Annotated in this window: 53 protein-coding genes and 1 pseudogene (1 of these 54 cut by a window edge); 21 read left to right on the top strand and 33 right to left on the bottom strand. The window is 56.5% G+C overall.

The features are described 5' to 3' along the window. Positions 1-95 precede the first annotated feature (95 nt). The 6 genes from coaBC to KHU29_RS06795 all read right to left on the bottom strand — a co-directional run bounded on the left by coaBC (position 96) and on the right by KHU29_RS06795 (position 7,699). The gene (gene coaBC, locus KHU29_RS06820; RefSeq protein WP_211452095.1) at positions 96-1,301 is read right to left on the bottom strand and encodes a bifunctional phosphopantothenoylcysteine decarboxylase/phosphopantothenate--cysteine ligase CoaBC; all 1,206 of its coding nucleotides are present in this window, start codon (positions 1,299-1,301) and stop codon (positions 96-98) included. A 103-nt stretch (positions 1,302-1,404) separates the two neighbouring features. Then, positions 1,405-1,914 (bottom strand): signal peptidase II, encoded by a 510-nt coding sequence (gene lspA, locus KHU29_RS06815; protein WP_211452094.1) that lies wholly within the window; start codon positions 1,912-1,914, stop codon positions 1,405-1,407. A gap of 141 nt (positions 1,915-2,055) precedes the next feature. Further along, positions 2,056-4,965, bottom strand: a complete 2,910-nt coding sequence (gene ileS, locus KHU29_RS06810; RefSeq protein ID WP_211452093.1) for an isoleucine--tRNA ligase — start codon at positions 4,963-4,965, stop codon at positions 2,056-2,058. An 86-nt stretch (positions 4,966-5,051) separates the two neighbouring features. Then, positions 5,052-6,029, bottom strand: a complete 978-nt coding sequence (locus tag KHU29_RS06805) for a bifunctional riboflavin kinase/FAD synthetase (RefSeq protein ID WP_211452092.1) — start codon at positions 6,027-6,029, stop codon at positions 5,052-5,054. A 236-nt stretch (positions 6,030-6,265) separates the two neighbouring features. Beyond that, a complete protein-coding gene (locus KHU29_RS06800; RefSeq protein WP_211452091.1) occupies positions 6,266-6,709 on the bottom strand; it encodes a YidB family protein in 444 nt (147 codons plus the stop codon). 264 nt (positions 6,710-6,973) lie between these two features. Beyond that, on the bottom strand, positions 6,974-7,699 hold the full coding sequence (locus KHU29_RS06795; RefSeq protein WP_211452090.1) for a 16S rRNA (uracil(1498)-N(3))-methyltransferase: 726 nt from the start codon (positions 7,697-7,699) through the stop codon (positions 6,974-6,976). 205 nt (positions 7,700-7,904) lie between these two features. Here KHU29_RS06795 and tkt point away from each other — a divergent pair, with 205 nt between their 5' ends. From tkt to KHU29_RS06775, 4 genes are all read left to right on the top strand, one after another. Further along, positions 7,905-9,899, top strand: a complete 1,995-nt coding sequence (gene tkt / locus KHU29_RS06790) for a transketolase (protein ID WP_211452089.1) — start codon at positions 7,905-7,907, stop codon at positions 9,897-9,899. Next, a complete protein-coding gene (locus KHU29_RS06785) occupies positions 9,896-10,471 on the top strand; it encodes a GNAT family N-acetyltransferase (RefSeq protein ID WP_211452088.1) in 576 nt (191 codons plus the stop codon). The genes tkt and KHU29_RS06785 overlap by 4 nt, the downstream gene beginning before the upstream one ends. Positions 10,472-10,526: 55 nt before the next feature. Further along, positions 10,527-11,540, top strand: coding sequence for a type I glyceraldehyde-3-phosphate dehydrogenase (gene gap / locus KHU29_RS06780; RefSeq protein ID WP_092416420.1), 1,014 nt, complete (start codon positions 10,527-10,529; stop codon positions 11,538-11,540). Positions 11,541-11,678: 138 nt separating this feature from the next. Then, a complete protein-coding gene (locus KHU29_RS06775) occupies positions 11,679-12,029 on the top strand; it encodes a putative signal transducing protein (RefSeq protein WP_211452087.1) in 351 nt (116 codons plus the stop codon). A 24-nt stretch (positions 12,030-12,053) separates the two neighbouring features. On the opposite strand, the gene glnE is transcribed toward KHU29_RS06775, so the two are convergent. Further along, positions 12,054-14,816 carry a bifunctional [glutamate--ammonia ligase]-adenylyl-L-tyrosine phosphorylase/[glutamate--ammonia-ligase] adenylyltransferase gene (glnE, locus tag KHU29_RS06770; RefSeq protein ID WP_211452086.1) on the bottom strand — a complete coding sequence of 921 codons (2,763 nt, stop codon included), beginning with the start codon at positions 14,814-14,816 and terminating at the stop codon, positions 12,054-12,056. A gap of 365 nt (positions 14,817-15,181) precedes the next feature. On the opposite strand from glnE, the gene KHU29_RS06765 reads away from it, so the two are divergent. The 4 genes from KHU29_RS06765 to KHU29_RS06750 all read left to right on the top strand — a co-directional run bounded on the left by KHU29_RS06765 (position 15,182) and on the right by KHU29_RS06750 (position 22,348). Then, positions 15,182-19,378 (top strand): YhdP family protein, encoded by a 4,197-nt coding sequence (locus KHU29_RS06765; protein ID WP_246541633.1) that lies wholly within the window; start codon positions 15,182-15,184, stop codon positions 19,376-19,378. A gap of 67 nt (positions 19,379-19,445) precedes the next feature. Further along, positions 19,446-20,273, top strand: a complete 828-nt coding sequence (locus tag KHU29_RS06760) for a carbon-nitrogen hydrolase family protein (protein WP_211452084.1) — start codon at positions 19,446-19,448, stop codon at positions 20,271-20,273. Positions 20,274-20,409: 136 nt separating this feature from the next. Continuing rightward, positions 20,410-21,870 carry a metalloprotease TldD gene (gene tldD, locus KHU29_RS06755; RefSeq protein ID WP_211452083.1) on the top strand — a complete coding sequence of 487 codons (1,461 nt, stop codon included), beginning with the start codon at positions 20,410-20,412 and terminating at the stop codon, positions 21,868-21,870. A 4-nt stretch (positions 21,871-21,874) separates the two neighbouring features. Beyond that, positions 21,875-22,348 (top strand): GNAT family N-acetyltransferase, encoded by a 474-nt coding sequence (locus KHU29_RS06750; RefSeq protein ID WP_246541631.1) that lies wholly within the window; start codon positions 21,875-21,877, stop codon positions 22,346-22,348. A 4-nt stretch (positions 22,349-22,352) separates the two neighbouring features. Here the strand turns inward: KHU29_RS06750 and KHU29_RS06745 are convergent, their stop codons facing one another. Both KHU29_RS06745 and KHU29_RS06740 read right to left on the bottom strand, forming a co-directional pair. Further along, on the bottom strand, positions 22,353-22,787 hold the full coding sequence (locus KHU29_RS06745) for a hypothetical protein (protein WP_211452082.1): 435 nt from the start codon (positions 22,785-22,787) through the stop codon (positions 22,353-22,355). After that, positions 22,768-23,370 carry a nucleotidyltransferase domain-containing protein gene (locus KHU29_RS06740; RefSeq protein WP_211452081.1) on the bottom strand — a complete coding sequence of 201 codons (603 nt, stop codon included), beginning with the start codon at positions 23,368-23,370 and terminating at the stop codon, positions 22,768-22,770. The genes KHU29_RS06745 and KHU29_RS06740 overlap by 20 nt, the downstream gene beginning before the upstream one ends. Before the next feature lie 119 nt (positions 23,371-23,489). On the opposite strand from KHU29_RS06740, the gene KHU29_RS06735 reads away from it, so the two are divergent. Continuing rightward, the gene (locus KHU29_RS06735; protein WP_246541628.1) at positions 23,490-24,152 is read left to right on the top strand and encodes a cupin-like domain-containing protein; all 663 of its coding nucleotides are present in this window, start codon (positions 23,490-23,492) and stop codon (positions 24,150-24,152) included. A gap of 51 nt (positions 24,153-24,203) precedes the next feature. Beyond that, positions 24,204-24,575 carry a cupin domain-containing protein gene (locus KHU29_RS06730; RefSeq protein WP_211452080.1) on the top strand — a complete coding sequence of 124 codons (372 nt, stop codon included), beginning with the start codon at positions 24,204-24,206 and terminating at the stop codon, positions 24,573-24,575. Between the two features lie 11 nt (positions 24,576-24,586). Here KHU29_RS06730 and KHU29_RS06725 read toward each other — a convergent pair whose 3' ends face one another. The 5 genes from KHU29_RS06725 to KHU29_RS06705 form a co-directional block, all read right to left on the bottom strand. Then, positions 24,587-24,865 carry an Ada metal-binding domain-containing protein gene (locus KHU29_RS06725; protein WP_211452200.1) on the bottom strand — a complete coding sequence of 93 codons (279 nt, stop codon included), beginning with the start codon at positions 24,863-24,865 and terminating at the stop codon, positions 24,587-24,589. 2 nt (positions 24,866-24,867) lie between these two features. After that, entirely contained in the window at positions 24,868-25,947 is a 1,080-nt protein-coding gene (gene ada, locus KHU29_RS06720; protein ID WP_211452079.1) for a bifunctional DNA-binding transcriptional regulator/O6-methylguanine-DNA methyltransferase Ada, read from the bottom strand. Positions 25,948-26,035: 88 nt separating this feature from the next. After that, positions 26,036-26,695, bottom strand: a complete 660-nt coding sequence (locus KHU29_RS06715) for a DNA-3-methyladenine glycosylase family protein (protein WP_211452199.1) — start codon at positions 26,693-26,695, stop codon at positions 26,036-26,038. A gap of 20 nt (positions 26,696-26,715) precedes the next feature. Continuing rightward, positions 26,716-27,369 (bottom strand): DNA oxidative demethylase AlkB, encoded by a 654-nt coding sequence (gene alkB / locus KHU29_RS06710; RefSeq protein WP_211452198.1) that lies wholly within the window; start codon positions 27,367-27,369, stop codon positions 26,716-26,718. A 10-nt stretch (positions 27,370-27,379) separates the two neighbouring features. Continuing rightward, on the bottom strand, positions 27,380-28,123 hold the full coding sequence (locus KHU29_RS06705) for a 2OG-Fe(II) oxygenase (RefSeq protein ID WP_211452078.1): 744 nt from the start codon (positions 28,121-28,123) through the stop codon (positions 27,380-27,382). Between the two features lie 327 nt (positions 28,124-28,450). Here KHU29_RS06705 and KHU29_RS22325 point away from each other — a divergent pair, with 327 nt between their 5' ends. From KHU29_RS22325 to aroG, 3 genes and pseudogenes are all read left to right on the top strand, one after another. After that, positions 28,451-28,585 (top strand): MFS transporter, encoded by a 135-nt coding sequence (locus KHU29_RS22325; RefSeq protein WP_211452077.1) that lies wholly within the window; start codon positions 28,451-28,453, stop codon positions 28,583-28,585. Next, positions 28,567-28,872: pseudogene (locus KHU29_RS22140) on the top strand (MFS transporter); the annotation flags it as partial. The gene KHU29_RS22325 and the pseudogene KHU29_RS22140, both read left to right, overlap by 19 nt. A gap of 248 nt (positions 28,873-29,120) precedes the next feature. Further along, on the top strand, positions 29,121-30,188 hold the full coding sequence (gene aroG / locus KHU29_RS06695; protein WP_211452076.1) for a 3-deoxy-7-phosphoheptulonate synthase AroG: 1,068 nt from the start codon (positions 29,121-29,123) through the stop codon (positions 30,186-30,188). A gap of 55 nt (positions 30,189-30,243) precedes the next feature. Here aroG and KHU29_RS06690 read toward each other — a convergent pair whose 3' ends face one another. Both KHU29_RS06690 and KHU29_RS06685 read right to left on the bottom strand, forming a co-directional pair. After that, complete coding sequence (locus KHU29_RS06690; RefSeq protein ID WP_211452075.1) at positions 30,244-30,894, bottom strand: retropepsin-like aspartic protease family protein; 651 nt, start codon at positions 30,892-30,894, stop codon at positions 30,244-30,246. 109 nt (positions 30,895-31,003) lie between these two features. Beyond that, positions 31,004-31,489: a YajQ family cyclic di-GMP-binding protein gene (locus tag KHU29_RS06685; RefSeq protein ID WP_092358925.1), complete on the bottom strand. Its 486-nt coding sequence runs from the start codon at positions 31,487-31,489 to the stop codon at positions 31,004-31,006. 192 nt (positions 31,490-31,681) lie between these two features. Here KHU29_RS06685 and murB point away from each other — a divergent pair, with 192 nt between their 5' ends. Then, positions 31,682-32,713, top strand: a complete 1,032-nt coding sequence (murB, locus tag KHU29_RS06680; RefSeq protein WP_211452074.1) for a UDP-N-acetylmuramate dehydrogenase — start codon at positions 31,682-31,684, stop codon at positions 32,711-32,713. A 152-nt stretch (positions 32,714-32,865) separates the two neighbouring features. Here the strand turns inward: murB and ppnP are convergent, their stop codons facing one another. The 5 genes from ppnP to KHU29_RS06655 all read right to left on the bottom strand — a co-directional run bounded on the left by ppnP (position 32,866) and on the right by KHU29_RS06655 (position 38,043). Then, complete coding sequence (gene ppnP / locus KHU29_RS06675; protein ID WP_211452073.1) at positions 32,866-33,180, bottom strand: pyrimidine/purine nucleoside phosphorylase; 315 nt, start codon at positions 33,178-33,180, stop codon at positions 32,866-32,868. Positions 33,181-33,218: 38 nt separating this feature from the next. Beyond that, entirely contained in the window at positions 33,219-34,553 is a 1,335-nt protein-coding gene (gene argG, locus KHU29_RS06670; protein WP_211452072.1) for an argininosuccinate synthase, read from the bottom strand. A 59-nt stretch (positions 34,554-34,612) separates the two neighbouring features. Continuing rightward, positions 34,613-35,527 (bottom strand): ornithine carbamoyltransferase, encoded by a 915-nt coding sequence (gene argF, locus KHU29_RS06665; RefSeq protein WP_211452071.1) that lies wholly within the window; start codon positions 35,525-35,527, stop codon positions 34,613-34,615. A 211-nt stretch (positions 35,528-35,738) separates the two neighbouring features. After that, the gene (rsgA, locus tag KHU29_RS06660) at positions 35,739-36,719 is read right to left on the bottom strand and encodes a ribosome small subunit-dependent GTPase A (RefSeq protein WP_211452070.1); all 981 of its coding nucleotides are present in this window, start codon (positions 36,717-36,719) and stop codon (positions 35,739-35,741) included. Then, entirely contained in the window at positions 36,712-38,043 is a 1,332-nt protein-coding gene (locus KHU29_RS06655) for a M48 family metallopeptidase (protein ID WP_246541622.1), read from the bottom strand. The genes rsgA and KHU29_RS06655 overlap by 8 nt, the downstream gene beginning before the upstream one ends. 203 nt (positions 38,044-38,246) lie before the next feature. Between KHU29_RS06655 and orn the strand changes: the two genes are divergently transcribed. Next, a complete protein-coding gene (gene orn, locus KHU29_RS06650; protein ID WP_211452069.1) occupies positions 38,247-38,852 on the top strand; it encodes an oligoribonuclease in 606 nt (201 codons plus the stop codon). Positions 38,853-38,909: 57 nt separating this feature from the next. Here the strand turns inward: orn and KHU29_RS06645 are convergent, their stop codons facing one another. Together KHU29_RS06645 and KHU29_RS06640 are read right to left on the bottom strand one after the other, a co-directional pair. Continuing rightward, positions 38,910-39,608: a UPF0149 family protein gene (locus KHU29_RS06645; RefSeq protein WP_211452068.1), complete on the bottom strand. Its 699-nt coding sequence runs from the start codon at positions 39,606-39,608 to the stop codon at positions 38,910-38,912. A 216-nt stretch (positions 39,609-39,824) separates the two neighbouring features. After that, positions 39,825-40,655, bottom strand: coding sequence for a DNA ligase (locus tag KHU29_RS06640; RefSeq protein WP_211452197.1), 831 nt, complete (start codon positions 40,653-40,655; stop codon positions 39,825-39,827). A gap of 181 nt (positions 40,656-40,836) precedes the next feature. Between KHU29_RS06640 and KHU29_RS06635 the strand changes: the two genes are divergently transcribed. Beyond that, on the top strand, positions 40,837-41,829 hold the full coding sequence (locus KHU29_RS06635) for a serine/threonine protein kinase (protein ID WP_211452067.1): 993 nt from the start codon (positions 40,837-40,839) through the stop codon (positions 41,827-41,829). 16 nt (positions 41,830-41,845) lie between these two features. Here the strand turns inward: KHU29_RS06635 and KHU29_RS06630 are convergent, their stop codons facing one another. Both KHU29_RS06630 and KHU29_RS06625 read right to left on the bottom strand, forming a co-directional pair. Beyond that, positions 41,846-42,175, bottom strand: a complete 330-nt coding sequence (locus tag KHU29_RS06630; protein ID WP_211452066.1) for a DMT family transporter — start codon at positions 42,173-42,175, stop codon at positions 41,846-41,848. 66 nt (positions 42,176-42,241) lie between these two features. Continuing rightward, positions 42,242-43,138: a LysR family transcriptional regulator gene (locus tag KHU29_RS06625; protein WP_211452065.1), complete on the bottom strand. Its 897-nt coding sequence runs from the start codon at positions 43,136-43,138 to the stop codon at positions 42,242-42,244. Positions 43,139-43,274: 136 nt separating this feature from the next. Here KHU29_RS06625 and KHU29_RS06620 point away from each other — a divergent pair, with 136 nt between their 5' ends. From KHU29_RS06620 to fahA, 3 genes are read left to right on the top strand one after another with little or no spacing between them, the layout of a single operon-like run. Then, complete coding sequence (locus tag KHU29_RS06620) at positions 43,275-44,639, top strand: MFS transporter (RefSeq protein WP_211452064.1); 1,365 nt, start codon at positions 43,275-43,277, stop codon at positions 44,637-44,639. Positions 44,640-44,672: 33 nt separating this feature from the next. Then, positions 44,673-45,983, top strand: coding sequence for a homogentisate 1,2-dioxygenase (gene hmgA / locus KHU29_RS06615; RefSeq protein ID WP_211452063.1), 1,311 nt, complete (start codon positions 44,673-44,675; stop codon positions 45,981-45,983). 26 nt (positions 45,984-46,009) lie between these two features. Continuing rightward, the gene (gene fahA / locus KHU29_RS06610; RefSeq protein ID WP_246541659.1) at positions 46,010-47,287 is read left to right on the top strand and encodes a fumarylacetoacetase; all 1,278 of its coding nucleotides are present in this window, start codon (positions 46,010-46,012) and stop codon (positions 47,285-47,287) included. A gap of 42 nt (positions 47,288-47,329) precedes the next feature. Here the strand turns inward: fahA and KHU29_RS06605 are convergent, their stop codons facing one another. Together KHU29_RS06605 and KHU29_RS06600 are read right to left on the bottom strand one after the other, a co-directional pair. Then, complete coding sequence (locus tag KHU29_RS06605) at positions 47,330-49,699, bottom strand: TonB-dependent siderophore receptor (protein ID WP_211452061.1); 2,370 nt, start codon at positions 49,697-49,699, stop codon at positions 47,330-47,332. An 80-nt stretch (positions 49,700-49,779) separates the two neighbouring features. Then, positions 49,780-51,102, bottom strand: a complete 1,323-nt coding sequence (locus tag KHU29_RS06600) for a sigma-70 family RNA polymerase sigma factor (RefSeq protein WP_343216034.1) — start codon at positions 51,100-51,102, stop codon at positions 49,780-49,782. A gap of 317 nt (positions 51,103-51,419) precedes the next feature. Here KHU29_RS06600 and KHU29_RS06595 point away from each other — a divergent pair, with 317 nt between their 5' ends. Both KHU29_RS06595 and KHU29_RS06590 read left to right on the top strand, forming a co-directional pair. Continuing rightward, positions 51,420-51,839, top strand: a complete 420-nt coding sequence (locus tag KHU29_RS06595; protein WP_211452059.1) for a type II toxin-antitoxin system HicB family antitoxin — start codon at positions 51,420-51,422, stop codon at positions 51,837-51,839. A gap of 86 nt (positions 51,840-51,925) precedes the next feature. Next, a complete protein-coding gene (locus tag KHU29_RS06590) occupies positions 51,926-52,681 on the top strand; it encodes a carbon-nitrogen hydrolase family protein (RefSeq protein WP_211452057.1) in 756 nt (251 codons plus the stop codon). A 95-nt stretch (positions 52,682-52,776) separates the two neighbouring features. Here KHU29_RS06590 and KHU29_RS06585 read toward each other — a convergent pair whose 3' ends face one another. The 6 genes from KHU29_RS06585 to lpxO form a co-directional block, all read right to left on the bottom strand. Continuing rightward, positions 52,777-53,055, bottom strand: a complete 279-nt coding sequence (locus tag KHU29_RS06585) for a BrnA antitoxin family protein (RefSeq protein ID WP_211452054.1) — start codon at positions 53,053-53,055, stop codon at positions 52,777-52,779. After that, the gene (locus tag KHU29_RS06580; protein WP_211452052.1) at positions 53,039-53,308 is read right to left on the bottom strand and encodes a BrnT family toxin; all 270 of its coding nucleotides are present in this window, start codon (positions 53,306-53,308) and stop codon (positions 53,039-53,041) included. Before KHU29_RS06580 ends, KHU29_RS06585 begins: the two co-directional genes overlap by 17 nt. A gap of 125 nt (positions 53,309-53,433) precedes the next feature. Next, positions 53,434-53,817 carry a type II toxin-antitoxin system HicB family antitoxin gene (locus KHU29_RS06575; RefSeq protein WP_211452050.1) on the bottom strand — a complete coding sequence of 128 codons (384 nt, stop codon included), beginning with the start codon at positions 53,815-53,817 and terminating at the stop codon, positions 53,434-53,436. Positions 53,818-53,825: 8 nt separating this feature from the next. Then, positions 53,826-54,008: a type II toxin-antitoxin system HicA family toxin gene (locus KHU29_RS06570; RefSeq protein ID WP_211452048.1), complete on the bottom strand. Its 183-nt coding sequence runs from the start codon at positions 54,006-54,008 to the stop codon at positions 53,826-53,828. Positions 54,009-54,397: 389 nt separating this feature from the next. Next, complete coding sequence (locus KHU29_RS06565) at positions 54,398-55,462, bottom strand: purine-nucleoside phosphorylase (RefSeq protein ID WP_211452046.1); 1,065 nt, start codon at positions 55,460-55,462, stop codon at positions 54,398-54,400. Positions 55,463-55,608: 146 nt separating this feature from the next. Next, positions 55,609-56,389, bottom strand: the 3' portion of a protein-coding gene (lpxO, locus tag KHU29_RS06560) for a lipid A hydroxylase LpxO (RefSeq protein ID WP_211452044.1). 122 nt of this gene lie beyond the right edge of the window; only the last 781 of its 903 coding nucleotides appear in the window; its start codon lies beyond the right edge, outside the window — the gene reads right to left on this strand; it ends in the stop codon at positions 55,609-55,611.

Genomic DNA, 56,389 nt, shown 5'->3' with positions numbered 1-56,389 from the left:
CAGGATTAATCCTGCCGGGTGCTCATCAAACTACCTCTGATTTTTGATGCAAACCGCTGGCGGTGAAACGGGCAGCGATATGGAAATTCGAGACTCTAGATAAGACGACTGGCAATTGCGGCAATCAACTGACGCGCCAGTTGTTGCTTGCCGGCGCGCGGCAAACTGGTGTGGCCGTCGGCATCAAACAATACTAATTGGTTATCATCCTTGCCAAACGTGTCATGGCCGATATTGCCGACCAATAGCGGTACATTTTTCTTGATGCGTTTGACCTCGCCATATTGGAGCAAGTTCTCTGACTCGGCAGCAAAACCGACACAGTAAGGCGGTTTCGGCAATGCTGCAACTGTTGCCAGAATGTCCGGGTTTTGTTCGAACACTAATTCGGGGGCGCTGCCGTCGGCGTTCTTTTTCAGTTTTTGCGCACTGGCGTTGGCTACGCGCCAGTCAGCCACTGCTGCCACTGCGACGAAGACGTCAGTGCCGCTATCGGCGCCGGCCAACTGCGCCATCACGATATCGTGCATTTGCTGCGCGGTCTGGACGCTGATGCGGCGCACGCCGTAGGGTGTGGTCAGCGCGGTCGGGCCTGACACCAGGGTGACTTCCGCCCCGGCTTCATAAGCTGCGCGAGCTACGGCATAACCCATTTTTCCGGATGAAAGATTTGTGATGCCGCGTACCGGGTCGATCGGTTCGAAAGTCGGGCCGGCGGTCAGCAGCAGGCGTTTACCTTTGAGCAGCTTGGGTTGGAACGAGGCGATCACTTCTTCCAGTAATTGATCTGCTTCCAGCATGCGGCCCATGCCGACTTCGCCGCAAGCCTGTTCGCCCGCATCGGGGCCGAGCAGCTGGATGCCGTCTTCCAGCAGTTGCGTCAGGTTGCGTTGGGTTGCCGGGTTTTGCCACATCTCGACATTCATCGCCGGCGCGACCAGCAAGGGTACTGTGGCTGGACGGGCGACGCATAACGTCGACAGCAAGTCGTCGCAGGCGCCGTGCGCCAGCTTGAAGATGAAATCGGCAGAGCAGGGCGCAATCACGATGGCGTCGGCGTCGCGCGTCAGGTCGATATGCGGCATGTTGTTGCCGATGCGCGCATCCCATTGATCGGTAAATACCGGCTTGCCGGACAAGCCTTGCATGGTGACTGGCGTGATGAAGTGCATCGCCGCCGAGGTCATGACGACCTGCACCGAAGCACCGGCCTTGCTCATGGCGCGCGTGAATTCCGCTGCCTTGTAGCAGGCAATGCCGCCGGTCAGTCCCAGCACGATTTTTTTACCAGCGAGATCCATATTTACTCCTGGAGGGTAAAGCGCTTATCGGTTACTTAATTGGATACTAAGTGGTAACTAAGTGGTAACTAAGTGATTACTAAGTAGTTACGCAATTAATTAACTATTTATTTACGCGACGCAATTCATCAATAACAAACAATACCGCACCGACGCAGATCGCGCTATCGGCGACGTTGAAAGCTGGCCAGTGCCAGTTGCGCACATAGAAGTCGAGAAAGTCGATCACATGGCCGTAGGCGATGCGGTCGATCACATTGCCGATGGCGCCGCCCAGGATCAATGCCAGCGCGGTGCAAAACATGCGTTGTCCGGCATGGCGTTTCAGCAGGAAAGTGATGAACAGCGCGGCCGCGATGCCGAGCGCGGTGAAAAAGTAGCGCTGCCAGCCGGATTCGGTGGAAAGGAAGCTGAATGCAGCGCCCTTGTTATATACCAGCACCAGGTTGAAGAATGAGGTCACCGCTTGCGATTCGCCATAGCTGAACAGCCGCACAATCGTGATCTTGGTCAGTTGATCTATCAATAACACCAGTGCCGCGATGGCAAGCCATGGCGCCAGGCCGTATTTGGAGGAAGATGAAGAAATCGACGTGCGTTTTTTTGTGGCCATATCAGGTTGTATAGATTCTCAGGGGTTTGTAGGGTGGGCACGTTGCCCACGCGTGAACTCACTCTACGTACATGTCTGTTTCGGTGCAGCACGGGCCTGCATTCCGGTTATCGCGGTCACGCGTGGGCATAAGTGCCCACCCTACGCAAAATGCCGATCTTCACCGTTGCCGAACAAATTGGCAACACAGCGTCCGCACAAACCAGGATGCTCAGGATGGCTGCCGACATCGGCCCGGTAATGCCAGCAGCGTTCGCATTTCTGCTGCGCCGACGGTGTGACCAGAATCGCTTCTTCGGCTTCTGTCGCCACTTCCGACACGGTTGCGCTGGACGTGATCAAGACAAATTTCAGATCGTCGCCGAGGCTGTGGAGCAGCGCATATTTCGCTGGAGCAGCCTTGATGTCGACTTCGGCCTGCAGTGAAGAGCCGATGCCGCCTGCGACCCGGACTTCTTCCAGTTGCTTGGTGACGTCGGCGCGTACCGCACGGACGGCGCTGAATTTTTCGATCAGGGCCGCGGCGTCGCTGATTTCCGGCAGCGTGTAGTAGGTTTGGGTGAAAATGGTTTCATCGCTGGCGGCAAAAGCCTCCGGGCTGGCGAAGAAGGACCAGGCTTCCTCCGCCGTGAACGACAGCGTCGGCGCCATCACGCGCAATAACGCCTGGGTGATGTGCCAGATCGCGGTTTGAGCGGAACGGCGGGCCGGCGAGCTGACGCCGCTGGTGTACAGGCGATCTTTCAGGATGTCGAGATAGAAACCGCCGAGGTCTTCCGAGCAGTACATCTGCAATTTCGAGATCACCGGATGGAATTCGTAAGTCTCGTAATGTTGCAGGATATCGGTTTGCAGCTGCGCCATGCTGGCGATCGCGTAACGATCGATTTCCAGCAAGTCGGCGATCGGCACCGCATCCTTCAACGGATCGAAGTCGGAAGTATTCGCCAGCAGGAAGCGCAGGGTGTTGCGGATGCGGCGATACGATTCGGTGACGCGTTTCAGGATCTCGTCCGAGATCGTGATTTCACCCGAGTAATCGCTGGCGGCCACCCACAAGCGCAGGATTTCCGCGCCCAGCGAGTCCGCCACTTTTTGCGGCTCGACGCCGTTTTTCAGCGACTTCGACATCTTGCGGCCCTCGCCGTCGACCACGAAACCGTGCGTCAGCAACGCGTTATACGGCGCGCGGCCATTCAACATGGCCGAGGTCAGCAACGAGGAATGGAACCAGCCGCGATGTTGGTCGGAACCTTCCAGATACAGGTCGGCAGGGAACTGCAGCTGGCTGGCGTGCGAGCCGCGCAATACGGTCTGGTGGGTGGAGCCGGAGTCGAACCAGACATCCAGGGTGTCCTTGTTCTTGATGTAATTGACGGCATCGTCGCCCAGCAATTCCTTCGGATCCAGCGCCTGCCAGGCTTCGATCCCGCTTTGCTCAACGCGCTGCGCGATCTGTTCCAGCAGTTCCGGCGTACGTGGATGCAACTGGCCGGTTTCCTTGTGGACGAAGAACGCCATCGGCACGCCCCATTGGCGTTGGCGCGACAGTGTCCAGTCGGGACGGTTGGCGATCATGCCATGCAGGCGCGCCTTGCCCCAGCCAGGGAAGAACGCGGTATCTTCGATTGCTTGCAGGGCGGTTGCGCGCAGGCTCGGGTGGCCGTCCTTCGGCAGGTTGTCCATGCTGGCGAACCATTGCGAAGTGGCGCGGTAGATGATCGGCGTTTTATGGCGCCAGCAATGCATGTAGCTGTGATCGAACATCACCAGCTTGAACAGTGCGCCGACTTCTTCCAGCTTGCCGCAGATCGGCTTCGATGCTTCCCAGATAGTCATGCCGGCAAAGAACGGCAGCCAGGACGCGAACTTGCCGTCGCCCATAACCGGGCTGATGATGTCGTCGTCCTTCATGCCATGCGCTTTGCATGAGATAAAGTCTTCGATGCCGTAGGCTGGCGCCGAGTGGACAATGCCGGTGCCGCTGTCGGTGGTGACGTAGTCGCCCAGGTAGATCGGCGACAGGCGGTTGTAGCCGGCATCGGCGGCGGCCAGCGGGTGCTTGAAATTGATCAGCGACAGCGCCTCGCCTTTACAGGTAGCGATGGCTTTGCCTTCGAGGCCGAAACGTTGCAGGCAATCTTCGACCAGGTCTTGCGCCAGGATCAGCAGCAAGGGCGCACCGTTGCGCGCGGTCTGGACCAGCGCGTAGTCGATTTCAGGGTGGACGTTGAGCGCCTGGTTGGAAGGGATGGTCCACGGCGTGGTGGTCCAGATCACTACATAACCTTGATCGGTTGGCAGCGCGGGCAAGCCGAATGCGGCGGCGATCTTTTCCGGTTCGGCAAACGGGAAGCCGACATCGATCGACGGATCGCGCTTGTCCTGGTATTCGACTTCGGCCTCGGCCAAAGCGGAGCCGCAATCGAAGCACCAGTTGACGGGTTTCAGGCCGCGATAGACATAACCCTTTTCCAGGATGGCGCCTAGCGCGCGCAGTTCGTCGGCCTCGTTACCGAAGGCCATGGTCAAGTATGGATTGTCCCATTCGCCCAATACACCGAGGCGGATGAAGTCTTTTCTTTGCAGGTCGATCTGTTCGTTAGCGTAGGCACGCGCCTTGGCTTGCACTTCCGCTACCGGCAGGTTCTTGCCGTATTTTTTCTCGATCTGGATTTCGATCGGCATGCCGTGGCAATCCCAGCCCGGCACGTAAGGCGCATCGAAGCCGGCCATGTTGCGGGCCTTGACGATCATGTCCTTGAGGATCTTGTTGACGGCATGGCCCAGGTGGATTTCACCGTTTGCATACGGCGGACCGTCATGCAGGATGAATTTCGGGCGGCCCTTGGAGGCTTTGCGAATCCGTTCGTAGACTTTCTTTTCCTGCCACTGCTTGACCCATTGCGGCTCGCGCTTGGCCAGGTCGCCGCGCATCGGGAATGGCGTCTCGGTCATGTTGACCGGGTATTTGCTTTGCGGCTTAGTTTGCGGTTTACCCTGTGGCTTCGCTGCTTTATTGTTTTCTGGTTTGCTGGTCTGATCGGACATAATTTTCTTCAATGGAATTCAGTGAGGGCTACGCGCAGTTGGTGCGCGTTGAGCCAGGCATTATTAAGACAACTGAGAGAACAGCGTCAAATTCGGTCAGTGGCTGAAATCGCTGCAGTATCTTGCTGGCGGAAATACGCACGTGCATTGCTGACATCGCGCGTGATCGCGGCAGTCAGGGTCGGCAAATCGACGTATTTTTCTTCGTCGCGCAATTTTTGCAAAAATTCGACCTGTATCAGTTTGCCGTAGCAATCACCGGTGAAATCGAGAATATAGCTCTCTAGCAGCACCCGCCCGCTGTCGTCCACGGTAGGGCGGACGCCGATGCTGGCCACCGCCGGCAGCGGCTGTTCGGCCAGGCCATGTACTTTAACGGTAAAAATGCCGGACAAGGCCGGTAGTTTATGGCTGACACGCAGGTTCAAGGTCGGGAAGCCGATGGTGCGGCCGAGTTTCTTGCCATGCACCACGTGTCCAGAGATCGAATAAGGATGGCCCAGCAGCGCTCGCGCATGGCTGAAATCACCGGCCGCCAGCGCCGTGCGCACCGCCGACGAGGATACCCGCGCGCCTTCGTTCATCACGGTCGGCAAGGTTTCGACATGGAAGCCGTATTTCTTGCCGGCTTCGATCAGGGTGGCGATATTGCCGGCGCGGCGGGCGCCGAAGCAGAAATCTTCGCCCACCATCAGCCACTTCACGTGCAAGCCTTCAACCAGCACTTTTTCAACAAAGTCCTGGGGCGACATGGCTGCAAAGCTGGCGTTGAAATGTTCGACAATCACGCGATCTATGCCAGCCTGCGACAGCGATTGCAGCTTGTCGCGCAGGTTGGCGACGCGTGTCGGCATATTGCCCGGCTGGCCGGTACGTTGCGCAAAAAATTCGCGCGGGTGCGGCTCGAACGTCATCACCGCAGCATCCAGCCCCAGTTCGGTGGCGGCTTTGCGGACGTGCGCGAGCAATACCTGATGGCCGCGATGTACGCCATCAAAGTTGCCGATAGTTAGCGCGCAAGGGGCGCGCGATTCGGCATTGGGAAGTCCGCGAAATACCTTCATTGAAGTGACCGGAATATTTATTGCAAAAACCTTGGATTATAAATGCTTTCGACGTTTTCCCCCTGCCAAGAAGTCGAACTGCACCGGATTGAATGATTTTTAATTGATAAAACGGCTATTTTATTGAATTATGGATACTAATAGTGATGCAGCGAAGATTGTGAACGCCAAAAAAAATCGCCCCTGAGGGCGATTTTTGTCGAACGGTTAGCGTTGGTCAATAAGCGTTAGCCAACTCAGGCCTGCTTGTTGCCGCCCAACAGACCGCCCAGCAACCCGCCCAAGTCCAGGCCGCCAGGAGCCGCGGTTGCTTCGCCATGTGGGGTCAGCTTGTCCACCAGGCCAGGCAAGATTTCCGACAGGTGGCCGGCAGCTTCAGTTGGTGAAATACCTGCTGCTTGTGCCAATTCCTGCAACTGGCCGCTGCCCAGCGCCTGTTGCACCTGATCCGGTGAAATCGCCTGGTTCTGGCCATTGCTGATCCACGATTGGGCAACCTGGCCCAGGCCGGCGCCTTCAAATGCGCTGAGCAAGCCGCCCAAGCCGCCCGCTGCGCCACCGGCAGCGCCGCCTTGTTTGGTCAGCATGCCGATTGCAGCCTGGATCAACATGGCTTTCGGATCGTTCGCTTGCTGTTGGCCGCCACCGATTGCGCCAAGTACCGAATCCAGCAGTCCCATAATATTCTCCTGAGTAAAAAACGTCAGCCATCAAGGCAGGTTGTTACTTTGCAAATAAAGACAAAGTATTGAGAAAATTAATATTACAACGCGGCAAGAACTTTGAGTAGTTGTATAACTGAAAACGATTGTGTCTTGAGAACGTTTCTTAAGTCCACTAACCATTTTAGCCAGGGTTTTTATTTTTGCTTAGAACAAATTGTAGAAACGATAGAGGCAGATTACGCTGGTTATATTTCGCCTTTGTTACATGTTACTTTCTCGTCACATTTCACCCCATATCGCGTTGATTGCCGCCAGCGCTGCCAGGCCGGCGGTTTCAGTCCGCAGGATCCGTGGTCCCATCGACAACATCAGCGCGCCCTGGCTGCAAGCCAGGTTCTCTTCCGCTTCCGTGAAACCGCCTTCCGGGCCGATCAGCAACGCCAGCGCTTGCGGCGGTTGATGACGCGCCCAGTCCGACAGCGACTGCTCGCCGCGCGGCGACAGCAGGATGCGTTTATGCAGATCCTGCTGCTGGACCCAGTCGGTAAAGGGGCTGAGCGTAGACAGTGTGGGCATGCGATTGCGCCCGCTTTGTTCGGCGGCGGCGACGATCACGGCCTGCCAATGGCTTTGCTTTTTCTCGGCGCGCTCGCTATTGAGGCGCACCACGCAGCGCTGCGCCGCCAGTGGCTGGATCGCTGCGACGCCAAGCTCCACAGCTTTTTCGATGATCCAGTCCAGCTTCGACGACTCCGGCAAAGCCTGGGCCAGCGTGATGGCGTAGGGCAGTTCAACCTCGCGCGGCGAAAAGGTCTTGATCTCGGCGCTGACGCGTTTTTTTTCTATGCTGCTGATGGTGGCGGTGTATTCGCCGCCGGTGCCGTTGAACAAGGTAATGGGCGCAGCCAGCCCAAGGCGCAGCACCAGCAAGTGATGGGCGACTGCTTCCGGCAAGACCAGCAACTGGCCGATTTCGAGCGGGGTAGAAACGTAGAAACGAGGCATTGAGTTGATAATTCTCTACTTAATTTAATCAGGAGTCAGGCATTAATATTATATGGCGCGACAGCATTTTACTGTCCCTCATATGAGGGATGCGCGGATTTGAACCGGGATCGGCCGCATTTTGGTAAAATATCGGCCTTTGTGGGCTGTTCCGACGCTGCGCGCCCACCAACCAATTTTCAATCGTTGCCTACCTGCTCACACCATGACTTCCACTCTCCCGACTACCAAGATGGCCAATGCAATCCGTGCGCTGGCAATGGACGCTGTACAAAAAGCCAACTCCGGCCATCCCGGCATGCCAATGGGCATGGCGGAAATCGCAGTCGCATTGTGGGCAAAGCACTACCGTCACAACCCGGCTAATCCGCATTGGGCCAATCGTGACCGGTTTGTGTTGTCAAATGGTCATGGATCGATGTTGCAATACGCGTTGCTGCACCTGACTGGCTACGATTTGTCGATGGACGAGATCCGCAATTTCCGTCAAATGCATTCGAAGACTCCGGGCCACCCTGAAGTCGATGTCACGCCAGGGATTGAAACCACCACCGGCCCGCTCGGCCAGGGTTTGACCAATGCAGTCGGCATGGCGCTGGCGGAAAAACTGCTGGCTGCAGAATTCAACCGCGCCAGTTTCCCTGTGGTGGATCATCACACTTACACTTTCGTCGGCGACGGCTGCCTGATGGAAGGCATTTCGCACGAAGCATGCTCGCTGGCCGGCACACTGCGTTTGTCGAAGCTGGTCGTGCTCTACGATGATAACGGTATCTCGATCGACGGCCATGTCGAAGGCTGGTTCAAGGACGATACCCCGAAGCGTTTCGAAGCCTACGGCTGGAACGTGATCCGCGCCGTCGACGGCCACAGTGTGGAAGCCGTCAACGCCGCCATCCATCAAGCCAAATTGTCCGACAAGCCAACCCTGATCTGCTGCAAGACAGTCATCGGCAAAGGTTCGCCAAACCTGGCCGGCACCGACAAGGTGCACGGCGCGGCATTGGGCGACAAGGAAATTGCTGCTGTGCGCGAAGCCTTGGGCTGGAATTACCCGCCGTTTGAAATCCCTGCCGACGTTTATGATGCATGGGATGCCAAACTGCAGGGCAAGCGATTCGAAGGCGACTGGAATGCGTTGTTCGCCGCTTACGCTGCCGAGTATCCGCAACTGGCCAACGAATTCACACGCCGCATGAAAGGCGAACTGCCAGGCAATTTCGAAAAGACCGTGAGCGACTACATCGCCACTTGCGTCGAAAAGAAAGAAACCATCGCCACCCGTAAAGCCAGCCAGAACGCGATCCAGGCACTGGCGCAAGTGCTGCCGGAATTCCTCGGTGGTTCGGCCGACCTGACCGGTTCTAACCTGACCAACTGGAAAGAATCCGTAGCGGTACGTGCCGATCAGCCGGGCAATCACATCAATTACGGCGTGCGCGAATTCGGCATGAGCGCGATGCTGAACGGTATCGCCCTGCATGGCGGCTACATCCCGTTTGGCGCGACTTTCCTGACGTTCTCCGATTACAGCCGCAATGCCTTGCGCATGGCAGCGCTGATGAAGATTCGTTCGATCTTCGTCTTCACCCATGACTCCATCGGCCTGGGCGAAGACGGCCCGACTCACCAGTCGGTGGAACATGTCTCGAGCCTGCGTTTGATTCCGCAACTGGATAACTGGCGTCCATGCGACACGGTTGAATCGGCAGTGGCATGGCAACAGGCCGTGCAGCGCAAGAACGGCCCGAGCACATTGATTTTTTCGCGCCAGAATTTGCAATACCAAGAGCGTGACGCAGCGCAAATCGCCGCCATCCAGCGTGGCGCCTATATCTTGAAAGATGCGGCCGACGCCAAGGCAATCCTGATCGCTACCGGTTCTGAAGTGGAACTGGCGATGCAGGCTGCGGCAGCGCTGGCGCAAGAAGGCATTGCAGTGCGCGTGATATCGATGCCTTGCGCCGATGTGTTCGACCGCCAGGAAGCTTCCTACAAAGCCAGCGTGCTGCAACGCGGTTTGCCGCGCGTGGCGATCGAAGCCGGTGTGACGGCGTTCTGGCACAAGTATGTCGGCCTGGAAGGTGCTGTGGTTGGTATCGATACTTTCGGCGAATCGGCTCCGGCTCCTGTGCTGTTCAAACATTTCGGCTTCACTGTTGAAAACGTCGTGGCCAAGACCAAACTGGTACTGGCATGAATCTGAGAGCTGCCAGAGCTATCGGCAAGATGGACATCACCAACATCGTCGGTGATGTCGTCATCCGCCGCGCCACCATCGCCGATGCAGGGGTGATCGCGGCGGTGCGTATCGATAGCTGGCGCACCACTTACCGCGGCATCATTCCGGACGACTATCTGGATGGCATGAAGATAGAAGACAGCGCTGCCATCTGGAGCCGCATCCTGTCGGCGACCTCGAATGCCGCCAATGTCTTCGTGGCCGAGGTCGATGGCGAGGTGCTGGGTTTTGCGGCCGGCATGACGCTCAAGGAAGCCAAGCTCGGCTTCGATTCCGAACTGACGGCGATCTATCTGGAGCCGTCGGTGCAGCGCGCGGGCATCGGCCGTAAGCTGGTGGCGCACGTGGCCGCCGCCTTGGCCAGCGCCGGCGCCAACAACATGCTGGTATGGGTGCTGGCGGACAATCGCCCGGCGCGGCAGTTTTACGAGATGCTGGGCGCCGAGCTGCTGGCCGAGCAACCTTTCAGCTGGGATGGACTCGAATTGCAGGAGGCTGGCTACGGCTGGCGTACTATCAGGGTCAATTGAACCGTTAGTGATGAAGTTGCAACATATTTATTTGTTAATACCTTAGGAGAAAACCATGACTATCCGCGTCGCCATCAATGGCTATGGCCGTATCGGCCGCAACATCCTTCGCGCCCATTATGAAGGCGGCAAAAAGCATGACATCGAGATCGTTGCCATCAACGACCTCGGCGATCCAAAAACCAATGCGCACCTGACTCAGTACGATACTGCCCACGGCAAGTTTCCTGGCACTGTGACAGTCGACGGCGATTTCATCGTAGTCAATGGCGATCGCATCAAGGTATTGGCGCAACGCAATCCGGCCGAACTGCCATGGGGCGAACTGGGCGTTGACGTCGTGCTGGAATGCACCGGCTTCTTCACCACCAAGGAAAAAGCCAGCGCCCACATCAAAGGCGGCGCCAAGAAAGTCATCATCTCCGCACCAGGCGGCAAGGATGTCGACGCGACTGTCGTTTTCGGCGTCAACCACGGCGTGCTGAAAGCCAGCGACACTGTGATTTCCAATGCTTCTTGCACCACCAACTGCCTGGCGCCGCTGGTCAAGCCGTTGAACGACAAGATCGGCGTGTTGAACGGCCTGATGACTACCATCCACTCCTACACCAACGACCAGGTGCTGACCGACGTTTATCACGAAGATCTGCGCCGCGCCCGTTCCGCCACCATGAGCATGATCCCGGCCAAGACCGGCGCTGCTGCCGCGGTTGGCCTGGTGTTGCCTGAGTTGAACGGCAAGCTGGACGGTTTCGCGATTCGCGTTCCTACCATCAACGTCTCGCTGGTCGACCTGTCGTTCGTTGCTGCACGCGACACCACTGTCGACGAAGTCAACGCGATCATGAAAGATGCTTCGGAAAACGGCGCATTGAAGGGCTTGCTGACGTATAACGTAGAGCCGCTGGTTTCGGTCGATTTCAACCACAATCCTGCTTCCTCGAACTTTGACGCCACCCTGACCAAGGTTTCCGGTCGTCTGGTGAAAGTATCGAGCTGGTACGACAATGAGTGGGGTTTCTCGAACCGCATGCTGGACACCACGATTGCACTGATGAGCGCCAAGTAATAGCTTGACCTTGCTTGCATGACAAAACGCCCCGTTGATCGGGGCGTTTTGCATTGCGAGGCGCAATGCGTCTACCCGGCGTGACCTAAGGTATAGTGACCTATGTTGCGAATAACTTAACTTGGTCCAGGAGTCGGCATGACAATCACCACCGATAGCCAAGGCGATTTCGAAACGATCGCGCGTTCAATGACACCTTCCGATCTGGAAGTCATGAGAGCCTTGCTGGAGTCAGAGAGAATACCTGCGTTCGTCCTCGATGGCGGTATCACTCAGATGTACTCCCTGATTGCGGTGGCCACCGGCGGGGCGCGCTTGCAAGTTGCGTCCGAGCACGTAGCGGCCGCCAGGCAGATCCTGACGGCTTTCGAGACCGGTCAACTGACGCTGGACGATGAAGTCATCGGCGAAGTGCGCGAAGCGGCGCCGGATAAGCGCAGAGGCCGTGCTCTTGCTACCATGGTCATGAAATTTCTGGGTATCGTTTGAATCCCTCTCTGTCGTGTGCCTACCTTACGCGGCTGTAAAAATATCGGCCCACAATTGTTTCACCACCGAGATTTCGGCAGCAATACGAGGCGCCACCACGCGCGCCCGTTCTTCTCCCTGCAAGCGGCCTTGATGCTGCAATTTACGGAAAGTCCGATACGCGTCGGCCACTGCATTGGCCAATCCTGCATCAATCAAGCCGAGTTCGCCGCATAGCTTCAACAAGGCGATATTGCCGATGTCCGCGGTCAGTTGCGGATAAGCGGCGGCATGGCGCAAGATCAGGAATTGCACCAGGAATTCGATGTCGATCATGCCGCCGGCGTCGTGCTTGAGATCGAAACGATCGCTGCGGTTCGGATGAGCGTCGCGCATTTTCTGGCGCATATCCAGCACTTCGCTTTGCAGCAGTTTGGCATCGCGTGTCTGGCGTAACACTTCCACGCGCAGGCTTTCGAAGCGCTCACCGATCGCTGCATCGCCGGCGCAGAAACGAGCCCGGGTCAGGGCCTGGTGTTCCCACAGCCAGGCCGACTGGCGCTGGTATTTTTCAAATTTGCGAAACGAAGACACCAGCAATCCGCTAGCGCCGTCGGGGCGCAACGCAATATCGATATCGAACAGGATGCCGGCCGGCGTATGGCTGGTCATCCAGGTAATGAAACGCTGCGCCAGCTTCGCATAGAGCGCGGGGCCGTCCTGGTCTTCATCGTCGTAGAGGAACACTACGTCCAGGTCAGAGACATAGCCAAGTTCCTTGCCGCCCAGTTTGCCGTAGGCGATGACGGTGAATAGCGGCTTCTCGCGATGGCGGCCCGGCATCATGTTCCAGATGGCTTGCACGGTGGCGGCCACCAGGATGTCGGCCAGGATCGATAGGTGATCTGCCAGCGCCTCGACGCTGAGCATGCCTTCCAGATCCTGTGCCAGCAGGCGGAACTGCTGGGCATGGTGCATTTCGCGCAGGATATCCATTTGCCGCTCGGTGTCGCCAGGAGCAGTCTCGAGCTGACGCCGGCATTCCTGGGCAAATACCGGCCAGTCCGGCGCCGCGTTCAGGCTGCGAGGATCGAGCAGTTCATCCAGCAGGATAGGGTGTTGGGTCAGGTATTTTGCGGCCCAGTCGCTGGCGCTGATCATGCGGATCACGCGGTGCAGGGTGGCGGGATATTCAGTCAGCAGCGCCAGATAGGCGGCGCGGCGCGCAATCGCTTCCAGGAAATCCAGCAGGCGGCTAAGGGTAGGCAGATGGCGCTCGGGTTCGGGGATCGCTGCCACTACCGGCAACGCTGCGTTGACCAGGGCCAGCAGGCGCGTGCGGCTGGCTACCGGCAGGTTCTGCACACGCGTCGATTGCCAGGTCGTGACCAGCCGCTGCGCCGCCGCCGATGCGTCGGAGAATCCACAATGGGTCAATACCAGGGCAATCGTTTCGCGGCTATCGGTTTCGCTCAAGGTATGCAGCACATTTTCGCTGTCGTCCCAGTCCTTCTGGCTGGCGCGGCCCTGCTGTTTGTCCTTGAGCTTGTCCTTGAATATATCGCCGAACTGGGTGTCGACCAGGGTTCGGTGCTGCTCGAGCACCGGCATCAACGACGCCACATCGGCAAAACCCATGGCCTGGGCGATGATCTGGCAATCCGCCGCATTGGTGGGGAAGGTGTGGGTTTGCGCATCGTCCAGGTATTGCAGCCGGTGTTCCAGGTTGCGCAAGAAATCGTAGGCGGCCAGCAATTTATCGACGACCTCGGCATCCAGCAGGTTTTTGGCGGCCAGGGTGCGCAGCGTGGCGCGGGTGGAGCGGTCGCGCAAATCGCCATCGCGGCCACCGCGGATGAGCTGGAACACCTGTGCCAGGAACTCGATTTCGCGAATCCCGCCGCGCCCCAGCTTGACGTTGTTGCTGCGTTCCGGATGCAATGCTTCCAGGCGCTGTACTTCCGTGCGGATTTGCGCGTGCATGGAGCGCATGGCGTCGATCGAACCGTAATCCAGGTAGCGCCGGAACACGAACGGGCGGCTGATGTTCTCCAGGGTGGCGATATCTTCCGGCCGGCCGGTCAGCGCGCGGGCCTTGCACCAGGCATAGCGCTCCCATTCCCGGCCCTGGGTCACCAGATAAGCCTCAACCATATTGAAGCTGGCGACCAGCGGTCCCGAGGCGCCATTCGGCCGCAACGCCATGTCGACCCGGAAAGTGAAACCGTCTTCAGTAATTTCAGACAGCGCGCCGATCAGTTTTTTGCCTAGCCGGGTAAAAAACTCGTGATTCGATAGCGAGCGTTGTTCAGGGTTGATGGTCTGGGTGTCGCCATCTTCCGCATAGGTGAAAATCAGGTCGATATCGGACGAAACATTGAGTTCGCAGCCGCCCAGCTTGCCCATGCCCAACACGATCAATTCCTGTGGCTGGCCCGATTCTTCGCCGACCGGGGCGCCATGCAACGCCACCATGTCAGCAGTCAACGCCGCCAGGTGGGTTTGCACCGCAAATTCGGCAAATGTGGTGACTGCACTTACTACTTCCTCCAGATCGGCCACGCCGCGCAAATCACGTTCGATCAAAGTGCATACCAGCAGGTTGCGCAGGCGGCGCATGGCGCGCGGCAACGGCATGCCGGCATCTGTTTCTCTTTGTAACAGTTGATTAAGCAGCATCGGGCTGACGGTTAATCTTGTTACCGGCTTGGCCAATTCAGCGATCTGTCCGGCGCGTCCGGCTTCGGCATTGACCCAGCGTGAAAAAAAACGAGAGGCGGCGTTGCTGCTTAATAGGGATGGAGTCACGGGGATGGAATCGCAGATTAAAAGGGTAGGCGGCGTGGGTAGACGGTGCAAAATTCAAAAAAATAGGGCGGAGCTCAATTTGCTGATTTATTGGCTGCTCAATTGATTAATTTACTGGTTATTTTCGACCTTTTTGTTTTTTTAACTGTGTCTACGCTGATCCATGCGAACATATAGGCTGGCAGCTTGTCGAACATCAATAACTTGCCAATCTGGAATCGATCAGATGCAGCCGATTTATTTTACTTCCTATCCCTGGTCAGTTGGGGGACAGTGTGCAGAGTAACTCGCCGCAAGTTTCCTGGCGGCTCTGTTAACTCAGCCTTACCCTGTCTTACCATGATTAATTTTACCCATTCTGATTGATGTTGGAAGAACAAGCAAAAATTCCGCCGCCGGCTAGCAAGCTTGCCATCTGCTGGCGCGCCGGAATTGCCACCTATAAACACATTAACCTGGTTACCCACCATCTGCTGGGTGCCTTGTTGACGTTGTTGGTCGTGGCGTATTTCGTGTTTTGCGGACTGTTCCTGGGTTTGCGTTATGTAGTGTTGCCGAATGTCGGCTACTACAAGGCGGAAGTCGAGCATATCGTCAGTAAAACGGTGGGCAATCCGATTACGATAGGCGCGATCCAGGCATCCTGGCATGGTTTGCAGCCGCGCCTGGTGTTGGACAACGTCGTGGTTCACGATAAAGAGGGCCAGTCTGCGCTGACCTTGCCGCAGGTAGCGGCCACCATTTCCTGGCGTTCCGCGCTGGTGGGCGGGGTCCGGCTAGCGTCACTGGAAATCAATAAACCCGATCTACAGGTCGAGCGCGATGCCCAGGGCAACCTGTTCGTCGCCGGCATTCTGGTCAACTCAAAACAGGAAAACGATGGTGCCGGCGCCGAATGGCTGCTGGCCCAGCGCAAGATCGTGATTCGCGACGGCCAGGTGCGCTGGCGCGACGATCTGCGCAAGGCGCCGGAACTGATCCTGACCAATATCGACCTGGTGCTGCAAAACCGCTGGCGCCGCCATCAGTTGTCGGCGCGGGCGACACCGCCGGCTTCTTTTGCAGCGCCGCTGGATCTGCGGGCGAATTTCGTCCATCCGGTATTTGCCGAAAAGACTGCCGACTTCAAGCGCTGGACCGGCACCTTCTACGCCAATCTGCACGATGCCGATCTGACCGCATGGAAGCCTTACTTCAACTATCCCTTTGAGATCAGTCAAGGCAAGGGCGCGGTACAAGCCTGGCTTGACCTGGATCACGCCAAGGTAAGTAACTTTACCGCCGATCTTGAACTGAACGACCTGGCCATGCAGCTGCGGCCAGACCTGCAGCCGTTGGCTTTGGCTAATGTAAGCGGACGCGTTTCCGCGCATGAGGATTTGGGGTCGGCGCCGCAAGACGGCACGCCGACTTTCGGCGCCAACGGCCATGCGGTAACGCTTACCGATTTCTCATTAAAAACCGCGGATGGCCTGAGTTTGCCGCGCACCACCATCAGCGAATCTTATCTGCCCGCACAGGGCAAACAGGCAGAGAAGTACAGCTTGCAGGCCAAGCAGCTGGATTTGCAAACCATAGCGAGTTTTGCCCAGCGCCTGCCCCTGAGTGCCGCGCAGATCAAGATGATCGACGATTTCGCGCCGCGCGGCCAGCTGCGCGATTTTTCCGCCCAATGGCAGGGCGCTTATCCGGCGATTGCGGCATACAGCGCAAAAGGCAGTTTTGAGGGATTGACCATCAATCCCCAGGCGCCGCGTGCAGCCCAGCCGAAGACGGCCAGCCAGCCGGCGCAAGCCGCGGTACCGGGAATTCCCGGGGTCGACAATCTGACCGGCAGCATCAATGCCAACCAGGACGGCGGCAGCCTGAACCTGAAGTCGGAAAATGCGCGGCTGGATTTGCCAGGCTTTTTCGCGGTGCCGTTGCAGCCTTTCGAAAAACTCGATATGCGGGCGCACTGGGATTTCCAGCAAAAGAATGTGCTGTTGCAAATCGATAGCATGAATTTTGTCCAGGACGGTTTGACTGGATCACTGTCTGGCAGCCACCTGTTACCTATGCAAGACCGGCATGGCGTGGCGCTGGGCGTGATCGACATGACCGGTAGCATCAGTGAATTCGACGTGAAGAAAATCGGCAACTATCTGCCGTTGCATACCCCTGAACATTTGCGCAACTGGCTGGTCGGCGGGCTCAAGGACGGCAAGGCGAAAGATGTCGCGATCCGGCTCAAGGGCGATCTCGCCGATTTCCCGTTCCGTACCGATCCAACCAATCCCAAAGCCAACCCCAAAAACCAAGGTGAGTTCAGCATCGCCGGAAAAATAGAAAACGGCACGCTGGAGTACGATCCCGGTCATTTCGGCCAGGATGGCAAACAGCCCTTGTGGCCGTTACTGGAAAAAATAGACGGCACCATCACGTTGGACCGCACGCATTTGCAGATCAAGGCCGCCACCGCGCAAACCTCGGGGGTGACGGTGAGCGACGTGACGGCGACGATCCCTGATCTGTCGTCGCATGACGAGATGCTGCTGATCGATGGCAGCGCTGCCGGCGCTTTGCAGGATTTTGTGCAATTCACCCAGAATAGTCCGGTGTTGCATTGGATCGGCGGGTTCACCAGCGAATCGCAAGCCAAGGGCAATGCCAGGTTGCAATTGAACCTGCAATTGCCGCTGGCTCATGTCGTCGACAGCAAGGTCACCGGAGTATTGCAGTTCCAGAACAATGACGTGATCCTGCAAAAAATCATCCCGCCTATCGCCAATGCCAGCGGCCAGCTTGAGTTCAATGAAAAAGGCTTCAACCTGAACGGCATCAAAGGCAATATGCTGGGCGGACCGGCGCAGGTCAGCGGCGGCACCCAAGCCGATCACCAGACCCTGGTCAAAGTGGAAGGCAGCGCCGCTATTGACGGCTTGCGCGCCATGTATCCCACCGCGGCGATGCAAAAACTGCTGTCGCATGCCAGTGGCAGCAGCCGTTACACCGCCAACATCGCGATCCGCGATCATCATACCGAACTGGTGGTTGAGTCCAGCCTGCAAGGCATGGGACTGGATTTTCCAGAACCGTTGCGCAAGAGCGCCAGCGAAGCCATGCCGCTCAAATTCGAATGGCTGGGTGCGGCTTCCGACGATGCGGCAATGTTGCGTGATGAACTCAGGCTGACGTTGGGATCGGCCATCGTCGCCCGGTATCAACGGCAGAAACCTCTCAACAGCCCCAATAAGACGGTCGACTGGAAAATACTGCGCGGCGGCATCGGTATCAATGCCCCTGCGCCTGAGCCGGATAACGGAGTGGCGGTCAATCTGAATGCCAAGTCCTTGAATATCGATGCCTGGAACAGCCTGACAGGCGCCATGAACGACGAAGCCGCTGCCAAAGCCGGAGAGGAAACAGCTCTGTCCGGCCTGGCGCAGTACGCAGAACCGAATCTGGTTTCGGTCAGGGCCAACCAGTTGATCTTGCTCGGCAAGACGCTGGACAACGTGGTGCTGGGCGCTTCGCATCTGAAGAACGCCTGGCAAGTCAACGTCGATTCCAAGCAAGCTTCGGGCTACGTCACCTGGAACGCATCGCCGTCCGGACGCGGCCTAGGCAAGGTCACTGCGCGTCTGTCGTCGCTGATCATTCCGCAGGGCGGCGAGTCGGACGTTGGCGAGGTGCTGGAGGGAAAAGGAAGCTCGACCCAGATCCCGGGGCTGGATATTATCGCCGAGGATTTCCAGTTGCTCGGCAAGAAGCTGGGACGCCTCGAGTTGAACGCCAACAATGTGCGCGCCAATGTCGGGAATGAATGGCGTATTCATAAATTATCGATCAAGAATCCCGATGCAGAGTTGACGGCAGACGGCAAATGGACCACCGTCAACGGCGACAACACCACCAGCCTGACCTATGCCATGGACATCATCGACGCCGGCAAGCTGCTGGACCGCTTCGGTTTTGCGCATGTGCTGCGTGCGACCAAAGGACGCATGGACGGCGAGGTCAGCTGGAAGGGTTTGCCGTTCACCATGGATATTCCATCCTTATCCGGCCAGGTCAATCTGGATATGGCGTCAGGCCAGTTTCTGAAGGTTGATCCGGGCGCCGCCAAGCTGCTCGGGGTGTTGAGTTTGCAATCCTTGCCGCGCCGCCTGACCCTGGATTTTCGCGATATTTTTTCTGAAGGCTTCGCCTTCGATAGCGTGGTCGGCACTGCCACGATCTTGCAGGGCAAGGCGCACACCGATAATTTCAAGATGCGCGGCGTGAGCGCTACGGTATTGATGGACGGGGTTGCCGATATTGCGCATGAAACCCAGAACTTGCATGTGGCGGTGCTGCCGGAAATTAATGCAGGCACAGCCTCGGTGGCGCTGCTGGCGATCAATCCGGTGATCGGCATCGGCACTTTCCTGGCGCAACTGTTCCTGCGCGATCCGCTGATGCGCGCCTTCACCTTTGAATATAATATTAGCGGCGGCTGGACTGATCCGGTGGTCACCAAGCTGGATCACAAGACTGAAGCACCGGCAGCGAATACACCTGATCTGTCTTCCGGCCGCTGATTCAACTTTCAGTCAACTCACTGTCAACTTATTGCATCTCATCTGTCCAGCGCAGGAGTTCAGCACCATGAGTCAAGCATCGCAAGATCATTCAGCCAGTTTCAAAGTCGCCGCGATCCAGATGGTGTCGACGCCGGTGCTGGAAGAAAACTTCAATACGGCGCGGCGCCTGGTGGCCGATGCCGCCGGGCAGGGCGCGCAACTGGTGTTGTTGCCCGAATACTGGCCGATCATGGGCATGCATGAAGCCGACAAGCTGACCTGCGCCGAAGCCCTTGATCGAGGCCCGATCCAGGCCCTCATGGCGCAACTGGCAAGAGAGCACGCGATCTGGCTGATCGGTGGCACCTTGCCGATGATCGCCGACGAGGCTGGCAAGGTGCTCAACACCACGCTGGTCTACGGCCCCGACGGCCAGCGCGTCAGCCGTTACGACAAGATCCACCTGTTCAGCTTTAGTCAAGGCGAGGAATCCTACGACGAGGCACGCACCATCGTTTACGGCAAGGAAGTGGGCAGTTTCGAGGCGCCGTTCGGCAAAGTGGGCTTGTCGGTCTGTTACGACCTGCGTTTTCCCGAGTTGTACCGGGCGCTGGGCGATTGCAGCCTGATTGTGGTGCCGGCCGCTTTTACCTACACCACCGGTAAAGCTCACTGGGAAACCCTGCTGCGCGCGCGCGCCATCGAAAACCAGTGCTATGTGTTGGCGGCGGCGCAGGGCGGCAAGCATCCCAATGGCCGCCGTACATGGGGCCACAGCATGCTGATCGATCCTTGGGGTGAAATTAAATCAGTGCTGACGGAAGGCGAGGGCCTTGTCAGCGGCACTATCGACCCCCATTTCCTTAAAGGAGTGCGGGCCAGTTTGCCTGCATTGCTGCACCGTAAGTTATAAGAATTATTGGCAAATTATTGGTGAATTATTGGCAATACGAATTTACTTTTAGATATTACTATTTTCGCCGCTGCGGCCAGCTCAGCCCGGGATGCTCTACAATCCCACCTAACATCACAGTAAAACCGGAATACCAATGAAACCATTTGAACCAAACCTGAGCACTTTAGCCGTTGCGCGCGATATTCTGTTGACTCCGTTCGGCCTCGACGAATCGAGCCTGCTGAAAGCGCTGGGGACCATGTTCACGCACAAGGTCGATTATGCCGACCTGTACTTCCAGTTCACCAAGAGCGAAGGTTGGAGCCTGGAAGAAGGTATCGTCAAGACCGGCAGTTTCTCCATCGACCAGGGCGTAGGCGTGCGCGCCATTTCCGGCGACAAGACTGCCTTTTCGTATTCCGATGAAATCTCCGAGCGCGCCTTGCACGATGCCGCGGTAGCAACCCGCACCATCGCCCGCCAAGGCGCCGGCAAGATCAAGATCGCCAGCGGCATGCAACAAAACGGTGGCCGCTCCCTGTATTTGCCGCACGATCCGCTGGTGTCGCTGGACGCCACCGACAAGGTCAAGCTGCTGGAACGGGTAGAGCGCATGGCGCGCGCCAAGGATCCGCGCGTGGTGCAAGTGATGGCCGGTCTGGCCGCAGAATACGATGTGGTGCTGGTGGCGCGTAGCGACGGCGTGATTGCCGCCGATATCCGGCCATTGGTACGGCTCTCGGTAACGGTCATCGTCGAACAGAACGGCCGCCGCGAAACCGGCAGCAGCGGTGGCGGTGGACGCTATAGCTACGCCTATTTCAATGACGCCATACTGGAACAGTACGCGGCCGACGCGGTTGCTTCGGCGCTGGTGAACCTGGATGCACGGCCTGCCCCGGCCGGTCCGATGACTGTGGTGCTTGGACCTGGCTGGCCAGGCATCCTGCTGCACGAAGCAATCGGCCATGGCCTGGAAGGCGATTTCAATCGCAAGGGTTCAAGCACATTTTCCGGCCGTATCGGCGAGCGGGTGGCAGCCAAAGGCGTCACCGTGGTGGATGACGGCACCATCGCCGACCGCCGCGGCTCGTTGAATATCGACGATGAAGGCAATCCAAGCCAATGCACAACGCTGATTGAAGACGGTATCCTGAAAGGTTATATCCAGGACACCATGAACGCGCGCCTGATGAAAATGCCGGTGACCGGCAATGCACGGCGCGAATCGTTCGCCCACCTGCCGATGCCGCGCATGACCAACACCTACATGCTGGCCGGCGACAAGGATCCGGCGGAGATCCTGGCTTCGGTGAAAAACGGTTTGTACGCAGTCAATTTCGGCGGCGGCCAGGTCGATATCACCAACGGCAAGTTCGTGTTCTCGGCAAGCGAAGCCTACATGATCGAAAACGGCAAGGTCACTTATCCGGTCAAGGGCGCAACCCTGATCGGCAATGGTCCGGACGTCTTGCACCGGGTCTCCATGATCGGTAACGATATGCAACTTGACCCAGGTGTCGGTGTCTGCGGCAAAGAAGGACAAAGCGTGCCGGTCGGCGTCGGCCAGCCAACCTTGCGCATCGACGGCGTGACGGTTGGCGGCACGGCCTGACGGCATGGCAGAACCGACGATGATGGAATGGCACTGGCTGCCATTCCAGGAGCTAAGTACTGTGCAATTGTATGCGGCGATGCAATTGCGGCAGCGTGTGTTCGTGCTGGAGCAAACCTGCGTATTCCAGGATGCCGACGGCGTCGATCTGTATTCCTGGCACGGCTTGGGTTATCTGCCGGATGGCGAACTGGGCGCCTACGCGCGCATCGTGCCGCCGGGTAAAGCGTTTCACCTGCCATCGATAGGGCGGGTGGTGACCGCGCCTGAATTGCGCGGCAAGGGCGCCGGCAATGAACTGGTGCAGCAAGCGATGGCGCAAACCGCCAAGCTATTTCCGGGGCATGACATCAAGATTGGTGCGCAGGCACATCTGCAGCGTTTTTATGGCAGCTTTGGCTTTCAGCCGGTTGGTGAGCTGTATGACGAAGATGGTATTTCCCACATCCATATGATTGCGCCGTCGTCCGCGCTGTAGTTCCTCATGGGGCTACAGGCTTGATTGACGGCATCGCTGCAACTTTCCTTTGCAATAAATCTGTGGCCGCGATCAACTCGGCGAGCAACTGATCGCCAATTTCAAGATGACCCTCGTATTCGGCGGCATTGCGCCGCTGATGGCATAGCGCCAGCACGCGCCAGATTTCTGGTTTTATGTTAAGCGTGTGTTCCAGGCATTGAAAAACGACATAGCGATTATCGGAGCGATAGCCATGCCAGCGTAGAGCCGCCAAAGCCAGCGCATGCGATGAGCTATATGCCAAGTCGAAACGGCTTTCAATGGCGAGATCCGGATTGACGGAATCGGTCAGCCGAGCCTTTGCGGAGCGCAATAGTCCATTGAATTCGCTCTGGTCGGCTGGTTCAGATTTCAGGCTACCGGTCGTGACCAGGTTTTCAAGATTTTGGGAGAGCATCGGGAGAGCCTAGCAGAAAAATCTTGGGCTGCTCAAATACGCGCAACACGAAAGCATTTTTCTCCATTAGCTTACGTTCCAGCTCATTCATAGAATAAATCGAGGGATTCACAGGTCGGGCAAGCTCCGCTTCGCTGGTACTTAGCAAGCTGTACAAGTCAGCATAGGCCACGTTATCGCTAATGATGAATACATCAATATCACTTTTTGCTGTGTCGTTGCCTTTGGCGATAGAGCCATAAACGAAGGCTGCGTGAATTTTATCGGATAGCGGCAATAACGCGGTGCGTAAAATATCAGCCAGGCCGACTGTTTTCAGCATAATGCCGCGCAACTCCTCAAAAATCGGCGTGTCACGACTGGCTTGATAATGTTTCTGGTTACCGATCTTCTTGGTTGTCACCAATCCAGATGCGGTCAGCTTTTCCAATTCGCGTTGTACAACGCCGATACCCGAATCAACAAAACGTACAATTTCGTTTGTATAAAAGCTGCGGTCTGCATTGACGAACAGCAGCCCCAGTACCCGTTGCTGCACTTTGGAGAAAAGTGCGTCCGCTAATCTGAATGAGTTAGTTCCCATAAAGGGAATGTTAATACCCTATTCGGGTATTGTAAAGTTGTTTTACATTCTGGATCATCAGTGCAAACCGAGTTATCCTGCTCAGGCAAATTGATAGCCGTCTTTTACCAGGATGCCGAATGCGCCAGAGCTTGCCAGCGATTGCCGAACGATACGATGTCGACGACCGCATTTTCAAAGAACAGATTGCCACTCAATACCAGCCGGTAGTCCTGCGCGGCTACGTCAAACACTGGCCGGCGGTGCAGTTGGCCAAGACCTCGACCGAAGCCATTTGTACTTACCTGAGAAAACTGGATAACGGCAGCGACGTCGATGCGATCATGACGCCGCCGGAGGCCAAGGGCCGCATCTTTTACGATGACGCCATGAACGGCTTCAATTATTTGCACAACCGGCTTCCTGTCTCAGCCATCCTCGATCAATTGCTGCGCTATCGGCAGTTTGCCAATCCGCCCGCGGTTGCGGCACAGAGCGCGCTGATCGCGAATTGCCTGCCAGGTTTTTTGGACGAGAATAAATTATCGATCCTTGGTCCCGAGATTATTCCTCGGATATGGATAGGTAACGCCGTCACGACGCCTGCGCATTTCGACGATGCTCACAATATTGCTTGCGTGGTCAGCGGCAAGCGGCGGTTTACCTTGTTTCCGCCGGAGCAGATCGGCAATCTCTACATCGGTCCCTTGGATTTCGCACCGACCGGCGCGCGCCGGCTTATCGCCAAGCCTGGGCCACCGTTTTCCAGCATTATGTATTCGATCAATAAACTCAAAAGCTAGAGATGAGCGCGTGGCGTTCAGCACTTATCAATACCGGCACAGAGGAAAATCATGTCAAACGTCAGCTCACCGAAACAAATAGCCGCATCACTGACAGAACACTGGTCACCGCGCGTGGTGGCCGAAGTCGACGATTCTTATGTCAAGGTTGCCAAGGTCAAAGGTTCTCTGGCCTGGCATAGTCACGAACATGAGGATGAATTGTTCCTGGTTCTCAAAGGCCATCTGCGCATCGAGATGGAACAAGGCAATGTCGAGCTGGGGGAGGGCGAAATGTATGTCGTCCCCAAAGGTGTGCGACATAATCCGGTGGCGGAGGAAGAGTGCCATCTCATGCTGATCGAGCGCAAAACGACACTACATACCGGCGACGTTGTTAGCGAAAAAACCCGTTCGGTGGCGGAGCAATTGCGCCCGCTGTGATGCCACGCCGGCTAGTTTGAAATAGGCTGGTTTTGCTGCGCCTTCCAGCGCAGATAACCTTGTGGCAGACAAACCGCACATGGGCGATAGCCGGCGGCTTCGGCATCAGCCTGGTTGAGAAAAAACACCCTGTTCTTCACATATCCGCCCTTGGCGATTGCTTGCAGCGCCGCACGGCAATCCAGGCGGCCGTAGATGTGGCTACGGCGATGACCGCCAAGGCTGCCGGCTTGATTACTGTCATGGCTGGTGCCGTCGGCGCCGATGAGTCGCCATGTTTTGCCGACGATATTCACTTTCTGCTTTCTCGTTTCAGCAACGCCTGCTTGCGTTCCACGCCCCAGCGATAACCTGAAGCGCTGCCGTCGCTGCGTATCACGCGATGGCAGGGAATCGCCACCGCCAGGCTGTTGGCAGCGCAAGCCTGGGCCACGGCGCGCACGGCTTTGGGCGAGCCGATACGGTTGGCGATTTCAGCGTAGCTGGTGGTGCTGCCTGCCGGAATGTCGCGCAGTGCTTGCCAAACGCGCTGCTGGAATGCGGTGCCGCGCACATCCAGCGGTAAATCCAGGCCGAGGGCAGGGGCTTCGATGAAACCAACCACTTGTGCCACCAGCTGTTCAAAATCACGGTCGGCGCCGATCAGATGAGCGCGCGGGAATTTATCCTGCAAGTCGTGCGCCAGGGCGTTCGGATCATCACCTAGAAAGATGGCGCACACGCCGCGATCGCTTTGCGCCACCAGGATCGCTCCTAACGAACATTCGCCAATCGCAAAACGGATATCGGTGTTGGCGCCGCCGGCGCGGTAGTCGGTCGGCGTCATGCCTAGCACATTGCCTGAGGCTTCGTAAAAACGGCTGTTCGAATTGAAGCCGGCATCGTAGATCGCCTCGGTGACGGAGTGACTGTGGCTGAGATGGTCGCGCACCTTCTTGGCGCGGTGTGCGTTGGCATATGCCTTGGGTGTGAGTCCGGTGACAGCCTTGAACACACGGTGAAAATGAAACAGGCTGAGGCCGGTATCGGCGGCCAGCATCTCCAGGCTGGGTAGCTCCAGCGCGCTCTCGATGCTGCGGCAAGCGGCGGCTACCAGCTCGGCGTGATGGGCCGCCACCGAGGTTTGATCGGCGCCGCGCTTGCTGGGCCGATAACCGGCCGCCTCGGCGGCTGCAGGGGTATCGAAGAACTCGACGTTTTCCGGGCGCGGCAGGCGTGTAGGGCTGCTCGGGCGGCAATACACGCCCGTGGTTTTGACGGCATAGACAAACTGCGTGTCTGCGGCCGGATCTCTTGCCAGCACTGCAGCCCAACGCGGATCGCGTTCGGCGCTTTGCCGTGCAGTGCATTGCTGTTGTGTCAGCGTTCGCATATCGGTTCCCAATGGCTTATCGTAGCTGTACTTTAGCAACGCGTCGGAGGTCTGGCACTCCGGGTCTTGCTGTCAAATTCAGACAATATCAGACAGTTTCACTAGCCGCCGGATTCTTCGGCAAACGCCACAGATACCAGGCGGCCACGGTTCGATAGGGACTCCAGGCCAGGCCGATATCGCTGATCTGTTTTTTGGTTGGTGTCTGCTCCATGTTTTTCAGACGTCGATAACCTTCGCGCACACCGAAATCGTCGGCAGGCAAAATGTCCGACCGTTCCAATGTATAAATCAACAACATCTCGACGGTCCAGCGGCCGACGCCGCGCAAACTTGTCAGGCGCTCGATGAGGGCATCGTCGCTGGTCGTCAGCGCTTCCGCACGTAGTGGAACGATGCCATCCAAGGCAGCTTGTGCAATGCCATGGATCGTCGCGATTTTGCTGGCGGAAAACCCGCAGCTGCGTAATATATCGACGGGCGTATCCAGCAGTTGCTGTGCAGTCGGAAAGGCGCTATCGCCAAACAAGGCGAGCATGCGCGCCAGGATGGCGTCGCCGGCGCGGGCATGCAACTGTTGGTAAGCAATCGCTCGCACCAGTGCTTCATACGGCTCACGCGCTGGTTTGGACGCGTGGCGGCAAGGGCCGATATGAGCTATATGACGCGCCCAGTCGGAGTCCAGCGCTGACAGGAATTTCTCTGCTTTACGGTAGGCGTGCTCTGATATATCCGCTGCGATCATGATTGATTCTGTCGAACTCGACATTAGGCTGCCTTGCGAAAAGTCAGATTGATTCTTTGCCTGCCGAGCAAGGGATGTTCGGCGTCCTTCAGCGGCAGCACGCCGTGATAACGCAGGCGGTCGGCGCCGCCCCAGACCACGACATCGCCATGGAACAGTGGCACGCGAACGCTCTTGTCGGCGCGCTCCTGGCCGCCGAACAGGAATATCGCAGGAATGCCCAGCGATACGGAAACGATGGGGGCAGCGTAGTCCTGCTCATCCTTGTCTTGGTGCAGCGACAGCTTGGTTCCCGGCTGGTAGCGGTTGATCAGGCAAGCATCGGGCTGGAAGCCATCGAAGCCGGCTTGTGCCGCTGCGGCTTGCGCCAACTGTAAAAAAATCTCTGGCATTGGCGGCCAGTTGCGGCCGTGCTCCGGATCGACAGCGCTGTAGCGATAACCGCGGCGGTCGCTGGTCCAGCCGAGAGGACCGCAACAAGTCATGGCCACCGACATGCGAAAGCCACCGGGCGTCACCAGATGGCGGAATGGCGATGCCTGTTGAATTGCCTCCAGTAACGGCAACAATTGCGCTACGTAAGGCGTAGCGAAGCCGCGCAATACGCATGCGTCTTGCCCTAATTGTTGTTGCCGCTTATCGGTCAGTTCTTCTGCATCGAATAAATCGAAAGTCATGTAATGCTCTTCATGAAGCGTCATGGAAAATCACGCCTAGCGTGTGCCGCGATCCGGAGCGGATACGGCTGACGCCATGTCGTAAATTTACTCTATAAGCGCCGCGCTGGCCTTGTACCGGGCGATTATGGACGGCAAACACGACCGCATCGCCTTGGCCCAAAGGAATTACCTCTGGGCGCGATTGCATGCGTGGCCGTTGCTCCGTCATTACGAATTCGCCACCGCTGAAATCGCGCCTCGGTGCGGATAACAGGATTGCTGCCTGGAGCGGAAAAACGTGTTCTCCGTACAGGTCCTGATGCAGGCAGTTATAGTCGCCCTCACCGTACTGCAGCATGAGCGGCGTCGGCCGCAACTGGCCCGCGGTGTGACATCGGGCGATGAAATCAGCGTGTCGTTGCGGGAAGCGGGCGGCTATATTCATGGTTTCGTTCCAGCGGTTGGCAAGCGGTGCCAGCAAAGGGTAGAGGGCGTTGCGCAAGTCGCCGATCAGCTCAGGCAGGGGATAGCTGAAATATTTGTATTCGCCACGGCCAAAGCCATGGCGTTCCATCACGACCCGGCTGCGAAAGATATCGTCGCGCGGATAAAGTGCAATCAGTGCAGTGCATTCCTCGGGTGTTATCAAGCGCGGCAGTAGTGCGCTGCCGTAGCTGTCCAGATCTTGATAGACGTTTTCCCAGTTGATGCGCGTAAGCCGGTCCGCGATGGCGTCGACGGCCTGTGTGGCATTACCGATGACGGCGTTCATCAATTGTCTCCCGAGTGATTGAAAGTACTAAGTCTAGCCACGCTGTCCGAGAGCCGCACCCCGGCTCTTGCGGTCGAATTCAGCAACAAAGCAATTAATTAGGGTCAGAGTCAAATTACGCAGGTTTTATCGCGTAATTTGACTCTGACCCTAATTAATGGGCTACGGAGTACAAGTCTCCGCACACTGTAGGCTCTATGCAAAATTCGCATCAAACCACGTACATATTTGATTATTAGTCAAATATGTATTGTGGTCACAGCTGTTTTTCTTTGTCACGCCAGCCATCAAACTACATGGCGTCAAACTTCAAATAGGAAAAACATCATGCCGCTCGCACTTTGGGCGCTTACGCTCAGCGCTTTTGCCATCGGTACGACGGAATTCATTATCGTTGGCTTGATTCCAACTATTGCCGCCAGCCTTGGCGTTTCCGTTCCGCCCGCTGGCTGGCAGTCCTGACGGTGTTGGCGTGGGGCGCTTTCGCCTTCGGTAATGTGCCAGGTTTGCAAGTGTACGTGGTGCAACAGGCTGAGCGCCATGCACCGCGTGCAGTGGATGTTGCTTCCGGTTTGAATATAGCGGCGTTTAATGTCGGTATCGCTTTAGGCGCGTGGGGCGGCGGCTGGACCGGCGCGATGGCATTGCGCCCATCGTCGGCTCGGGGCATGCGGTTGCCATGCATTGATGGCCGGGCTCCTGGCCTTGGCGGACCGGTATCGGGACCGCTATTATATTGTTGTATATAAATAATGTGCTAATACGGGTCTTGCCAAACCGCCGGAAATCCTGCACTATTGGTCTTGATTTTAATAATCCTTTACTGAAAAACATGTCTTTCGCACGCGCTTATTTCTTTTTTTACTTTAGCTATTCCAGCCCCACGGCGGTGAAAAGCGGTAAGCGTTCGTAAGTAAAGAGCAAACCGAAATTTCTAAAAAACCGCCAGCGATGGCGGTTTTTTTATACCCAGTCACTTTTGAGCCAGGAGAAAAACATGCAACGCACCGATGATCTGCGCATACGAGAAATGAAAGAATTAGTTCCACCATCCCATTTGATTCGCGAATTCGGCTGCTCCGAGAAAGTGGCGGAAACAGCCGCCAATTCGCGGATTGCGTTGCATCGCATTTTGCATGGGCAGGATGACCGCCTGATGGTGGTGATCGGACCGTGCTCGATCCACGATACCAAGGCGGCGATGGAATATGCGGGCCGTTTGGTGGGTGAGCGCGAACGTTTCAAGGGCGAGCTGGAAATCGTGATGAGGGTCTACTTCGAAAAACCGCGCACCACGGTCGGCTGGAAAGGTTTGATCAACGATCCGTACATGGACAACAGCTTCCGTATCAACGACGGCCTGCGCATGGCGCGCGAGCTGTTGTTGAACATTAACGAGCTGGGCCTGCCGGCAGGTACCGAATTCCTGGATGTGATCAGCCCGCAATACATTGCCGACCTGATCAGCTGGGGCGCAATCGGCGCCCGTACTACCGAATCGCAGGTGCATCGCGAGCTGGCTTCCGGCTTGTCATGCCCGGTCGGTTTCAAGAACGGCACCGATGGCAATATCAAGATTGCAGTGGATGCCATCAAGGCCGCTTCGCAGCCGCATCATTTCTTGTCGGTGACCAAGGGCGGGCACTCGGCGATTGTGTCGACTAACGGCAATGAAGATTGCCATATCATTCTGCGCGGCGGCAAGGCGCCGAACTATGACGCAGCCAGTGTCGAAGCGGCTTGCAAGGATATCGCCAACAGTGGCCTGGCATCGCGCCTGATGATCGATGCGTCGCACGCCAACAGCTCGAAGAAGCCGGAAAATCAAATCCCGGTATGCGCCGATATCGGCAACCAGATCGCCGCTGGCGACGATCGTATCGTGGGTGTGATGGTTGAATCGCACCTGATTGCCGGCCGCCAGGATCTGGTGCCGGGCAAGGAGCTGGTCTACGGCCAATCGGTAACCGATGGCTGCATCAACTGGGAAGAAAGCGTGGCAGTGCTGGAAGGTTTGGCAGCGGCGGTAAAACAACGCCGTTTGCTGAATAGCAGCCCGGCCTGAACGGGTAGGTAACACAGGGCGGATAGGTTATCCGCCGCTGGTAGATCAAGCGCTGTCAGAAGCGCTTGGTCAATACCATCATCTCGCCTTCGCGCCGCATCTCGGTGCGGTTCAGGAACGACATGCCGAGCAGTGCAAACGGCAGCCCGGCCTCTTGTACCAGAGCGTCGACCTGATTCATTTCAATGTCGCCGATCTTGACGGTGTTCAGCTTGACCATGTACGCCGGTGCCGCGCCGTTAGCAGTATTGACCGCGACCATCCTGCCCTTTTTGTAGTCCACGCCGAGCCGTACTGCCTCCGATGCGGGCAGGGCGATCATGGTGGCGCCGGTGTCGACCAGCATGGTCATCATGGCGCCGTTGATCTGGGCCTGTGCCACAAAATGTCCCTGCGGATTGACTTTCAAGGTAACGCTGGAAGCAGCGCCGGGTGCGCTACGGCTGACGTATTCGCCGATGCCGATCACTTGCCGCTTGCCTTTAACTTCCAGTGTGGCGGTGGAGCCGTTGGCTTCCAGCAGCTTCACATCGTCGGTGACTTTGCTGCCAACCGAGAAAGTTTTCGGCCCGGAGCCGTCGATTACCAGCACCGCTTTGCCCGGAAACAGGCCGACTACGCCAATATCGGAAGCTTGTGCAGTGCAGGTAACACAGGAAATGGAAGCAAGTAAAAACAGGCGGTTGACTAGAGCAAGCGGGCGCATTGTTGTCCGACTTTCCTGGCAAGGGGTTAAGGTAGCGCCGTAGTGCCGATATCTTGAACAGCCGGCAACAGCAGGTGGATGATAACCCTAGAAGTTGCCAAGCTACAATTTAGTCACGGAAATTATTGAATTCCAGTGGCAAATCGGCCACTTCCTTACGCAACATGGCCATGGCTGCCTGCAAATCGTCGCGTTTGGCGCCGGTGATGCGGACCGCGTCGCCCTGGATGCTGGCCTGGACCTTCATCTTGCTGTCCTTGACGATGCGGACGATCTTCTTGGCGGCTTCCGATTCGATGCCGTTCTTGATCTTGATCACTTGCTTGACCTTGTCGCCACCGATTTTTTCGATTTTGCCGATGTCGAGAAAGCGCACGTCGACATTACGCTTGACCAGTTTCGAGGTCAAAACGTCACGTACTTGCGCCAGTTGGAATTCAGAGTCGGCATACGCAGTCAGGTCGCGTTCTTTCAACTCGATGCGGGCGTCGCTGCCCTTGAAGTCGAAGCGGGTCGAGATTTCCTTGTTGGCTTGATCGTTGGCATTTTTTACTTCGACCAGATTGGCTTCCGATACGGTATCGAATGATGGCATGGTGATATTCCTTCAGTATGTTCAAACAAAGCCGGCAGGCTCAAGCTGGAGCCGCCGTCGAGCTATGCGCATTTTAACGGACAAGAAACCCGAGATGTCAGTCTGGCGGGCCTATTTCTTATATGTCTGCCTATCGTCAGGCGTCAGGTTTGGCCGCTGGCCTTAGCCGCTTACGTTTATAATCCCGATGCTATGACCATCTCCAAGCTTCCGTACCAATTCGATTTTTCGCTGCGCCAGCATAATACCTTTGGTATCGATGCCAGCGCACACGCCTACCTGCCGGTCACTTCACTGGAAACCCTGCAGATACTCAGGTCCGACCCTGACGCCGCCCGTTTACCGCGGCTGGTGCTGGGCGGCGGCAGCAATCTGGTCCTGACCCAGGATTTTCCGGGGCTGGTGTTGCATATGTGTAATCGCGGACGGGAAATTGTCGGCGCCGACGATGATGCCGTTTATGTACGGGCGGCAGCCGGCGAAAACTGGCATGAGCTGGTGTTATGGACGTTGGAGCAAGGGCTGGCAGGGCTGGAGAACCTGTCCCTGATTCCGGGCAGCGTCGGCGCCGCGCCGATCCAGAACATTGGCGCCTACGGCATCGAGCTGCAAGAGCGCTTCCATGCGCTGACCGCAATCGATATGGAGAGCGGCGAAATCCTGACCCTCGATCGCAGCGCCTGCGCCTTTGACTATCGCGACAGCGTGTTCAAGCACCGCTTGCGCGACAGGGCAGTGGTGCTCGATGTCACCTTTGCCTTGCCGAAGCACTGGCAGCCTGCTTTGCGTTATGCCGATGTGGCGCAAGAGCTGGATACGCGTAAATTGCTGCAGCCAAGCGCGCGCGATATCAGCGATGCGGTGATTGCCATCCGCACCCGCAAACTGCCGGACCCCGCAGTGATCGGCAATGCCGGCAGTTTTTTCAAGAATCCGATAGTGACGGCAGCACAACGAAATGCTCTGCTGGAACAATATCCGCAATTGGTGAATTACCTGCAGCCGAACGGCAGTTACAAATTGGCTGCCGGCTGGCTGATCGATCAGTGCGGCTGGAAGGGGAGAAACCTGGGTGCAGCGGGTGTGTATGAAAAACAGGCGCTGGTGCTGGTCAACCGCGGCGGCGCCAGTGGCCAGGATGTGGTGCGCCTGGCGCAAGCGGTGCAGGCCGATGTGAGAGGGAAATTTGGCGTAACGCTGGAGCCGGAACCGATTTTTATTTGAGGCGCAAGCGGTTCGCATCTCAATGTGTCATTATTAGGTCACATAACGGACTTAAACTCCGTTATGTCTCATATCCAACACTCCCTAAAGTAATGGATTTAGCCCGTCATGCAACTGCATCACGGGCTTTTTTTTGCATTTTTCTTTACGTTTTAGGCGTAATGGCAAACGTAGTTCACGGTTTCCAGCGTCTCGATATCGAAACTCGAATTGGCCGGGATTTCAAAGCGCTCGCCGCCGCTGTACTGGACCCAGGCTTGCTGGTCTTTCTGGCGCACACGGCAGATGCCGCTGGTAATTTCCATTATTTCTGCAACGCCGGTACCGAAGTTCAGCGATGAAGGCAGGATGACGCCCAGCGTCTTCTTGCTGCCATCCGCGAAAACGACGGTGTGGGAAACGCATTTGCCGTCGAAATAGACATTGCCTTGCTTGAGGACGGTGACATTGTCGAATTGTGTAGTCATGTTGAGTTCGTTTTGAGTTTTTTCAGTTAGCGTGAATTTTATTCCGCGTCTTTATCGAGCAGCGGCAGCGACACGGCGTTGCTGGATGCGAGCAGGCCGGTGCTTTGATAGATCGCCAGCTTTTGGCGCGTATCGCTGATGTCGAGGTTGCGCATGGTCAGTTGGCCGATACGGTCTTGCGGCGAGAAGGCGCCTTCGCCCTTTTCCATGGTCAGGCGTTCCGGATGATAGGTCAGGTTGGCCGACTCGGTGTTGAGGATCGAATAATCGTTGCCGCGGCGCAGCTCGATCGTGACTTCGCCGGTGATGGCGCGCGCCACCCAGCGTTGCGCGGATTCGCGCAGCATGATCGCTTGCGAATCGAACCAGCGGCCTTGATACAGCAGGCGGCCCAGGCGGCGGCCGCTTTCGCGATATTGCTCGATGGTGTCTTCGTTATGGATGCCGGTGACCAGGCGCTCGTAAGCGATGAACAGCAGGGCCAGGCCCGGCGCTTCATAGATGCCGCGGCTCTTGGCTTCGATGATGCGGTTTTCGATCTGGTCGCTCATGCCCAGGCCGTGGCGGCCGCCGATACGATTGGCTTCCATCATCAGGTCGACCTGGTTGGCAAACACGATGCCGTTCAGTGCGACCGGACGGCCTTCCTCAAAGCGCACGGTGACTTCTTCGCGCTTGACTTCCACGTCGTCGCGCCAGAAGGCGACGCCCATGATCGGTTCGACAATCTTCATGCCGGAGTTCAGGAATTCGAGGTCTTTCGCTTCATGGGTGGCGCCGAGCATGTTGGAATCTGTCGAATAGGCTTTTTCCACCGACATCTTGTAGTCGAAACCCGACGCGATCATGAATTCCGACATTTCCTTGCGGCCGCCCAGCTCCTGGATGAACTTGTCGTCGAGCCAAGGCTTGTAGATGCGCAAGTTGGGATTGACCAGCAGGCCGTAACGGTAGAAACGCTCGATATCGTTACCCTTGAAGGTGCTGCCGTCGCCCCAGATATCAACCTTGTCTTCGCGCATGGCGGCCACCAGCATGGTGCCGGTGACGGCGCGTCCGAGCGGAGTGGTGTTGAAGTAAGTAACACCCGCGGTGGAGATGTGGAAAGCGCCGCTCTGCAGGGCGGCGATGCCTTCAGCCACCAGCTGTTCGCGGCAATCGACCAGGAGCGCCAGTTCAGCGCCGTAAGCCTTGGCTTTCTGAGGGATAGCGTCGTAGTCCGGTTCGTCAGGCTGGCCCAGGTTGGCTGTATAGGCGTAAGGGATCGCGCCTTTCTGGCGCATCCAGTGCAGTGCAGCGCTGGTATCGAGGCCGCCTGAGAAGGCGATGCCGACTTTTTCGTTAACTGGAACGGATTGCAGGATATTGGACATGATATTTCGTGTGGGTTGTTGTGACTGGGGTTGTACTGTGGCTGTATCGAGGTTGAGCGCTACTCGACTTTTCCGAGTACAAGATATTCGAGTAAAGCTTTTTGCACATGCAAACGGTTTTCCGCTTCATCCCAGACTACCGATTGCGGGCCGTCGATCACTTCGGCTGAAACCTCTTCGCCGCGATGCGCGGGCAGGCAGTGCATGAACAAGGCATCCGGCCGGGCGCGCTGCATCTTGGCCTGGTCGACGATCCAGCCGTCGAAAGCCTTCAGGCGCGCCGCGTTTTCATCTTCATAACCCATGCTGGTCCAGACATCGGTGGTGACCAGGTCGACCCCTTCGCAGGCGTCGGACGGATTGGCGAAGAACGTGTAGCGCTGGTTGTCGGCGGCGACTTGCGCCGGGTCGATATCGTAACCCTTCGGGGTCGAGACGTTGACGTGAAAACCGAATACCTGTGCCGCTTGCAACCATGAATACAGCATGTTGTTGGCGTCGCCGATCCAGGCTACCTTCTTGCCGGCGATGGAACCGCGGTGCTCGATATAGGTGAAGATGTCAGCCAGCACCTGGCAAGGATGCTGCTCATTGGTCAGGCCGTTGATCACCGGCACACGCGAATGGGTGGCGAAGCGTTCGATGATGTCCTGGCCGAAGGTGCGGATCATGATGACGTCGCACATGCGCGACATTACCTGCGCCGCATCTTCCACCGGCTCGCCGCGCCCCAGCTGGCTGTCGCGCGTGTTGAGGTAGATGGCGGCGCCGCCGAGCTGATGCATGCCGGCTTCGAACGACAGGCGGGTGCGGGTCGAGTTTTTCTCGAAAACCATCACCAGCGTGCGGTCGAGCAGCGTGTAATGCGGTTCGTAATTCTTGAATTTGCGTTTGATGAGACGGCTACGTTCAATCACGTACTCGTATTCGTCCAGCGAAAAATCAGAAAACTGCAGGTAGTGTTTGATTGCCATAAATGAAAACGGCGGCCGCTGTGGCGACTGCCGCCGATAGTTGGAATTCCATTTTTAAAACAACTGCTCAATTGCGGCATCAATTGCACCACCAACTGCTGCACTGCCGACTTCCCGACTACCTGAGATTGGCTTAGAAATGAAATAAGTGCTTCAATTATAAGGGATTTCAGTAGAAAAGATACCTGTCGAAAAATGGCTGTTTTGGCAATTAATACAGCTTTTGCGACGATTCATGCAGCAACTGCACGTACAACTGATGCCGCATCGGCGATATTTTGTTTTCCTTGACCGCTTCCAGTACGGCGCAGCTCGGTTCGGTCAGATGATGGCAGTTGTAAAACTTGCACTTGCCAAGGTAGGGCGAGAACTCGGTGAAGGCACGCTCCAACATGCCTTCGCTCAACTGATACAAGCCGAATTCCTGGAATCCCGGCGAATCGATGATGTTGGCGGGATTGCCTCCGAGGCTGGTGTCCGCCACATCCATTTCATACAGGCGGGTGAAGGTAGTGGTGTGCTTGCCGGTATCGAGAGCGGCGGAAATTTCGCGCACGGCAATGTCGGCGCCCGGCATGATCAGGTTGATCAGCGACGATTTGCCCATGCCGGACTGGCCGATCAGGATGGTCGATTGTCCTGCCAGCAAGGGTGCCAGCGTGGCGCAGGTTTGTTCCGGGAATGCGCGTGCCGACACTTCATGCACCGGGTAGCCGAGGCTGGCATACAGCTGCAACCGTTGCCGGGTCTTGGCCAGCGATTCGACGATATCGGTTTTGTTCAGCACGATATGCGCCGTGACGCCGGCGGCTTCTGCAGCCACCAGCGCGCGTGAAATCAGATCGTCGGCAAAACCCGGTTCGGTTGCCACCACGATGAACAGCTGGGTGACGTTGGCGGCCAGCAACTTGGATTTGTACTGGTCGGAGCGATACAGCAGGCTGTGGCGCTCATCGATGGCTTCGATCACGCCTTGGTTGGGCGAAGTCAGCTTCAACTGAACCCGGTCGCCGACGGCGACATCGCTTTTCTTGCCGCGCGTGACGCATTGCAATTTGAGCGATTCTGTAAGCGACCCTTCCCCAATTTTTCCTTGCACCAGATAGTGCCGGCCGTGTGCGGCAATCACCAGGCCGCTGCCGGCCTGGTTGCTGTGTTGCTTGTGGTGGCTTAGCTTGCTGTGATCAACCATGTGCTGCCATCGGCTTATCGTCCAACTTATCGTCCAACTTATCGTCTACCTTATCTGATAACTTATTCGTCAATTTTTTGATGCGTACCGAGGCAGGCGGGTGCGAATCGTAGAACGCAGAGTGCAGCGGATCTGGTGTCAGGGTCGAGGCATTGTCTTCATACAGCTTGACCAGCGCCGCCACCAGATCGTTGGCGTCGGTGTGCCGGGCGGCAAATGCGTCGGCTTCGAATTCGTGTTTGCGCGAACTGATCGACGATAGTGGCGACAGCAGGAAGGTAAAGATCGGCAGCGCCAGCATGAACAGGATCAGCGCCATCGCATCGTTGTTGCTGAGATCGGCCAGCAGCAGCGGATTGACGCCGAGGCCGGTGTAGAACCAGAGTTGCTGCTTCAGGTAACCGAGCAAAGCCAGGAAAGCCAGCGAAATCGCGAACATCACGACAATGCGTTTGGTGATGTGCTTGAGCTTGAAGTGGCCCAGTTCATGCGCCAGCACTGCTTCGATTTCATGCGGCGCCAGACGCGCCAGCAGGGTGTCGAAAAAAACAATCCGTTTGCCGGCGCCGAAGCCGGAGAAATAGGCGTTGCCGTGGGCGCTACGCTTGGAGCCGTCCATCACGAACAAGCCCTTGGAGGCGAAGCCGACCCGTTTCATCAAGCCTTCGATGCGGTCGCGCAGGCTGTCGTCGTTGAGCGGCGTGAATTTATTGAACAGCGGCGCAATCACGGTAGGGTAGAGCACCAGCATCAACAGCTGGAAAGCGCTGAATACCAGCCAGGCGTAAAACCACCAGAGACCGCCTGATTTTGCCATCAGCTGCAACACTACCCAGATCAGCGGCAAGCCGATAGCGGCGCCGATCAAGGTGTTTTTCAACATGTCGGTAAAGAACAGCCGGACCGTCATCTTGTTAAAGCCGAAACGGGCTTCCAGTACAAATTGCTTGTAATAATCCAGCGGCAGGTCGATCAGGCCGGAAATGGCGCCGAACGCCACCAGCAAGCCCAGTTGATAGACCATGCCGGGGCCGGCCCAGTTGAATATGATGTTGGAAAGCAACTGCAAACCACCCAACAGCGTGAAGCCGATCAGGACGGCAGCGCTCACCAGCATCGAAAACAGGCCGAATTTGGTCTTGGCGACGGTGTAGTCGGCAGCGCGCTGGTGCGCGGACAATGGGATCTTTTCGGCGAATTCGGCCGGTACTGCGCTGCGGTGGGCAAGTACATGGCGAATCTGGCGCGAGCTCAGCCAGAAGCGCACCACCAGGGTGATCGCCAGGAAAACAACAAACAAAACTGAAAATGCAAATGAAGACATGCCGTCCCTATGTGAGAAAATACCTTCCAATTGCACCTCCAGTAACCTACTGCGCGACTCAATCTCTGGTCTGCGATGCTCGCTGTACTAAAGTACAGCTCCGCTTCTCGACCAGACCTTGAGCCGCTCGCGACGGTTCCTGAAGGCGCTTTACGGCAAATTTCACGTGAAATGCCGCAATACCGCTAACTAAGAGAACAATTATGTCACAAGCCGACGATATATCCGCTACACCCGAAGCTCCGCCAGTTCCCGCGGCGCCGGTGCGGCCTAACGAATTCAACCTGATCTGGGTCGATATGGAAATGACCGGGCTCAATCCGGATACCGACCGCATCATTGAAGTGGCGGTGGTGGTGACCGATCCGCAATTGAATATCCTTGCGGAAGGGCCGGTGTTTGCGATTCATCAACCTGACGAAATCATGGATGGCATGGATGCCTGGAACAAGGGTACCCATGGCCGCTCCGGCCTGATCGAAAAGGTGAAAGCCTCGACCGTGACCGAAAGTGATGCCGAATTGGCGCTGATCGCGTTCCTGAAAAAATACGTGCCGAACGGCAAGTCACCTATGTGCGGCAACACGATTTGCCAGGATCGCCGCTTCATGGCGCGCGGGATGCCCAAGCTGGAAGCGTTTTTCCACTACCGCAACCTGGACGTATCCACCCTGAAAGAACTATGCCGCCGCTGGAAGCCGGAACTGGCTAGTGGCTTCAAGAAGCATCAAAAGCATACTGCGCTGGCGGATATCATTGAATCGATTGAAGAACTGCGCTACTACCGCGAGCATTTCATTAAAGAATAATGCTGCGTCAATGTGGCAGGGTGGATACCGCTTAGCGCTATCCACCGTTTTCCATGTTCAATCTTCGCTGGAGTCGATGCCACAGCATTTCTTGAATTTCTTACCGCTGCCGCAGATGCACTCATCATTGCGGCCGACTTTCGGCTTGTCGCGCTGGATGGTGGTGACCGCCGATTTACGGTGCGGCAGCCAATAACGGTAGATTTCCGGAATCGCCGCCTCCACCTCTATTGCCAGCTTGTGACGTTGCACGGGATCTTCGCGCAACGCCATTTCTTCCTCTTCCAGTTCTTCCGCACCTAGCAAGTAGATAGGGCGTACTACCGTCGCCAGGTTGGAGTGCCAGATCGGTTCCCAGGCTTTGGCGCGCAGGTTGATGCCTTCCCAGAAACCCCAGGTCCAGGCTTCGCCGTCGAGCAGGTTCTTACCTTCGTGTTCGTGTTCGCAAAACAGCGGTTCGTATTCTTTCGGCGCCACTTCCAGCGTGACAGCGATTTCATTCATGTAGCGCGCAATCAGGCCGACGATCTTTTCATATTCCTTGTCGGACTTGAATTTCGGCGCGTCTTTCAGCGACGGTCCCCACACATGTGGCAGCCATTCACCCAGCAAAACCTGTTCGGGGCCGATCACTAGCGCCGTCAGATAGCCGTGCAGGGTATCCATGGTCATGCTGTCTTCAGCGCAACGATCGGACAATAAAAAATCGTCCAGTTCGTCAAATTCTTTGTCTGAGAGGGGTTCGTCGAGATTCATGGAGATGGCCGTTTAAATTTACGAGGGAAATGAGGATACGGATTTTACGATTGAAATGCGCTTAAGCTGCAAAATATTCGAGATGCTTGTCCGTGAGCAATCATTTGTCCTGAGAAATTCTACATGAAGCTACCGCAGAATACCGGTATAGCCTTCGACAGGCTCTTTGGTAAGCCGATAAACCAGATTGAATGATCTTATATCAAAATCGGAGCACTACTGCTCATACACCCGCATGAAACTGGCGAACCGTGGCGTGCCGCCAGGAGTCAAGCCGCGATAGCGGTAAGTCACCTGGCTTCCCAGCGCCGGCGGCTGGCGCCGCTGCGCGTCGGTGAAACCGCTGCCTAGTTTGAAGCGCAAGCCGTCTGGGGTTTCCACCTGTAAAGCGCCCAGTATGCCTTGGTATTTTCCTTTGCCTGGAATATGGGCGATGACCTTGGCTTCCGCATCCTCGTGGATTTTAACTTTGAGCAGGTCATTGCTGCGATATCCACGGTAAAGCGAATCGCCTCTGTGCAACATCAATCCTTCGCCGCCTTGTTTGACGATGCGTTCAAGCATACTTTGCAAGGCCGCATGGTCGTCGACCTTGATTTGTTCGACTGCGACTACCCAGGGCACGGCAAGCTTGGCAGTCACGCTTTGCAATGCAATGAGACGCTGATCGAAAGTGCCGCCATGCGCCGGCAGATCGAACACCATGAAACGCATTTTGCGCCAGGCCGCATCGTCCGGCGTCTGGCGGCGTATGGTGGAGACCGCGTGATGGAACTGCTCGCGGCCGGCCCACAGTTCGCCGTCCAGCGCCACTTTCGGCCAATTCGCAGTGAACCAGGCAGGTGCAAATATTTGTTGGCCGCGGCGCGTCAGCAATTTTTCGCCATCCCAATAGCCGCGCGTACCATCCATTTTTTCGCTCACCCAATATCCCGCAAGATTGATACCGGGACGGTAGCTGTTGGCGAGCATTAACGCTGGCGGGATGTCGTTTGCCGCCGCCAGAGGCGCTAATGTCACCAGCGTCGTCAATATGCCTGGCACCATCAGGCGCAATGCACTGATGACGTTGCAAAATGCTTTTTTGATCAAGCTTGGCGAGAGCATTGTCATGAGGTTTGCCTGGTAAGTTGTTGTTTTTAAAATTTACCACCTGGCATTGGCAAGCAACAATGTCATTACTGCCTAATCCTCCAAAAAAATAAGCCGCCGGCGTTTACAATGCGGGATGACTACATCGCCTCCCGCATCATTTTCGACCCTCACCCCGGACACCGTACTGGACGCGCTCGACAGCATCGGCCTGCATGGCGATGGCCGCCTGCTGGCGCTGAACAGCTATGAAAACCGCGTGTACCAGATCGGCATGGAACAAGGGCCGCCGCTGGTGGCGAAGTTCTATCGGCCACAACGCTGGAGCGACGCTGCGATCCTGGAGGAACACGGCTTCGTGCAAGAGCTGGTCGAGCGTGAAATTCCGGTGGTGGCTGCATGGGCGGCGGAAGACGGGCGTACCCTGCACCAGTTCGAGGGCTTCCGCTTCGCAGTGTTTCCACGCCACGGTGGCCGCGCGCCGGAGCTGGAGGATAGCGCTACGCTGGAATGGCTGGGCCGTTTCCTGGGCCGCATTCACGCAGTCGGCGCACTCAGCAATTATCAGCACCGGCCGACATTGGATATCGTCAGTTTCGGCGAAGAACCTAGCGCATTTTTACTCGCCAACAATTTCGTGCCGGAAGATTTGCTGGAAGCTTATCGCAGCACCGTGACCCAGGCTTTGCTGGGCGTGCGCCGCTGTTTTGAGCGTGCCGGGAGTGTCGGCGCCTTGCGCCTGCATGGCGATTGCCACGGCAGCAATGTGTTGTGGACCGATGCCGGGCCGCACTTTGTCGATTTCGACGATAGCCGCATGGGGCCTGCGGTGCAGGATTTGTGGATGCTGTTGTCCGGCGAGCGCAGGGACATGGTGCAGCAAATGGGCAGCTTGCTGGCCGGCTATGAAGACTTCTGCGATTTCGATACGCGCGAGCTGTATCTGATCGAAGCCCTGCGCACGCTGCGCCTGATCCACTACGCAGCCTGGATAGCGCGGCGCTGGGACGACCCGGCTTTCGCCGTGGCCTTCCCCTGGTTTAATACCCAGCGCTATTGGCAAGACCGGGTGCTGGAATTGCGCGAACAGATCGCGCTGATGGATGAGCCGCCGTTATGGCAGGCATGAAGTTAGCAGCAGAGATTTAGTGTGCTACCGATTTGGAGAACACGTTCAGCACCAACACGCCGGAAACAATCAAGCCGATGCCGATCAGCGCCGCCGCATCCAGGCTTTGCTTCAGGAACAGCCAGCCGACCAGGGCGATCAGCGCAATGCCGATGCCCGACCACATCGCATAGACGATCGCCACCGGCATCGTGCGCAATGTGAGCGACAGGAAATAGAAGGCCGTCAGATAGCCCGCCACCACCGCAATCGACGGCACCAGCCGGGTGAACTCGGCACTGGCTTTCAAGGCACTGGTGGCAATCACTTCGGCAACGATGGCGATCAATAGATAGACCCAATGCATGACTTCTCCTGGCTAAAAATAAAACGTAGATGAACCGAAACTCTAAAATCGGTTAACTCTGAAACCCTAATCGATAGTCGCAAACAGCTCCGTAACGAAATCGACAAATACCCTTACCTTGGCCGACAACTGATGGCTCTGGTGATACACCACCGATACCGGCGGCCCTGGCGTCGCCCAGTCTGCCAGAACCGGCGTCAAGAGACCATCGCGAATCTGCGGATTGAGCGAGAGCGTCAGCAGCTGGACGATGCCGGCGCCGCTGCTGGCGGCATGGATCAGTGTTTCAGCGTGGTTGATGGCGATATTGCCGGGCGGCGCCCAGCTATGTTCTTGCTTGCCCTTGCTAAAGGTCCAGGGGACGTTCTGGCCACTGTTAGGGTGAACGAAAGCCAGGCAACGGAAACTGCTTAGTTCCTGCGGCGTCTGCGGAGTTCCGTAGCGCGCCAGGAATTCCGGCGAAGCGCAGCACAGGTTGCGGGTTTGGTAGATACGGCGCGCCACCATGCTGGAATCCTTCAGCTCGCCGATGCGGATCCAGACGTCGCCGCGCCCCTCCACCATATCGACCATGCGGTCGCCGACATTCAACCTGATCGACAGGTCGGGGTACAGAGCGGTAAAGCGCTCCAGCGCCGGCGCCAGGTAAATACGGGCAATCACGGTGGGCACATCGACGCGCAAGATACCCTGCGGCGTCACGCGCCGGCCTTGCAATGCATCTTCCAGTTCGGTCATGTCGCCCAGCAAGCGTTGCGCGCGCTGATAGCAGCTATGGCCATCGTCGGTAAGGGAAATCTTGCGGGTGGTGCGGTTCAGCAGGCGCACGCCGAAATGCCGCTCCAGGGCGGCAATGTGATTGGTGATGGTGGCGTTCGACATCTCCAGCTGTTCAGCGGCGCGGCTGAAGCTGTTCAGTTCTACCACCTGGCAAAATACTCGTAGCGAATCCAGCCTGTCCATGATGACGATTTTATATTATTTAAGTTAATTAAAAAATGATTTTAATTGTTGCCTATTTTTCTGATTATTAAAAAGGATGATAATGCCCAAAACCAGATCGTATTGATACGACGCCAACAATTACCTGGAGACACGTATGGCCATTGCGACGAAGAATACAAACGGCAGCCCGATAGACATCCCCGCCCTGATCGACCGCAGCCGCATCGGCGGCTTCCAGATCGTCATGCTGACCCTGTGCGCCATCTGCCTGATCATCGACGGTTTCGACGTCCAGGCCATGGGTTATGTGGCGCCTGCCATCATCCAGGAGTGGGGCATCGCCAAGGCCAATCTGGGGCCGGTGTTCGGCGCCGGCTTGTTCGGCATGCTGGTGGGCTCGCTCTGTTTCAGCATTCTGGCCGACCGTATCGGCCGCCGCCCGGTGTTGATTGCCGCCACTTTGTTCTTCGCCGCCTGCATGTTGTTGACGCCCATGGCCGGCACGGTCGGGCAACTCATCGTACTGCGCTTCGTGACTGGCCTCGGGCTGGGCGCGATCATGCCGAATGCGATGGCGCTGGCCGGCGAATACAGCCCTGTGCGTAAGCGGGTCACTTTGATGATGCTGGTTTCGTGCGGCTTCACCTTGGGCGCGGTGCTGGGCGGTTTGCTGTCGGCGGCATTGATCCCGCGCTTCGGCTGGCAATCGGTATTCCATGTCGGCGGCGTCGTGCCGCTGGTGATCGGCGTGCTGATGATTTTCCTGCTGCCGGAGTCGATGCAATTCCTGGTGTTGCGCGGCAAACGGCTGGAGCAGGTCGGCAGGTGGCTGCGCCGCATCGATCCCGCGGTCGTGATCAATCAGGATACGCGCTACGTCGTCAACGAAAAAGCCGGAAAGGGTGCGCCGATGCTGCAACTGTTCCAGGAGGGCAGGGCCAAGGTTACGATCCTGTTGTGGATCATCAATTTCATGAACCTGGTGAATCTGTATTTCCTCTCGAACTGGTTGCCGACGATTGCCAAGGATGCCGGCCTGTCGACTGCCACCGCAGTGATGGCCGGCACCACCTTGCAGATCGGCGGCACGCTGGGTACGCTGGTCATGGGGCAGTTGATTGACCGCTCCAGCTTCCGCCGTGTGTTGATTCCGGTATTCCTGATTGCCGGTGTAGCAGTGGCGTTGATCGGCCGTCCGGAAATCTCGTTGCTGTTCCTGTTTGCCAGCATCTTCGTCGCCGGCTTCTGCATCGTCGGCGGCCAGCCTGCGGTGAACGCGTTGGCAGGCACTTACTACCCGACCACGTTGCGCTCCACCGGCATCGGTTGGAGCCTGGGCATAGGCCGCATCGGTTCCATCGTCGGACCGGTGCTGGGTGGCGAGCTGATCCGCCTGAACTGGCCGAACAGCAGCATCTTCATCTTGTTGGCCGTGCCGGCGCTGGTGTCGGCCGTGATGCTGATGTTGATGCAGGAGACTTCACAACGTAAGGCAGCGAATGCGGTCATTGCGCATTAGGATAGATAAGAACTTGAACCAAGGATAAAGCCCATGGAAAACCTCGACGCGCTCCGTTACCAGTCCGGATTCTGCAATGACTTCGTCAGCGAAGCCTTGCCCGGAGCCTTGCCTGCAACTCAAAATTCGCCGCAGAAAGCACCTTACGGCCTGTATGCGGAACAACTGTCCGGCACCGCATTTACCGCGCCGCGCGCGCACAACCGTCGCTCCTGGCTGTATCGTATCCGGCCGGGCGCAATGCACCACGCATTTGAAAAATCTCCGCAGCCTTTGTTGGCTAGTGGTCCGTTTACTCAGATCGATACGCCGCCCAACCAGTTGCGTTGGAATCCATTGCCATTGCCGGCCGATGATCAGCCCACCGATTTTATCGATGGCATCGTCACCTTTGCCGGCAACGGCGACGCCGCGGCGCAGGTCGGAATTGCCATTCATCTGTACGTGGCAAATCGCTCCATGCAGGACCGCTTCTTTTACGATGCCGACGGCGAATTGCTGATCGTGCCGCAAGAAGGACGTCTGCTGGCCAGGACCGAACTCGGCGTGCTGGAAGTCAAGCCTGGTGAAATCGTAGTGATCCCGCGCGGCATGCGTTTTCGCATCGAACTGCCTGACGGCAGCGCGCGCGGCTATATCTGCGAAAACTACGGCGCCGCTTTCCAATTGCCGGAACTGGGCCCGATCGGCGCCAACGGCCTGGCCAACGCGCGCGATTTCCAGACGCCGGTGGCGGCCTATGAAGATCGCGAAGGCGAGTTCCAGTTGCTGGCGAAATTCGGTGGCCAGTTGTGGACGGCGCGTATCGGTCATTCACCTCTGGACGTGGTGGCCTGGCATGGCAATTACGTGCCATACAAATACGACCTGAGCTTGTTCAACACCATCAACACAGTCAGCTACGATCATCCAGATCCATCCATCTTCACGGTGCTGACTTCGCCTTCGGATACGGCCGGCACCGCCAATGTCGATTTCGTGATTTTCCCGCCGCGCTGGATGGTGGCCGAGCACACCTTCCGGCCGCCATGGTTCCACCGCAACGTCATGAGCGAATACATGGGCCTGATTCACGGCGCCTACGATGCCAAGGCCGACGGCTTTACACCCGGCGGCGGCAGCCTGCACAACTGCATGAGCGGCCATGGCCCCGATGCCGCAACGTTCGACAAAGCTTCCAATGCGACATTGGCGCCACACCGTATCGACAATACAATGGCCTTCATGTTTGAAAGCCGCTACGTGATTCATCCCACGCCTTACGCACTGGCGACGCCGCATCTGCAGAAGGACTATCTGCAATGCTGGCATGGTTTGAAAAAGCATTTCAACGGTCAACCCTGATGCAACAAGACAAGAGAGAAAAAGACATGATGCAAGCTAACGATCCCGTACTGAAATCATTTATCCCGACTCCGGCGGAGTCGCATTTTCCTATCCAGAATTTGCCGTTCGGCGTATTTAGCACCACCGCCAATCCGGCGCCGCGCGTCGGCGTCGCCATCGGCGATCAGATACTGGATATGGCGGCGGTGGCCGAAGCCGGCTTGCTGAATCCGAGTATCAGCCCTGAAGTGTTTCGCCAGGCCAGTTTGAATCCCTTCATCGCACTGGGCCGTGCGACCTGGCGCAGCACTCGCGCCGCCATCAGCGCAATGCTGCGCGATGACAACCTGCAACTGCGCGATAACCAGGCTTTGCGCGCCAAGGTATTCGTCGCCCAGGAACAGGCCAGCCTGCATCTGCCGCTGGAGATTCCCGGCTATACCGATTTCTACTCGTCGAAGGAACACGCCACCAATGTCGGCTCCATGTTCCGCGATCCGGCCAATGCGTTGCTGCCGAACTGGCTGCACATCCCGATCGGCTACAACGGCCGCGCCAGCTCGGTAGTGGTCAGCGGCACGCCGGTGCAGCGCCCCAACGGACAGCTGAAATTGCCGGACGCCGAAGCGCCGATTTTTGGCGCCTGCCGCAAGTTGGATTTCGAACTGGAAACCGGCTTCATCATCGGCCAGCCGAACGCGCTGGGCGAACCGATCGACATCGCCAATGCGGAACAGCATATTTTCGGCATGGTGCTGCTCAACGACTGGAGCGCACGCGATCTGCAGCAGTGGGAATATGTACCGCTCGGACCGTTCAACAGCAAATCTTTCGCCACCTCGATTTCACCGTGGGTCGTCACCATGGACGCGCTGGAACCGTTCCGCGTCGCCAGCCCGGCACAGCAACCGGAGCCGCTGCCATACCTGCAGCAGAGCGGCAAGAATGGCTATGACATCACGCTGGAGGTGTCGCTTACACCTGGCGAGAACGCCGCAGCGCAAACCATCTGCCGCACCAATTTCAAAGCCATGTACTGGACCATGGTGCAGCAACTGACGCATCACACAGTTTCCGGCTGCAACACCCGCATCGGCGACCTGATGGGCTCAGGCACCATCAGCGGTAGCACGCCGGATGCCTTCGGCAGCTTGCTGGAGCTGACATGGAACGGCAAGAATCCGCTGACGCTGGCGGATGGCAGCCAGCGTAGTTTTATCCAGGATGGCGATGAGGTGGGGATGACGGGCTGGTGTCAGGGCGTTGGTTATCGCGTGGGGTTTGGCGTGGTCAGCGGCAAGATATTGCCGGCGCGAGCTTGATTTTTCGCACCGCAAATATCAAGTAATTCAAAGCCGCTGTCATCACATATCAAACTGAGCCGATAAATAGGCGGTGCGGGGCTTTCCAGGCCATGCGCCGTTGATGCTTGGATCGCCTGCTGCCCAGTAGCGTTTGTCCGTCAGATTTTGTACGGTCAGTCCAAAGGTGGTGCGATAGCCGGCCACTTTGGTGACATAACGCAGGCCGCTGTCAAAACGCGTATAGCCGCTCATCCAGCTACTGTTCTGCGCGTTAAGCGGGCGACGTCCGACGTAATAGGCTCCGCCATTGACGCTCAGGCCAGCGACTTGTGGAATCCGGTAATCCAGGAATGCATTCGCCTGGAATTTCGGCACATCCGCAATCTGTTTGCCGGAGACTTGTGCGTCGCCAGGATTATCTGCCTCGGTATGCAAAAATGCCAGTCCGGCCACAACTGACAAATCTTTTGTCAGACGGCCATTGGCAGTCAACTCAAGCCCGGAGTGGCGCTCGGTTCCGCCCTGCACGGTAAAGTGATTGGCATCGACGTACTGCAAGGTTTTTTCCAGCCGGAACAGAGCCGCGGTCAGCAACAGATCTGGAATTACATTGGCTTTGATGCCGGCTTCATACTGTGTGGTTTGCAGAGGCGGCAGGTTCTCGCCAGCATTGTTGGTGTCGTAACCCGCCGGCCCAGGCTGCTCGAAACCTTTCGCATAACTGATATACGTCGAAATGCCCTGGTAAGGTTTAAAGGTCACCGCAAACGATGGCGCATTGATGCTGGCACGCTGATGCGTGTGAGCGCCGGAGGCCGGCATGCTGTCGTTCTTATATTGCACATGACGCAATCCAAACATCAGATCCCATTGCGGGGACAAACTCAGGACATCACTGAAGAAGACGCTGGGCTGATAATTCTTCGACAGATTCTTGTTTGGAAAGGCCAGGCCTTGCGGCTGCGGCGAATAGACCGGGTTATAAATATTCCCTACGGTCTGATCTAGCACGCTGAATCCCGACTCAAAAGCCTTAAAGTTCCTGGTCGAGAATCCGCCAACCAATTGATGCTTGATCGGGCCCGTATCAAAATTCCCGGAAATATAACTGTCAGTCGACAATACCCGGAAACTCTGGCCGGGATTCAGATAGATATCTCCAGACAGAATATCGCCGTTGGCAGCGACGTTATAGATGTCGGGAAAGGCCGCTACCCGTGCATTATATGATTGCGCCACGCGTGTGATCAGCTTCCATTGTTCGTTGATACGGTAGTTGAAATCAGCGCCGATGTTGTACGTTTTGGTTTGATACTGCAACCAAGGCTGTCCCAGCAAAGTCCTCGGACTGATCGACGAAATGGCAGGCAACTGGCCGTTCAGTTCAGGGCCGATCGCCGGTTGCGCTGCGATTTTCCGGTCTTGATAGTCGAAATTCAGCTGTAGCAAGGCGTCTGGAGAGAGAGCCCAGTCGAATGCGCCGCTGACGAATTTCCGGGAAACATCGCCGTTGCTCCTGAAGTCGCCATTTTTTTCGCCGGCGACATTGATCCGGTAGCCGAATTTTCCATCTTCCAGCGCACCGCCGGTATCAACGCTCGTGTAGTAGCCGCCATGATCCCGCACAGAGGTTTTGATGGTGGTGAAACGTTCGCGCGTAGGACGCTTGATGACATAGTTGACCGTGCCGCCGGGTGAATTGATCCCATACAGAAATCCGGAGGGCCCTTTCAATACGTCGACCTGTTCGATGTTTTCGAGCGGGATTTCATAGTACGGAGCTACCGACATGCCATCGCGCCGGATCGTGTTGGTCCAGTCGACAAAGAAGCCGCGTATGCGGATCGTCTCATAGGCGCCGGCCTGCGTGGCGTCCTGGATGGAGGGATCGTTTTTCAATACATCCATCAAGGTGCGGCCATCCTGCGCATTGATCAATTCGCTCGTATAGGATTGAATCGAGAAAGGCAGATCCTCCATTTTTTTCGACCCCAGCGCACCGACGCTCGCGCCATCTCTGGCATACAGCGAAGGCCGTGCTGCCGTCACTGTGATGTCACCTAAGCGGTTGTCGCCGGTGCTGACCTCCTTGGCTGGCGCCGGCATCACTGTGTAAGCTCCGTCCTTGGTTGCATGGATAGTCAGGCCGGTGCCGGACAAAAGCCGGTCGAGAGCATCGTGGACTGTCAGAGAGCCATGCAATGCCGCCGCTGTTTTCTTTTCTGCGAGATCGGTGGAGAAGACGATTTGCGCGCCCGACTGGCGTGCAAGTGCGCGCAACGATTGATCCAGCGATTGCGCCGGGATATCGAAGTTGACCGGATTCGATTGCGCCCAAACCGATGTTGCCACCGCAATGCCGGCCGCCAGCACACTCAGTCGATGTTTAAATCTGATACCGGGCAGCGCCCGTTTTACAACCTTAGCCACTTGATGCTCCTATAAGAAAAATGGGTCTCTTATAGAAGTTATCGAAATGGCGTTGTGTTTAGGGAACCTGAGAATGAAAATCATTTCATGGAAATCGTGACATCGTCGGCGGCGCCACGGTGTATCTTGACAGGCAAGGCGGCCGGCAGGGCATCGATCAGGTTTTCCAGCCCGTTGATGCTGTATTCGCCTGACAAGCGCAGCTTGGCTACGCGTTCGCCGCGCAAGGAAATGCTGGCGCGGCGATAACGCTGCATTTCATCGACGGCCTGACGCAATGACGTGCCGTCAAAGACAAGTTTGCCGCGCTGCCACGCCGCGGCCTGGTTCGTGTCTACTGACTTTATCGCAGCCGGCGTGGCGTCGTCGTAATCGATCTGCTGGTTCGCCGTAATGATCTTTGCCACCGCCGCCTGCTGGTTTGACGTGACCTGCACCGCTCCCTTGAGTACCGTCACACGCACGCCGGCGGGCAGATTGCGAACATTGAACTCGGTGCCGATGTCGGTGATGGTGACATGGTTGGCTTGCACCACGAAACTGCGATAGGTATGGGCCACCTTGAATGCCACCTCTCCCTTGTCCAGAATCAGGCGGCGCGAACGCAGGTGCGATTTAATGGTCAGCGCGCTGTCGGTATTGAGCTGGATTTCGCTACCGTCGTCCATGGTCCAGCTTGAGCGCTCTCCGGTCGAGGTGGCAATATGTTCCGTGCGATAAGCCGGATCGACGATCCAAATGGCTCCGATGGCAATGCAGAAGGTGGCCATTGTCGCCATGCGCTGTATCCGTCTGCGTTTCGCCACCGCATTCAGGATATCGTTTTGAGCGGGGTACAAGGCCAATAAGGGAAGACGCATGGTTGCAAGCGTGGATTCGCAGGCCACACCGGTGCACTGCGCCATCAACGGCATGATGGCGGTCATTGCCCGCATCAGGTGTTTGCCTACCATTTTGCGCGAGATACCCAATTTTTCCGCGACCTCTTGTTGCGGCATTTCCTGGATTTTGTGCAGCAGGAATACTTCGCGACAACGTGACGGCAATCGCTCCACGGCGCGCTGCAAGGCTTCAAGTGTCTGCATGCCGCACAAAATGCTTTCGCCGTCATGCATGTGGATCTGCGTGTCGGGCATTATCGCTACCGACTCCAGCCACGCGTTTCGGGCGGCATCGGCCCGATAACGGTCGATTGCCCTGCAGGTAGAGATGTGGCGCAACAGTGCGAGCGGTGTGCCTTTGTTTTCTGGCGGCGGGTTTTCAAGCAGTTGCACGCAGACATCGTTGACCACTTCCCGGGCAAAACTCTTGTCGCCGAAGCGACGCCGTACATGCTCAACCAGCTCGTCGTAATGGCGAGTCAGTGCGACAAGCAAAGGGGAGCGATGTAAGTCGTGGTTCACGTGACAAGGTTTCAGGAGGCAGGGAATATTATTATAAATGAGAATCGTTAGCATTTATGTTAATAGTGATGCCTATGCTTGATCTGTTAACATTCGTGTCCCAGCGGATTGCTCATAGCGATTCATCTTCGGGATTGCTGACATCTCGTCGATTCCGGCGAACTGCCCAGCCGTTCCTGGGACAAATCGCCCTCTAATCTCGCATTTTTAAGTCTTTTCGGTGGCGACATTCCTTACTCCAAAAGCTAAAATAGTCTTGCTATTTTATTCATTTCCGCTAAAAAATACTGAGCTAGAATGCAAAGAATGGAGTCTTTATGAAATATCCTGCCACATTCACTCCAGACGCTGAAGCCGGCGGTTTTGTCGTTACCTTCCGCGATATTCCGGAAGCAATTACTCAAGGAGATACAGAAGCCGAAGCGCTCGAAATGGCCACAGACGTTCTTTTGAGCGCAATGGATTTTTATTTCGAGGATAAGCGCCAGGTTCCGTTGCCTTCAAAGGCTAAAAAGGGCGAGCGATTTATTCAACTGCCGCTCAGCGTGGCTGCCAAGGTGTTGTTGCTCAATGAAATGCTCGCCCAACATATGCGGCCGACTGACCTGGCTCTTCGCATGGATACAACGAAGCAGGAAGTGAACCGCCTGATTGATCTGCATCACACAACCAAGATCGACAGAATTGCCGAGGCAATGAGTGTGCTTGGAAAGCATATTGAATTGAGCGTGGCTTAAAGTGTCGTAAATCAGAGTTGAGATGACATACAGCGTAAGATTTCGTCGAACCTGACGCACTTTCCTCGCCAATCTAAAAAACATACATGACAACCTTGACCATTGCTGCGGCACAATCAATCTCAATTGCTGGTGACGTGAAAGCCAACGTTTCTCGACACCTTCGATTTATGGAACAGGCAGCCGATCATGGTGTGCAGCTTCTTGTATTTCCCGAGTTGTCGCTAACGGGGTATGAGAGAGGCTTGGGGCGTGAGCTGGCAATGCGGCCAGACGCTGAAATATTAATGCCGTTGCATGATTTGGCGCAACGTATGGGCATGACCGCCGTTGTTGGGGCACCGATGTTTGCCAATGACAGCAATGACGTTTTTATTGGCGCCCTTATAATTGGAAATGCCAATGGCGTGGGACTCTATACGAAGCAGCATTTGCATCCTGGAGAGGAAGTTGTTTTTACAGCTGGTAGTCGTGGTGTAACTGTACCAGTCGCAGATATGACGGTTGCCTTGGCGATTTGCGCTGATATCGTGCAGCTGGCGCATGCTGCTCAGGCTAAACAATTAAAAGCTAACGTTTACGCAGCGGGCGTGCTTATTACAAAGAAGGCTTATTCAACGGAGACAGAGCTGCTCAGAACCTACGCAACCGAGCACAATATGGCCGTTTTAATGGCGAATCACGGTGGGCCGACAGGCGGCTGGAGTCCGATTGGGCAGAGCGCGTTTTGGGCAGAAGGTGGGCGTTTGATCGTCGCCGCGCCGGGTGAAGGGAATCTTCTGGTTATTGCAACACGGGATGCCAGTCAGTGGTCTGGAAAAATTGTCAGCGTGACGGCCTAGGCCATTACGTCGGCGATGACGCAAATTAGATTCGTGCGTTTCCTGTCGGATTAAGTCGCAATTTATGCACTTAAAGCGTTTGAGAACGGTTCAATTTATCGATGCGTTTGTAGCCACTCACGTAACGCACCGTTCATTCTGGTTTGCCAGCCGTCACCGCCAGTTTTGAAGGCTTCCAGTACGTCCTCATCAAAGCGCATGGTCACCTGAACTTTTTTTCCGCTTCCGGCAGGGCGGCCACGTGTGCGCAGTGGTTTTAATTGATGGAGTTGCGCATTGCTTAATGGCAACGCATCAGGGTCATCTAATGCCGCTGCAGTAATAGCGGCATCTTCTTCGGCTGTCGGCATCGCGATTTTACGTTTGTTCGACATAGTATTTCACCTCTCTCAAATTGGCCTTTCTCAGGCTGATAATTCTGCGTACGTCGTCACGATCAACAAAGGCAACGTAACAGATGCGCTCGTCAATGGCCGCCAAGCCACATTGGCGGGCTTCACGGTAGGCTTTGCGGTCATCCGTCCAGACAAGGCAACTGTCCCAATCAATTCTCTCTGCATCGGCCAATGACACGTCATGTTTATAAATATTGACTGCATTTTTGTTATTGTCATAAGCGATTTTCATTTGAATTTTTGTAACTACATTTAATTATAGAGTAAAATAATATTTGTAGTTACAAATATTGCCTCTAGCCGTCGCGGGTGACGCCTTTGATGTTGAAAAAGCCATCCGTTGCATTCATATGGGATTTACTGAGTCATTGCCTTCAACGCCGCCTGAGCCAGGAAGCCGGAACGCGTCATTTGATGCGACTTGGCGTAAGCATCAATGTCACGCAACAGACTTTCCGGTAATGAGATATTGAGTCGGACAGGCTTGGTATTAATTTTGGACCGGTCAATGTTGACCAGCATCCAGTAGCCATCGGCATAGTCCGCAGCGTCTTTCCATTTCTCGATGGATGATGGTTCAGGAATGTGCGCCTCACCCTCGTACATGGTTTCTGCTGCTTCCTGGGCCTTTGCCGGGAGATCATTCAGTTCGTCTGCTGCTGTAAAGACGCCAGGAAGATCCGGAAAGCTGGCGCCGTACGCGCTATTGCTGTCCTTCCATACATACAGTGGATATAACATTTTCGTCCTCATTTCAATTCGGCCTGTTTCAAGATGCTCTCGGCTGTTCCAACAGGCAGGTCTTTCTTCGGATGCGGAACAACCACAGATCTGCCGGTGACAGGGTGGCGATATTTGTGATGGCTGCCGCGAATGGAGATATGTATCCAGCCGGCTGCTTTTAGTTGCTTGATAATGTCTGTGCTGTTCATGGTATTTTACACACAATTACACAATTTTTCGGAAATATTATGTATCTGTGTGTATTTTTTTTCGTGGTGAGTTGCTGCGGATTGACGACGACAGGTTCCCAGGCAGTCAGGACCGTAGAATCGTATTCGGGGGATTTCAGTGGTGAAGTGTGGAGAAGAACGCGCTTTTGCAGTAGTGGTAAAAGCCTGAAAAGCAGTTTCGGATTGCATGCTGAGCTACATATCGGGTCACATATTTTCCGTTGCTTGCACGGAATACCCAGGCGTAAAAAAAGCCGCTCAGGGCGGCTTAGAACGAAGTAGGTGCAGGCCTTACGCCTCCGGTCCAGCAGCAAACCGTGGCGCGGCATCATTCTCTCAGCGACTCAGCGACTCAGCGACTCAGCGACTCAGCGACGCGGCACGCCATCCCGCCATTCACCCCAATGCGTCACGATATCCTGCACCAGCGGATTCCCCGCACGATACAAATTCTCCGTCGCCGGTACGAAGCCGCCCTGATCTGCGTAGTTGAGCAGATTGTCGGCGCTGGTCTGCCCCTGATACGGCCGATCGAAATCCGACCCGGTGCGCAACGCTGCTACGCGGTTCAGATCGACCCGCTTGATGCTCGATGCACGCTTCAATGCTTCGAAGGTCGCGTTGTCTTCCTGCGCCGTCATGCAATACACGCCCTTGTTGTCGGTCAGGATCTTGGTCCATTCGCGCGCACGTTCACCCAGCAGCGTGCCTGACCACCAGGTATTGCCGGAAGCGATATCGCACTGGACAACCGACGGCGGTTGATTCGCCGGCGCGTAACTGAACTTCGAGCGCGCTATCTGTGCCTGCGGGTTATCGGCCAGCACCACGTTGCGCGAGAGTGCAAACGCGGCGTCGGCCAGTTTCGGGTTCAGCTGGAATACTTCGTTGCGGTAATCGAGCGGCGGCTTCTCGCTCGGGCTCTTGGTGTTGATGCCGAGATAGCCGGTTTTCCAGCCAGCCGGAATCTCGCGTGCATCCAGTTCCCACTGGATGCCGAAATCGACCAGATACTTGGCCCACGCTGCCGAACCAACGGTGCCGCGCGCGGGATCGATGCCGGCAATGCCGGAAATCAGGAAGTAGGTATGGCGCAGATCGAAACGCGACGAGAACGTCAGCGCCATGATCGACGCCGATGCATTCGCGTAGCCCATGCCGGTCGTGATTACGCAGACGTCTTGCTTGTTGCAGTGAACGTCGGGGTAGTCTGGCGACAGACCAGGTACCGCAATGGTTTTCCAAGGGCCGATGCGATCCAGCCAAGCCTGGCCTTCGGGGCCGAACATGGTAATGATCATTACCTTGACCGGACGGTTTTGTGCATTCGATTCGGCCAGCGCATCGCTGCCCCGGTCCTGTGCGATCGACGGGCCGGTGGCGCAGGCAGCAAGCGATAGAGCGGCTGTGGCAATAAGCGAGCGAGTCATCATGGGCTTTCCTTGTGGGAAGTGGAACCCGTAGTCTACCTGTGAAAATCGATTATTGTTACTTGATTGCAATATTTTAGAACGATTTTCCAGGCATGAAAAAGCCGCCAAAAAAAGGCGGCTTGGTCACATGCAATCGCGCTTGCAAATCAAAGATAAATGATGGCCAGAATAACGCCGATAATCAAACCGAACTTGATGCACATATACAGCGGCTTGCTGAATTTCTTCAAGGCGCGCCGGTATTGGCCGGCAGCCCAGACAAAACGGAACAATTTGTTGATACCGCCGGTTTCATCGCCGGTTTCGTTGGGTGACGCCGCCGCGCTCATCATGTGGCGGCCGAGCCAGCGGTTGATCGCCTGCGCCCAGCGGTACCGCATGGGGCGTTCGATGTCGCAGAAAATGATGATGCGATTGCTGTCGCAACCGTTTTGCGCCCAATGGATAAAGGTTTCGTCGAACACCACGCCTTGGCCATCGCGCCAGCTGTAGCGCTGCTGGTTGACTTCGATGAAGCAACGATCATCGTTAGGTGTGACCAGGCCTAGGTGATAGCGCAGCGAACCGGCGAACGGATCGCGGTGCGGATTCAGCGTACCGCCAGGAGCCAGCTCGGCAAACATCGCCGCCTTGACGCTCGGCGTGCGGCGCAGCAGGGCTACGGTCTTGGGGCAGAACTGTTCGGCGGAGGGATGGCTGGCGTCATACCATTTCAGGTAGAAGCGCTTCCAGCCAGCCTTGAAGAAGGAGTTGAAGCCGGCGTCGTCATTCTTTTCTGCTGCGCGGATTTTTTCCAGGCCGATCAAGCCCTGCGCTTCATCGCGGATGGTTTCCCAGTTGTCTTCCAAAATCTTGAGATCGGCGAAAGTGCTGGTCGGCAGGTAAGGCGTATTGGTAGGCACCTTGGAAAACATGTACATGAAGATG

The sequence above is a fragment of the Collimonas antrihumi genome (assembly GCF_018304965.1).
Lineage (GTDB): Bacteria > Pseudomonadota > Gammaproteobacteria > Burkholderiales > Burkholderiaceae_D > Collimonas > Collimonas antrihumi.
The sequence above is the reverse complement of the archived record's forward strand: the minus strand, read 5'-3'. Positions and strand labels throughout refer to the sequence as shown.

What these genes read in the sequence shown, in the direction of transcription:
- KHU29_RS22325 (WP_211452077.1), top strand. Translation starts at nt 28,451, where the DNA reads ATGCCGCTCGCACTTTGGGCGCTTACGCTCAGCGCTTTTGCCATCGGT.
- aroG (WP_211452076.1), top strand. Translation starts at nt 29,121, where the DNA reads ATGCAACGCACCGATGATCTGCGCATACGAGAAATGAAAGAATTAGTT.
- KHU29_RS06645 (WP_211452068.1), bottom strand. Translation starts at nt 39,608, where the DNA reads ATGAATCTCGACGAACCCCTCTCAGACAAAGAATTTGACGAACTGGAC.
- KHU29_RS06580 (WP_211452052.1), bottom strand. Translation starts at nt 53,308, where the DNA reads ATGAAAATCGCTTATGACAATAACAAAAATGCAGTCAATATTTATAAA.
- argG (WP_211452072.1), bottom strand. Translation starts at nt 34,553, where the DNA reads ATGTCCAATATCCTGCAATCCGTTCCAGTTAACGAAAAAGTCGGCATC.
- KHU29_RS06775 (WP_211452087.1), top strand. Translation starts at nt 11,679, where the DNA reads ATGACAATCACCACCGATAGCCAAGGCGATTTCGAAACGATCGCGCGT.
- rsgA (WP_211452070.1), bottom strand. Translation starts at nt 36,719, where the DNA reads ATGGTTGATCACAGCAAGCTAAGCCACCACAAGCAACACAGCAACCAG.
- hmgA (WP_211452063.1), top strand. Translation starts at nt 44,673, where the DNA reads ATGGAAAACCTCGACGCGCTCCGTTACCAGTCCGGATTCTGCAATGAC.
- KHU29_RS06785 (WP_211452088.1), top strand. Translation starts at nt 9,896, where the DNA reads ATGAATCTGAGAGCTGCCAGAGCTATCGGCAAGATGGACATCACCAAC.
- KHU29_RS06640 (WP_211452197.1), bottom strand. Translation starts at nt 40,655, where the DNA reads ATGGTGCCAGGCATATTGACGACGCTGGTGACATTAGCGCCTCTGGCG.
- KHU29_RS06585 (WP_211452054.1), bottom strand. Translation starts at nt 53,055, where the DNA reads ATGTCGAACAAACGTAAAATCGCGATGCCGACAGCCGAAGAAGATGCC.
- murB (WP_211452074.1), top strand. Translation starts at nt 31,682, where the DNA reads ATGACCATCTCCAAGCTTCCGTACCAATTCGATTTTTCGCTGCGCCAG.
- KHU29_RS06765 (WP_246541633.1), top strand. Translation starts at nt 15,182, where the DNA reads ATGTTGGAAGAACAAGCAAAAATTCCGCCGCCGGCTAGCAAGCTTGCC.
- KHU29_RS06625 (WP_211452065.1), bottom strand. Translation starts at nt 43,138, where the DNA reads ATGGACAGGCTGGATTCGCTACGAGTATTTTGCCAGGTGGTAGAACTG.
- KHU29_RS06635 (WP_211452067.1), top strand. Translation starts at nt 40,837, where the DNA reads ATGACTACATCGCCTCCCGCATCATTTTCGACCCTCACCCCGGACACC.
- KHU29_RS06705 (WP_211452078.1), bottom strand. Translation starts at nt 28,123, where the DNA reads ATGAACGCCGTCATCGGTAATGCCACACAGGCCGTCGACGCCATCGCG.
- KHU29_RS06590 (WP_211452057.1), top strand. Translation starts at nt 51,926, where the DNA reads ATGACAACCTTGACCATTGCTGCGGCACAATCAATCTCAATTGCTGGT.
- KHU29_RS06565 (WP_211452046.1), bottom strand. Translation starts at nt 55,462, where the DNA reads ATGATGACTCGCTCGCTTATTGCCACAGCCGCTCTATCGCTTGCTGCC.
- gap (WP_092416420.1), top strand. Translation starts at nt 10,527, where the DNA reads ATGACTATCCGCGTCGCCATCAATGGCTATGGCCGTATCGGCCGCAAC.
- ada (WP_211452079.1), bottom strand. Translation starts at nt 25,947, where the DNA reads ATGCGAACGCTGACACAACAGCAATGCACTGCACGGCAAAGCGCCGAA.
- KHU29_RS06735 (WP_246541628.1), top strand. Translation starts at nt 23,490, where the DNA reads ATGCGCCAGAGCTTGCCAGCGATTGCCGAACGATACGATGTCGACGAC.
- KHU29_RS06730 (WP_211452080.1), top strand. Translation starts at nt 24,204, where the DNA reads ATGTCAAACGTCAGCTCACCGAAACAAATAGCCGCATCACTGACAGAA.
- lspA (WP_211452094.1), bottom strand. Translation starts at nt 1,914, where the DNA reads ATGGCCACAAAAAAACGCACGTCGATTTCTTCATCTTCCTCCAAATAC.
- KHU29_RS06655 (WP_246541622.1), bottom strand. Translation starts at nt 38,043, where the DNA reads ATGTCTTCATTTGCATTTTCAGTTTTGTTTGTTGTTTTCCTGGCGATC.
- KHU29_RS06745 (WP_211452082.1), bottom strand. Translation starts at nt 22,787, where the DNA reads ATGCTCTCCCAAAATCTTGAAAACCTGGTCACGACCGGTAGCCTGAAA.
- coaBC (WP_211452095.1), bottom strand. Translation starts at nt 1,301, where the DNA reads ATGGATCTCGCTGGTAAAAAAATCGTGCTGGGACTGACCGGCGGCATT.
- KHU29_RS06760 (WP_211452084.1), top strand. Translation starts at nt 19,446, where the DNA reads ATGAGTCAAGCATCGCAAGATCATTCAGCCAGTTTCAAAGTCGCCGCG.
- tldD (WP_211452083.1), top strand. Translation starts at nt 20,410, where the DNA reads ATGAAACCATTTGAACCAAACCTGAGCACTTTAGCCGTTGCGCGCGAT.
- KHU29_RS06750 (WP_246541631.1), top strand. Translation starts at nt 21,875, where the DNA reads ATGGCAGAACCGACGATGATGGAATGGCACTGGCTGCCATTCCAGGAG.
- orn (WP_211452069.1), top strand. Translation starts at nt 38,247, where the DNA reads ATGTCACAAGCCGACGATATATCCGCTACACCCGAAGCTCCGCCAGTT.
- argF (WP_211452071.1), bottom strand. Translation starts at nt 35,527, where the DNA reads ATGGCAATCAAACACTACCTGCAGTTTTCTGATTTTTCGCTGGACGAA.
- ileS (WP_211452093.1), bottom strand. Translation starts at nt 4,965, where the DNA reads ATGTCCGATCAGACCAGCAAACCAGAAAACAATAAAGCAGCGAAGCCA.
- alkB (WP_211452198.1), bottom strand. Translation starts at nt 27,369, where the DNA reads ATGACTTTCGATTTATTCGATGCAGAAGAACTGACCGATAAGCGGCAA.
- KHU29_RS06630 (WP_211452066.1), bottom strand. Translation starts at nt 42,175, where the DNA reads ATGCATTGGGTCTATCTATTGATCGCCATCGTTGCCGAAGTGATTGCC.
- KHU29_RS06805 (WP_211452092.1), bottom strand. Translation starts at nt 6,029, where the DNA reads ATGAAGGTATTTCGCGGACTTCCCAATGCCGAATCGCGCGCCCCTTGC.
- KHU29_RS06575 (WP_211452050.1), bottom strand. Translation starts at nt 53,817, where the DNA reads ATGTTATATCCACTGTATGTATGGAAGGACAGCAATAGCGCGTACGGC.
- KHU29_RS06620 (WP_211452064.1), top strand. Translation starts at nt 43,275, where the DNA reads ATGGCCATTGCGACGAAGAATACAAACGGCAGCCCGATAGACATCCCC.
- KHU29_RS06800 (WP_211452091.1), bottom strand. Translation starts at nt 6,709, where the DNA reads ATGGGACTGCTGGATTCGGTACTTGGCGCAATCGGTGGCGGCCAACAG.
- KHU29_RS06740 (WP_211452081.1), bottom strand. Translation starts at nt 23,370, where the DNA reads ATGGGAACTAACTCATTCAGATTAGCGGACGCACTTTTCTCCAAAGTG.
- KHU29_RS06570 (WP_211452048.1), bottom strand. Translation starts at nt 54,008, where the DNA reads ATGAACAGCACAGACATTATCAAGCAACTAAAAGCAGCCGGCTGGATA.
- fahA (WP_246541659.1), top strand. Translation starts at nt 46,010, where the DNA reads ATGATGCAAGCTAACGATCCCGTACTGAAATCATTTATCCCGACTCCG.
- KHU29_RS06690 (WP_211452075.1), bottom strand. Translation starts at nt 30,894, where the DNA reads ATGCGCCCGCTTGCTCTAGTCAACCGCCTGTTTTTACTTGCTTCCATT.
- KHU29_RS06795 (WP_211452090.1), bottom strand. Translation starts at nt 7,699, where the DNA reads ATGCCTCGTTTCTACGTTTCTACCCCGCTCGAAATCGGCCAGTTGCTG.
- KHU29_RS06685 (WP_092358925.1), bottom strand. Translation starts at nt 31,489, where the DNA reads ATGCCATCATTCGATACCGTATCGGAAGCCAATCTGGTCGAAGTAAAA.
- ppnP (WP_211452073.1), bottom strand. Translation starts at nt 33,180, where the DNA reads ATGACTACACAATTCGACAATGTCACCGTCCTCAAGCAAGGCAATGTC.
- KHU29_RS06595 (WP_211452059.1), top strand. Translation starts at nt 51,420, where the DNA reads ATGAAATATCCTGCCACATTCACTCCAGACGCTGAAGCCGGCGGTTTT.
- tkt (WP_211452089.1), top strand. Translation starts at nt 7,905, where the DNA reads ATGACTTCCACTCTCCCGACTACCAAGATGGCCAATGCAATCCGTGCG.